The 57,671-nt window shown below is 33.3% G+C and carries 57 protein-coding genes and 1 riboswitch (2 of these 58 cut by a window edge); of the genes, 34 read left to right on the top strand and 23 right to left on the bottom strand.

Features of this window, described 5'->3' with window-relative positions:
• From NU08_RS15830 to NU08_RS15805, 6 genes are all read left to right on the top strand, one after another.
• A protein-coding gene (locus NU08_RS15830; RefSeq protein WP_129748093.1) for a MerR family transcriptional regulator crosses the window boundary here: on the top strand, positions 1-482 show its 3' portion. Its footprint begins 418 nt before the window's first position; 482 of the gene's 900 nt are visible here — the last part of the coding sequence; its start codon lies off the left edge, out of view; its stop codon occupies positions 480-482.
• 39 nt (positions 483-521) lie between these two features.
• The gene (locus NU08_RS15825) at positions 522-1,988 is read left to right on the top strand and encodes a phytoene desaturase family protein (protein ID WP_129748092.1); all 1,467 of its coding nucleotides are present in this window, start codon (positions 522-524) and stop codon (positions 1,986-1,988) included.
• A 3-nt stretch (positions 1,989-1,991) separates the two neighbouring features.
• On the top strand, positions 1,992-2,831 hold the full coding sequence (locus NU08_RS15820) for a phytoene/squalene synthase family protein (RefSeq protein ID WP_008464902.1): 840 nt from the start codon (positions 1,992-1,994) through the stop codon (positions 2,829-2,831).
• A 276-nt stretch (positions 2,832-3,107) separates the two neighbouring features.
• Entirely contained in the window at positions 3,108-3,548 is a 441-nt protein-coding gene (locus tag NU08_RS15815; RefSeq protein WP_129748091.1) for a sterol desaturase family protein, read from the top strand.
• 136 nt (positions 3,549-3,684) lie between these two features.
• Entirely contained in the window at positions 3,685-4,155 is a 471-nt protein-coding gene (locus tag NU08_RS15810) for an SRPBCC family protein (protein ID WP_129748090.1), read from the top strand.
• Positions 4,156-4,256: 101 nt separating this feature from the next.
• Positions 4,257-5,552, top strand: coding sequence for a cryptochrome/photolyase family protein (locus NU08_RS15805; RefSeq protein WP_129748089.1), 1,296 nt, complete (start codon positions 4,257-4,259; stop codon positions 5,550-5,552).
• A 299-nt stretch (positions 5,553-5,851) separates the two neighbouring features.
• Here NU08_RS15805 and NU08_RS15800 read toward each other — a convergent pair whose 3' ends face one another.
• Together NU08_RS15800 and NU08_RS15795 are read right to left on the bottom strand one after the other, a co-directional pair.
• Positions 5,852-7,156 carry an ABC1 kinase family protein gene (locus NU08_RS15800; protein WP_129748088.1) on the bottom strand — a complete coding sequence of 435 codons (1,305 nt, stop codon included), beginning with the start codon at positions 7,154-7,156 and terminating at the stop codon, positions 5,852-5,854.
• Positions 7,156-7,815 (bottom strand): TetR family transcriptional regulator C-terminal domain-containing protein, encoded by a 660-nt coding sequence (locus tag NU08_RS15795; protein ID WP_111363805.1) that lies wholly within the window; start codon positions 7,813-7,815, stop codon positions 7,156-7,158. The genes NU08_RS15800 and NU08_RS15795 overlap by 1 nt, the downstream gene beginning before the upstream one ends.
• A 98-nt stretch (positions 7,816-7,913) precedes the next feature.
• Between NU08_RS15795 and NU08_RS15790 the strand changes: the two genes are divergently transcribed.
• Entirely contained in the window at positions 7,914-8,825 is a 912-nt protein-coding gene (locus NU08_RS15790) for a TIGR01777 family oxidoreductase (protein ID WP_129748087.1), read from the top strand.
• Between the two features lie 3 nt (positions 8,826-8,828).
• On the opposite strand, the gene NU08_RS15785 is transcribed toward NU08_RS15790, so the two are convergent.
• From NU08_RS15785 to rmuC, 4 genes are all read right to left on the bottom strand, one after another.
• Positions 8,829-9,395 carry a YceI family protein gene (locus NU08_RS15785; protein WP_129748086.1) on the bottom strand — a complete coding sequence of 189 codons (567 nt, stop codon included), beginning with the start codon at positions 9,393-9,395 and terminating at the stop codon, positions 8,829-8,831.
• A 532-nt stretch (positions 9,396-9,927) separates the two neighbouring features.
• A complete protein-coding gene (locus NU08_RS15780; RefSeq protein ID WP_129748085.1) occupies positions 9,928-10,323 on the bottom strand; it encodes a VOC family protein in 396 nt (131 codons plus the stop codon).
• Between the two features lie 42 nt (positions 10,324-10,365).
• The gene (locus NU08_RS15775) at positions 10,366-10,914 is read right to left on the bottom strand and encodes an acyl-CoA thioesterase (RefSeq protein ID WP_129748084.1); all 549 of its coding nucleotides are present in this window, start codon (positions 10,912-10,914) and stop codon (positions 10,366-10,368) included.
• Between the two features lie 87 nt (positions 10,915-11,001).
• Complete coding sequence (gene rmuC, locus NU08_RS15770) at positions 11,002-12,375, bottom strand: DNA recombination protein RmuC (RefSeq protein ID WP_129748083.1); 1,374 nt, start codon at positions 12,373-12,375, stop codon at positions 11,002-11,004.
• A gap of 186 nt (positions 12,376-12,561) precedes the next feature.
• On the opposite strand from rmuC, the gene NU08_RS15765 reads away from it, so the two are divergent.
• From NU08_RS15765 to NU08_RS15745, 5 genes are all read left to right on the top strand, one after another.
• Positions 12,562-13,440 (top strand): protease complex subunit PrcB family protein, encoded by an 879-nt coding sequence (locus tag NU08_RS15765; protein WP_129748082.1) that lies wholly within the window; start codon positions 12,562-12,564, stop codon positions 13,438-13,440.
• Between the two features lie 7 nt (positions 13,441-13,447).
• Positions 13,448-13,846, top strand: a complete 399-nt coding sequence (locus NU08_RS15760; RefSeq protein ID WP_129748081.1) for a hypothetical protein — start codon at positions 13,448-13,450, stop codon at positions 13,844-13,846.
• Positions 13,847-13,933: 87 nt separating this feature from the next.
• Positions 13,934-14,449, top strand: a complete 516-nt coding sequence (locus tag NU08_RS15755) for an RNA polymerase sigma factor (RefSeq protein ID WP_262708816.1) — start codon at positions 13,934-13,936, stop codon at positions 14,447-14,449.
• Positions 14,446-16,188: a hypothetical protein gene (locus NU08_RS15750; protein WP_129748079.1), complete on the top strand. Its 1,743-nt coding sequence runs from the start codon at positions 14,446-14,448 to the stop codon at positions 16,186-16,188. Before NU08_RS15755 ends, NU08_RS15750 begins: the two co-directional genes overlap by 4 nt.
• Positions 16,189-16,234: 46 nt before the next feature.
• Complete coding sequence (locus tag NU08_RS15745; RefSeq protein ID WP_129748078.1) at positions 16,235-16,744, top strand: MepB family protein; 510 nt, start codon at positions 16,235-16,237, stop codon at positions 16,742-16,744.
• A gap of 156 nt (positions 16,745-16,900) precedes the next feature.
• Here the strand turns inward: NU08_RS15745 and NU08_RS15740 are convergent, their stop codons facing one another.
• Together NU08_RS15740 and NU08_RS15735 are read right to left on the bottom strand one after the other, a co-directional pair.
• A complete protein-coding gene (locus NU08_RS15740; RefSeq protein ID WP_129748077.1) occupies positions 16,901-17,653 on the bottom strand; it encodes an SDR family NAD(P)-dependent oxidoreductase in 753 nt (250 codons plus the stop codon).
• 156 nt (positions 17,654-17,809) lie between these two features.
• Positions 17,810-18,184, bottom strand: coding sequence for a hypothetical protein (locus NU08_RS15735; protein WP_129748076.1), 375 nt, complete (start codon positions 18,182-18,184; stop codon positions 17,810-17,812).
• Between the two features lie 400 nt (positions 18,185-18,584).
• On the opposite strand from NU08_RS15735, the gene NU08_RS15725 reads away from it, so the two are divergent.
• A complete protein-coding gene (locus tag NU08_RS15725; RefSeq protein ID WP_129748074.1) occupies positions 18,585-19,157 on the top strand; it encodes a pseudouridine synthase in 573 nt (190 codons plus the stop codon).
• Positions 19,158-19,232: 75 nt separating this feature from the next.
• A complete protein-coding gene (locus tag NU08_RS15720; RefSeq protein WP_129748073.1) occupies positions 19,233-19,688 on the top strand; it encodes a tRNA (cytidine(34)-2'-O)-methyltransferase in 456 nt (151 codons plus the stop codon).
• Positions 19,689-19,802: 114 nt separating this feature from the next.
• On the opposite strand, the gene NU08_RS15715 is transcribed toward NU08_RS15720, so the two are convergent.
• From NU08_RS15715 to NU08_RS15705, 3 genes are all read right to left on the bottom strand, one after another.
• The gene (locus NU08_RS15715) at positions 19,803-20,579 is read right to left on the bottom strand and encodes an ABC transporter ATP-binding protein (protein WP_129748072.1); all 777 of its coding nucleotides are present in this window, start codon (positions 20,577-20,579) and stop codon (positions 19,803-19,805) included.
• A gap of 121 nt (positions 20,580-20,700) precedes the next feature.
• Positions 20,701-21,729 (bottom strand): FecCD family ABC transporter permease, encoded by a 1,029-nt coding sequence (locus tag NU08_RS15710; protein WP_129748071.1) that lies wholly within the window; start codon positions 21,727-21,729, stop codon positions 20,701-20,703.
• A 1-nt stretch (position 21,730) separates the two neighbouring features.
• Positions 21,731-22,873 carry an ABC transporter substrate-binding protein gene (locus tag NU08_RS15705; protein WP_129748070.1) on the bottom strand — a complete coding sequence of 381 codons (1,143 nt, stop codon included), beginning with the start codon at positions 22,871-22,873 and terminating at the stop codon, positions 21,731-21,733.
• Positions 22,874-22,967: 94 nt separating this feature from the next.
• Here NU08_RS15705 and NU08_RS15700 point away from each other — a divergent pair, with 94 nt between their 5' ends.
• The 7 genes from NU08_RS15700 to NU08_RS15670 all read left to right on the top strand — a co-directional run bounded on the left by NU08_RS15700 (position 22,968) and on the right by NU08_RS15670 (position 30,474).
• Positions 22,968-23,330, top strand: coding sequence for a DUF5522 domain-containing protein (locus NU08_RS15700; protein ID WP_129748069.1), 363 nt, complete (start codon positions 22,968-22,970; stop codon positions 23,328-23,330).
• Between the two features lie 96 nt (positions 23,331-23,426).
• Positions 23,427-23,936, top strand: coding sequence for a bifunctional adenosylcobinamide kinase/adenosylcobinamide-phosphate guanylyltransferase (gene cobU, locus NU08_RS15695; RefSeq protein WP_129748068.1), 510 nt, complete (start codon positions 23,427-23,429; stop codon positions 23,934-23,936).
• Positions 23,937-24,083: 147 nt separating this feature from the next.
• The gene (gene cobT / locus NU08_RS15690) at positions 24,084-25,763 is read left to right on the top strand and encodes a nicotinate-nucleotide--dimethylbenzimidazole phosphoribosyltransferase (RefSeq protein WP_129748067.1); all 1,680 of its coding nucleotides are present in this window, start codon (positions 24,084-24,086) and stop codon (positions 25,761-25,763) included.
• 178 nt (positions 25,764-25,941) lie between these two features.
• Positions 25,942-26,727, top strand: coding sequence for an adenosylcobinamide-GDP ribazoletransferase (locus NU08_RS15685; protein ID WP_129748066.1), 786 nt, complete (start codon positions 25,942-25,944; stop codon positions 26,725-26,727).
• Positions 26,712-27,245: an alpha-ribazole phosphatase gene (gene cobC, locus NU08_RS15680; RefSeq protein WP_129748065.1), complete on the top strand. Its 534-nt coding sequence runs from the start codon at positions 26,712-26,714 to the stop codon at positions 27,243-27,245. The genes NU08_RS15685 and cobC overlap by 16 nt, the downstream gene beginning before the upstream one ends.
• A gap of 65 nt (positions 27,246-27,310) precedes the next feature.
• Positions 27,311-27,516, top strand: a riboswitch (cobalamin riboswitch).
• Positions 27,517-27,542: 26 nt separating this feature from the next.
• Positions 27,543-29,396, top strand: coding sequence for a TonB-dependent receptor plug domain-containing protein (locus NU08_RS15675; RefSeq protein ID WP_129748064.1), 1,854 nt, complete (start codon positions 27,543-27,545; stop codon positions 29,394-29,396).
• Between the two features lie 4 nt (positions 29,397-29,400).
• Positions 29,401-30,474: a DUF5074 domain-containing protein gene (locus tag NU08_RS15670; RefSeq protein ID WP_129748063.1), complete on the top strand. Its 1,074-nt coding sequence runs from the start codon at positions 29,401-29,403 to the stop codon at positions 30,472-30,474.
• Between the two features lie 76 nt (positions 30,475-30,550).
• On the opposite strand, the gene NU08_RS15665 is transcribed toward NU08_RS15670, so the two are convergent.
• Positions 30,551-32,008 (bottom strand): S41 family peptidase, encoded by a 1,458-nt coding sequence (locus NU08_RS15665; RefSeq protein ID WP_129748062.1) that lies wholly within the window; start codon positions 32,006-32,008, stop codon positions 30,551-30,553.
• Positions 32,009-32,176: 168 nt separating this feature from the next.
• Here NU08_RS15665 and NU08_RS15660 point away from each other — a divergent pair, with 168 nt between their 5' ends.
• From NU08_RS15660 to yiaA, 5 genes are all read left to right on the top strand, one after another.
• Positions 32,177-32,686, top strand: a complete 510-nt coding sequence (locus NU08_RS15660; protein WP_008464858.1) for an RNA polymerase sigma factor — start codon at positions 32,177-32,179, stop codon at positions 32,684-32,686.
• The gene (locus tag NU08_RS15655; protein ID WP_129748061.1) at positions 32,673-33,134 is read left to right on the top strand and encodes a hypothetical protein; all 462 of its coding nucleotides are present in this window, start codon (positions 32,673-32,675) and stop codon (positions 33,132-33,134) included. The genes NU08_RS15660 and NU08_RS15655 overlap by 14 nt, the downstream gene beginning before the upstream one ends.
• A 15-nt stretch (positions 33,135-33,149) precedes the next feature.
• The gene (locus NU08_RS15650; protein WP_129748060.1) at positions 33,150-33,677 is read left to right on the top strand and encodes a DUF4252 domain-containing protein; all 528 of its coding nucleotides are present in this window, start codon (positions 33,150-33,152) and stop codon (positions 33,675-33,677) included.
• 2 nt (positions 33,678-33,679) lie between these two features.
• Complete coding sequence (locus NU08_RS15645; RefSeq protein ID WP_129748059.1) at positions 33,680-34,219, top strand: DUF4252 domain-containing protein; 540 nt, start codon at positions 33,680-33,682, stop codon at positions 34,217-34,219.
• A 149-nt stretch (positions 34,220-34,368) separates the two neighbouring features.
• A complete protein-coding gene (yiaA, locus tag NU08_RS15640; protein ID WP_091497352.1) occupies positions 34,369-34,767 on the top strand; it encodes an inner membrane protein YiaA in 399 nt (132 codons plus the stop codon).
• 363 nt (positions 34,768-35,130) lie between these two features.
• Here yiaA and carB read toward each other — a convergent pair whose 3' ends face one another.
• Complete coding sequence (carB, locus tag NU08_RS15635) at positions 35,131-37,986, bottom strand: carbamoyl-phosphate synthase large subunit (protein ID WP_129748058.1); 2,856 nt, start codon at positions 37,984-37,986, stop codon at positions 35,131-35,133.
• Between the two features lie 143 nt (positions 37,987-38,129).
• On the bottom strand, positions 38,130-38,291 hold the full coding sequence (gene rpmH / locus NU08_RS15630) for a 50S ribosomal protein L34 (protein WP_008464848.1): 162 nt from the start codon (positions 38,289-38,291) through the stop codon (positions 38,130-38,132).
• A gap of 168 nt (positions 38,292-38,459) precedes the next feature.
• On the opposite strand from rpmH, the gene NU08_RS15625 reads away from it, so the two are divergent.
• Complete coding sequence (locus NU08_RS15625; RefSeq protein WP_008464839.1) at positions 38,460-38,975, top strand: hypothetical protein; 516 nt, start codon at positions 38,460-38,462, stop codon at positions 38,973-38,975.
• Positions 38,976-39,305: 330 nt separating this feature from the next.
• Here the strand turns inward: NU08_RS15625 and NU08_RS15620 are convergent, their stop codons facing one another.
• On the bottom strand, positions 39,306-39,962 hold the full coding sequence (locus NU08_RS15620) for a YqiA/YcfP family alpha/beta fold hydrolase (protein WP_035691271.1): 657 nt from the start codon (positions 39,960-39,962) through the stop codon (positions 39,306-39,308).
• 294 nt (positions 39,963-40,256) lie between these two features.
• On the opposite strand from NU08_RS15620, the gene NU08_RS15615 reads away from it, so the two are divergent.
• Complete coding sequence (locus NU08_RS15615) at positions 40,257-40,559, top strand: GNAT family N-acetyltransferase (protein WP_008464832.1); 303 nt, start codon at positions 40,257-40,259, stop codon at positions 40,557-40,559.
• Here NU08_RS15615 and NU08_RS15610 read toward each other — a convergent pair.
• The 3 genes from NU08_RS15610 to NU08_RS15600 form a co-directional block, all read right to left on the bottom strand.
• A complete protein-coding gene (locus tag NU08_RS15610; protein ID WP_008464830.1) occupies positions 40,556-41,986 on the bottom strand; it encodes an anion permease in 1,431 nt (476 codons plus the stop codon). The two genes, NU08_RS15615 and NU08_RS15610, sit on opposite strands and share 4 nt — an antisense overlap.
• A 19-nt stretch (positions 41,987-42,005) precedes the next feature.
• Positions 42,006-43,151, bottom strand: a complete 1,146-nt coding sequence (locus tag NU08_RS15605; RefSeq protein ID WP_129748057.1) for a porin — start codon at positions 43,149-43,151, stop codon at positions 42,006-42,008.
• Between the two features lie 244 nt (positions 43,152-43,395).
• On the bottom strand, positions 43,396-45,030 hold the full coding sequence (locus tag NU08_RS15600) for an ABC-F family ATP-binding cassette domain-containing protein (protein WP_129748056.1): 1,635 nt from the start codon (positions 45,028-45,030) through the stop codon (positions 43,396-43,398).
• A 279-nt stretch (positions 45,031-45,309) separates the two neighbouring features.
• Here NU08_RS15600 and NU08_RS15595 point away from each other — a divergent pair, with 279 nt between their 5' ends.
• On the top strand, positions 45,310-45,753 hold the full coding sequence (locus tag NU08_RS15595; protein WP_129748055.1) for a PepSY-like domain-containing protein: 444 nt from the start codon (positions 45,310-45,312) through the stop codon (positions 45,751-45,753).
• Positions 45,754-45,876: 123 nt separating this feature from the next.
• Here the strand turns inward: NU08_RS15595 and NU08_RS15590 are convergent, their stop codons facing one another.
• A complete protein-coding gene (locus tag NU08_RS15590; protein ID WP_129748054.1) occupies positions 45,877-47,052 on the bottom strand; it encodes a GlmU family protein in 1,176 nt (391 codons plus the stop codon).
• A 160-nt stretch (positions 47,053-47,212) separates the two neighbouring features.
• Positions 47,213-47,467 (bottom strand): type B 50S ribosomal protein L31, encoded by a 255-nt coding sequence (locus tag NU08_RS15585; protein ID WP_008464817.1) that lies wholly within the window; start codon positions 47,465-47,467, stop codon positions 47,213-47,215.
• A gap of 248 nt (positions 47,468-47,715) precedes the next feature.
• Between NU08_RS15585 and NU08_RS15580 the strand changes: the two genes are divergently transcribed.
• The 5 genes from NU08_RS15580 (at position 47,716) to NU08_RS15560 (ending at position 53,983) form a co-directional block, all read left to right on the top strand.
• Positions 47,716-48,246: a DUF4199 domain-containing protein gene (locus NU08_RS15580; protein WP_129748053.1), complete on the top strand. Its 531-nt coding sequence runs from the start codon at positions 47,716-47,718 to the stop codon at positions 48,244-48,246.
• Between the two features lie 8 nt (positions 48,247-48,254).
• Entirely contained in the window at positions 48,255-49,211 is a 957-nt protein-coding gene (locus NU08_RS15575) for a glycosyltransferase family 2 protein (protein WP_129748052.1), read from the top strand.
• A gap of 119 nt (positions 49,212-49,330) precedes the next feature.
• A complete protein-coding gene (locus NU08_RS15570) occupies positions 49,331-51,058 on the top strand; it encodes a phospho-sugar mutase (protein WP_129748051.1) in 1,728 nt (575 codons plus the stop codon).
• Between the two features lie 266 nt (positions 51,059-51,324).
• On the top strand, positions 51,325-53,154 hold the full coding sequence (locus NU08_RS15565; protein WP_129748050.1) for an ABC transporter ATP-binding protein: 1,830 nt from the start codon (positions 51,325-51,327) through the stop codon (positions 53,152-53,154).
• A gap of 127 nt (positions 53,155-53,281) precedes the next feature.
• Positions 53,282-53,983 (top strand): hypothetical protein, encoded by a 702-nt coding sequence (locus NU08_RS15560; protein ID WP_129748049.1) that lies wholly within the window; start codon positions 53,282-53,284, stop codon positions 53,981-53,983.
• A gap of 424 nt (positions 53,984-54,407) precedes the next feature.
• Here NU08_RS15560 and NU08_RS15555 read toward each other — a convergent pair whose 3' ends face one another.
• The 3 genes in view from NU08_RS15555 to NU08_RS15545 are tightly spaced (at most 31 nt apart) and all read right to left on the bottom strand, a layout consistent with a single transcriptional unit that may run on beyond the window.
• Positions 54,408-55,127 carry a hypothetical protein gene (locus NU08_RS15555; protein ID WP_066033694.1) on the bottom strand — a complete coding sequence of 240 codons (720 nt, stop codon included), beginning with the start codon at positions 55,125-55,127 and terminating at the stop codon, positions 54,408-54,410.
• Between the two features lie 31 nt (positions 55,128-55,158).
• The gene (locus NU08_RS15550) at positions 55,159-55,803 is read right to left on the bottom strand and encodes a hypothetical protein (RefSeq protein WP_066033693.1); all 645 of its coding nucleotides are present in this window, start codon (positions 55,801-55,803) and stop codon (positions 55,159-55,161) included.
• Positions 55,800-57,671: the 3' portion of a TonB-dependent receptor plug domain-containing protein gene (locus NU08_RS15545; RefSeq protein ID WP_129748048.1), read on the bottom strand. Its footprint extends 594 nt past the window's final position; 1,872 of the gene's 2,466 nt are visible here — the last part of the coding sequence; the start codon falls outside the window, past its right edge — the gene reads right to left on this strand; its stop codon occupies positions 55,800-55,802. Before NU08_RS15545 ends, NU08_RS15550 begins: the two co-directional genes overlap by 4 nt.

Raw genomic sequence — 57,671 nt, 5'->3', positions numbered from 1 at the left:
TGGGATTATTATGGCAATCTGAAACCATTACTCCTGCTAATGAACATTTTATGAGTCATTTAATTAAGCAGAAAATATTGATTTACACAGAAAGCCTACAGATTAGAAAACCAACCAAAACTGATCGAATTTTTGTTTTATCGCTTCCACTAAACGAAATACATCAAATTGGATTGTTATATCTGCAATATGAAATTCTTGATAAAGGCTACAAAACCATTTATCTTGGAGAAAGCATGCCTATTGAAAACCTGCAAGATTTAACTAAACATTTTGAAAACATTACGTTTGTTTCTTTCATGACCGTTCAACCAGATCGAAGCGTAATAAATCAATACGTAAAATCGATGGCACAGAAATTATTGCAAGAAACCAACGAAATCTGGCTGATGGGTAAAATGGTTGAATATATAGACCCAAAAGTCCTTACAGACAGAATACGCGTTTTTGACTCAATGGAAGAAACTATTAACATGCTTTAATTTATTTTTGTTTAAGTTTTTCTTATATTTGTTAAACAAATGAGAAAAACTATCCAAATAATAGGTTCTGGCTTCTCTTCTTTGGCAGCCGCTTGTTACCTTGCCCAGCAAGGAAACAGAGTAACTATTTATGAAAAAAATAGTACTATTGGAGGGCGAGCTAGACAATTCAAAGAAGAAGGTTTTACATTTGACATGGGGCCAAGCTGGTATTGGATGCCCGATGTCTTCGAACGCTTTTTTCAAGATTTCAATAAAAAACCTTCTGATTATTACGAGCTGATAAAATTGAGTCCAGCATATCGAGTGTATTTTGGAATTAACGATTTCATCAGTATTTATGACAATCTCGAGGAAATAAAATGTACTTTTGAAACCATTGAAAAAGGAAGCGGTCAAAAACTGCAAATCTTTATCGACCAAGCCAAAAGCAACTATGATATTGCTATTAAAGATTTGGTTTATCGCCCTGGAATTTCGCCTCTTGAATTAATTACAAAAGAAACTATATTAAAACTCAATCAGTTTTTTAGAAACGTAAGCACTGATATTCGGAAAAATTTTAAGAACGAAAGATTAATTCAGATTCTCGAGTTTCCAGTTTTATTTCTTGGAGCAAAACCGACTAAGACACCATCTTTTTACAATTTTATGAATTATGCCGATTTCGGCTTAGGAACTTGGCATCCTAAAACTGGAATGTTTGATGTTATTCGAGGAATAGAAAAATTGGCGTTAGAACTTGGTGTTACTATTAAAACCAATGCGGCAATCGAAAAAATAATCGTTGAAAACAAAACAGCAAAAGGAATTATAATTAATGGCGAAACCATAAAAGCAGATGTTGTTTTAAGTGGTGCCGACTATCATCATTCTGAAACTCTACTCGAAAAAGAACACAGAATGTACTCTGAAAAATATTGGGAAAATAGAGTTTTTGCCCCGTCTTCTCTCCTATTTTTTGTTGGTTTCGATAAAAAAATAGAAAACATTTCACATCACGCTTTATTTTTTGATGTCGATTTCAATCAGCATGCAGCAGATATTTACGATAATCCAAAATGGCCAGAAGCACCGTTGTTCTACGCTAATTTTCCATCCAAAACAGATAAAACTGCAGCGCCAGACGGAATGGAATCTGGATTTTTCTTAATTCCGCTCGCACCCGGAATTGAAGACAATCAAAACTTACGAGAAGAATATTTTGAAAAGATAATCACTCGTTTTGAAGCACTTACACAACAAAAAATTAAAAATAACATTATCTTTAAAAAGTCGTTCTGCAAAAATGACTTTGTAAACGACTATAACGCTTACAAAGGGAATGCCTACGGAATGGCTAACACTCTATTACAAACGGCTTTTCTAAGACCAAAATTAAAAAGCAAAAAAGTCAAGAATCTATATTTTACAGGACAGTTAACTGTTCCTGGACCAGGTGTTCCGCCTGCTTTAATTTCAGGAAAACTAGCAGCTGAATTAATTCAAAAATCATTTAGATCTTAAAAAATGAAATCACTATTTGACGCCGTTTCTTTCAAGTGCAGCAAACTCGTAACTAAAAATTACAGTACATCATTTTCACTTGCTGTTAAAATGCTTTCACCAAGTATTCGTGATGCCATTTACAGCATTTATGGATTTGTTCGTTTTGCTGATGAAATTGTAGATTCTTTTCATGATTATGAAAAAGAATATCTCATTGAAGATTTTGAAAAAGAATATTATAAAGCAATGCAATTAGGCATCAGTTTAAATCCTATTTTAAATTCGTTTCAGCAGACTGTAAAAGAATATAATATTACAGACGACTTAGTTCAGGCTTTTTTGAAAAGTATGAAAATGGATTTGATAAAATCAAATTATCAGACACAAGCTGAGTATATAGATTACATTTACGGCTCTGCAGATGTCGTTGGACTGATGTGCTTGAAAGTTTTTGTTTCTGGAAAAGAACACAAATACGAACAATTGAAAAATGAAGCTATGCGTTTAGGCTCGGCTTTTCAAAAAGTAAATTTCCTGAGAGATTTAAAAGACGACAACACCATCTTGAATCGAACTTATTTTCCTGGTGTAAATCTGAATAATTTCACAGAAGACTCTAAAACACAAATCATTAAAGAAATCGAAGAAGATTTCAGAATTGCTTATCAAGGAATTGTAAAACTTCCTATCGAAGCCAAATTCGGTGTTTACACAGCTTATGTTTATTATAAAAAATTATTGAAAAAGCTAAAAAACACGCCTTACTATGAAATTGGAAATTCAAGAATTCGAGTTTCCAATTATACAAAAGCAGGACTTTTGGCGCAGTCTTTTGTGACTTATAAATTGAAGTTGGTATAGAAATTCATCTTGTAAAGCATTACATTTAAGCCCAAAATTGTCATTTCGACGAAGGAAACTCGAGCGATAGCGAACTGGCGAAGCAAATCTCCACGAGAAACTCCACAAAGATTGGCATACTGTTGAGGAGCTACTTGCGAAGATTTCTCCCTTCGGTCGAAATGACAAAAATGAGGGAATCGTCAATAAAAAAACTCTTTTGAGTCAATCTTTTATAATCCAAAGCTAAACTCAACAACAATAAAACAATAATTTTAAAACATCAACATTTATAAAATGATTTCTTTTTTAATCTTTTTAGGCGTTTTTCTCCTTATGGAATGTGTGACGTGGCTAACTCATAAATACGTTATGCACGGTTTTATGTGGTATTTTCATGCCGATCATCATCAGCCGAAATACGAAAACACTTTTGAGCGCAACGATATTTTCTTTGTCATTTTTGCTACTCCTAGTATTATCTTATTTTATTTTGGTGTTCAAGGCGAATTCAATTATTTGTTTTTTATTGCCTGCGGAATCACACTTTATGGAGTCTGTTATTTTCTAATTCATGATGTATTAATCCATCAGCGTTTTAAATGGTTTAAAAACACTAAAAACAAATACCTCATCGGACTTAGAAAGGCGCATAAAATACACCACAAACATTTAGGCAAAGAAAAAGGAGAATGTTTTGGAATGCTATTCGTACCATTCAAATATTATAAAATGTAAAATTATTTGGGCGTTTCCGCAGCGCCGGATCGGGCTTTTCGTTCCCCCTTTTTTATGTCAGGCAGAAAAAGCCTGCCGCAAATAGAGCTTCAATTCAATCCCTAACGCTCACGTATTTCAAAAAAGATTTGAGATTATGAAATTATACAAGATAGCAACCGTACAACATATCAATGCAAGTATTGAAGATTGCTGGGATTTTTTCTCGAGTCCCAAAAACCTTCAAACCATTACGCTCGATAATATGAATTTCCAAATTCAAGATTACGATGGTAGACGCATGTATCAGGGACAGATTATCACGTACACCTTAAAACCTCTTTTCGGAATTAAAATGTCTTGGGTCACCGAAATTACCACTTGTCAAGAAAACGAGTATTTCGTAGACATTCAGAAATTTGGTCCTTATAGATTGTGGCATCATAAACATTTCTTTGAACCAACGCCAGATGGCGAAACCAAAATGACAGATATTGTTCATTATGCTCTACCTTTCGGAATCTTGGGAAGAATCATGAATAGATTGGTAGTAAAAAATAAATTGAAAAGTATTTTCGATTATAGATTTAATAAGATCGAAGAATTATTTAATTCTAAAAAAGCTTAAAAATTAAACACATAGCTATGTGTTAGAAACTAGTTTCTTTCTAAACTCTTAAAAGAAAAACAAAATCTATGTTTCTATGTGTTTAAAAATCTCATACAATAATGACAAAACAAAAAGTTACTTTATTCTGGTTTAGACGCGATTTACGTTTAGAAGACAACACGGGATTATTTCATGCTTTGCAATCAGATTTTCCTGTTGTTCCATTATTCATTTTTGACGATGACATTTTAGAACATCTTACAAAAAATGATGCTAGAGTAACTTTCATTTATGATTCGCTTGAAAAGATAAACTCAGAATTAAAAAAACTTGATTCTTCAATCTTAATTAAAAAAGGAAAAACAAAAGACGTTTGGAAATCACTTATCGAAAAATTTGATGTTCAATCGGTTTTCTTTAACAAAGATTACGAACCTTTTGCCGTTAAACGCGACACAGCGATAACTGCTTTATTAAAAGAAAACAACATTGAAACTTTCTTTTATAAAGATCATGTTATTTTTGAGGAAAAAGAAATCACAAAAGCAGATGGAAATCCATATACGGTTTACACTCCATATAAGAATAAATGGCTAGAGAAATACCATTTTTTAGGCTCTGCTACGGAATGTGACTCAGTTCCGTTTCAAAGCAATTTCGCGAAAAATAAATTTACTTTTCCTGATTTAGCCGAAATTGGTTTTGAAAGAAGCGATATAAAAGTCAAGCCGCACAACTTAACACAAATTGCCCAGTATAAAGAAACAAGAGATTTTCCCGCTTTAGACAGCACTTCTTATCTTTCGCCACATTTGCGATTCGGAACTGTGAGTATTCGTAAATTGGTAAATTGGGCAAACCGAAAAAATCAGACTTTTTTAAGCGAATTAATCTGGAGAGAATTCTTTATTCAGATTTTGTTTAGCTTTCCGAATTGTGTCAATCATAATTTCAAGTCGAATTACGACGGCATTCAATGGCGAAATAACGAAGAGGACTTTAAACGCTGGTGTTCTGGAACAACAGGATATCCGATGGTCGATGCTGGAATGCGTCAGTTAAACGAAACTGGCTATATGCATAATCGCGTTCGAATGGTTGTAGCGAGTTTTTTATGCAAACATTTGCTTATCGATTGGCGATGGGGCGAAGCTTATTTCGCCGAAAAACTTTTAGATTTTGAACTGGCTTCAAACGTAGGAAACTGGCAATGGGCAGCAGGAACAGGTTGCGATGCCGCGCCTTATTTCAGAGTTTTTAATCCCGAAATCCAACAGCAGAAATTTGACCCAAAAGGAGAATACATCCGTAAATGGATTCCTGAATTTGATTTAGGCTATAATGAACCAATGGTTGATCATGCTTTTGCAAGAGATCGTGCGATTGCTACTTACAAGGCTGGGATTTTGAAATAGTTTTTTTTTGTTTCAGGTTTAAAGTTTCAAGTTTTTTCTTGACGCTTAAATTTTGTTTCTCGCAGATTTTGCAGATCTAGCAGATTTATTCTCATTTTTGTCATCCTGACGAAGGAAGGATCACACTAGAAACTCCACACAGAATGTAGCCGACCTTTGTCGATTTGCAAATTTGATCCTTCCTTCGTCAGGATGACAAACTAAACTAAAAAAACCTTTGTCAAAGCTTGAAACTTTAACAAAGGCCTATGCATATAAAATTGGAATTTGGAATTTAAAAAATTGGAATTTCTAAACTTCTAGTATTTCAAATAATTATCAACCACAATCTTCGCTTTCAAATCAAACATTAAATTATATAAGCCAAAGAAAGTACGGTTCATATAAATAAAGTGCTTAGACCCACGGTTTCCGTTCATCTTTCTAAGATTAGTGTCGGTTGAAAAACGTTTTCCTAATACTGCTATGTCATTAAAAAATTTCTCGTCTGAGAAATCAAAGGAATCATTCTGAAAGGGTTTCGTAAACAGAGACAGCAAATCAAAAAACATATTGGTAAAATATTCTATTTCTGAAGCTGAATCATCTGCTCTTAGAACTTCTAATTCGAATAATTTTTGATTAAAAAGATTTGGATCTGAGAGTATGTTTTTATTGATTAATTCAAAATACGGAATGTAGAAATCATCTGGAATCTGTTTCATACAACCGAAATCCAAAGCAATTAATTGGTTTTTATCATCTACCAAAAAATTTCCCGGATGCGGATCTGCATGCACTTTTCGCAAAACATGCACTTGATACATGTAAAAATCCCAAAGTGCTTGACCTAATTTGTCGCCCACTTCTTGATCTTTATTTACAGCTGTAAATTCAGAAAGATGAATTCCCGTCATCCAATCCATTGTAATGATTTTCTCTGACGAAAACTCTGGATAGTAATTCGGGAAACTGATATTTTCTATTTTACTGCACGCCTCTACAACTTCTTGACTTTGTTTTAATTCCAGTAAATAGTTTGTTTCTTCAATTAGTTTGTCTTCAACTTCTTTGAAATATTTATCAGAATCTTTTCCTTGCAGATTAAACATTCTAATCGCAATAGGTTTTACCAAAGCCAAATCTGACGAAATACTATTGGCAACTCCTGGATATTGAATTTTAACAGCCAGTTTTTTATCGCCTTTCTTTGCCAAATGTACCTGACCAATACTTGCCGCATTTACAGAATTTGGATTGAATTCGTCAAAAATCTCATATGGCGTTTTTCCAAAATTGCTTTTGAAAGTTTTTAAAACTAGCGGAGCAGAAAGCGGAGGAACTGAAAACTGAGATAAAGAAAACTTTTCTACATAAGCTTGCGGGAGAAAGTTTTTGTCCATGCTTAGCATTTGAGCTACTTTTAGTGCACTTCCTTTTAAGCTTTTTAGTCCGTCATAAATATCTTCGGCATTATTCTCGTTTAGTTTATCACGGGTCAGATCTGGGTTTACTATTTTCTCGGCATAATGTTTCACATAGTTTACACCGATTTTAGCACCTGTCTGAACCAATTTTCCTGCTCTTTCTATTTTTGAGGTCGGAATATAATCGATTGTTTTCATTATCTGCTGTATACTTTTTCTTTGAACAAAAATTTTCCGAAATCTATCAGATGATTCATTGGTGCTACATTCATTAATTCAAATGATGCATTAACTGATTTTTCAATGAAAATATCGGTTTTCTCAAAAGCAGGAGATTCATCTTCCATCCAGAATTTAATTGTCAACATTAATTGCAACCAAGAAGATTCCTGAATGGCTTTTTCCTGAAACTTTTGAAACTTTTCCTGTTCTAGTCTGTAATCGTCTGTCAGGATTTCAGAAACATATTCTTTAAAACTATTTCGAAGTGTGGTTAGCTGTACTAAATTTTTAAGCGGATTTCTGTCAATCTTAAGCGATTGCAAGACATAGCTTCTATTGGCAGTAAGTATTTCGAAAAAAGTAAAATAAAAACTCAGCATTTTGTTTTTCATATCATATCCTTGATATTCTTCGTTCTTATGAAGAAGATTGACTGTATTTTCAAAAAACAGTCGGAATATTTCTTTTTCTAAACCTTCTAATGTTCCAAAAAAAGCATAAAACTCAGCTTCTGTAAAATCATTTTCCTTTGCAAAATGATAAACCGATTTAGGCTTTTGTCCTTTTTCTAAAACTTCATTCATGTATTTTGAGACTATATCATCCTTTGTGATTGTCTTTTTTTTAGTCGCCATTTCATTATAATTTAGAATTCGCCCTAAAGATAAGGATTGTTTAAGTACCTTTACTAATCCTTAAACAAGTTAGACTGTTAAATATATTATAAACTATTATGGCTCAAAATGTTCTATTAACAGGCGGAAGTGGTTTCATTGGAAAACATTTAACAGATGTTCTCATCGAAGCAGGCTTTTCTGTGTCTGTTTTGAGCCGTTCTGATAGAGAAAATACTCCAAGAGTTACGTATTACAAATGGGATATTAAGAAAAACTATATTGACAAAAATGCGGTTCTAAATGCTGATTACATTATTCATCTCGCTGGTGAAGGCATTGTCGAAAAAAGATGGACCAAAAGACGTAAAAGAGCCATTATTGAAAGCCGCGTTAGACCTGTCGAAATGATCTATTCTGTTTTAGAGAAAAACAATAAAAAACTGGAAGCATTTGTTTCTGCTTCGGGTATTGGAATTTATGGCGCTATTACGAGTCATAAAATTTGCACTGAAAACACACCACCTGCCGATGATTTTCTAGGCATAACCTGCCAGAAATGGGAAAATGCTGCAGATAAAATCGGTTCTTTAAATATTCGAACCGTTAAAATTAGAACTGGCATCGTTTTAGGTAAAAACGAAGGTTTTCTAAAAAAAATGACTCCCACATTTAAATCAGGTTTTGGAGCTGTTTTAGGTTCTGGCAAGCAATATCTGCCTTGGATTCATATTGAAGATTTATGTCAGATTTATTTAAAAAGCATTGAAGACACCAAACTAGAAGGCGCATACAATGCTTGTATAACAGATAATACAACAAATGCTCGATTTTCTAAAACACTTGCCAAACTATATGAGTATACTATATGGTTGCCCAAAGTTCCTCCTTTTGTATTAAAGATTATGCTTGGACAAATGAGCGTCGCCGTATTAACCGGACAGCGGGTTTCGTCAGAGAAAATTCAGAAAACTGGTTTTGAATTTCAATTTACTGATTTAGAAAAGACGCTTATTAATTGTATAAAGTAAGTCTTATTTCAAAGTCAGCATTGTTTCATCACTGCGAATTATTCCAGTCAGTTCTGTATTTGCTGTTTTGGCAATTTTGGAAGCTATAGGAGTTGGAATATGAATATTAAAATCGGAAACCTCAATCGGAAAATCCGAAACTATCCGAATTCCTTCTGGAACTCTTTTAATCAAAGCATTTACGATAATCTCTTTTGATTTTCCGCGTAAATTCAGTTTCCCTTTTATCTGATATTGTTTTTCAATCTCATTAATATCTTTCAAATCAAATTTTTCTATTTTTCCTTTAAAAACTGCTTTTGGATAGCGATTGCTTTCCATATAATTTTCATTGAAATGCTCTTGCATCAAATTCAATTTAAAGCGAAAATCTTTAACGATAACAGTACATATAAGAGTACTTGTTTTTGGTTCTAACAGTATGGCAACTTGTCTATTTACTGCTCTAATTTCTTCAAACATTGGAACAGAAGCTTCAAAATTTATTGTTCCTGTATTAGTAAAAAATTTGTCTTGGGCAATGACAGAAAAGGCGGTAAAAAATAAAAATAGTAAGGTAGTTGTTTTCATAATCGTCTACATTTAAACAATTATGTCATTCAATTTGTTCTGACTAAGAGAAAATAAAAAATCAGATCCTAATAATCTGAAAAATCGAACGGCAATACTCAGTGAAAAAATTCCGTAACCCAATAATTACACTTAAAGTTACGAAATTTCCCCATTAAAAGTTCTGAGAGCAATGCTAAAAATTTGTGAATTTTTACCTCATTAAAGGGATTGTGGAAAAAGTCCTTACGGGACAAAATATCGGTGTGTGTAATTTTTTTTCTACCGATATGTAATCTCTACGAGATATTTCTCCACAATATCATTTTCAAAATATTGGCTTGTGTAATTCTTTTTCCACCGATATGTAATCTCTCCGAGATATTTCTTCACAATATCATTTTCAAAATATTCCATTAGGAATTACATATTGGTAGATTTTTTTTACCATTTTCAAATATTCCGCTAGGAAGTATATATCAGTAGAAAAAAATATTGGTTCACCCACATTTTGTCCCGTAGGGACTTTACCGTAATTTTTGACAACGAATTTCTATGCTTTAACCTCTGTACAAATCTCAATCAAAAAACCATTTAAGTCTCTTGCATAAGCCACAATCTGTCCCCAAGGTTTTTCTACAGGTTCAGAAACGATAACAGCGCCAAAAGAAGTTGCTTTTTGTAAAACTTCAGGAACATTATCTGTAATAAAACCAATTTCTATGGCAAAAGGTTTGTCTTCTAAACTGCTTTCGATAAAACCATCAGGTAAACTTTTTGAGGCTAATTTCTTCGAAGCAAAAGAAAGTGTTGTTTCTCCTGTAATCAATTCGCCATAATCTCCTTCTGGCGTGACAAATTTTCTCGAAAACCCAAAAGCATTTTCATAAAACACGATAGATTCTTCGACATTTTCAACGTATAAAATTGTATATCCAAACTTGACCATAATTTCTAATATTTAATGTGTATCTACTAAATATAAGAAAATTTAGCTAATTTCTAAAAGGACATTATATTTTTCTAAACTCGCCAAATCTTCAATAGAATTTATATTGGCCAATTTTTCGTGCTCTTCTACTTCTTTTCTAACTTCAATATGTTTTATTGCTTTTCTAAAACGACGCACTTCCTCTAAGTTTGACAAGATTAATCCTGGAACCTGAACACTTTTACCTTCTTTATCTTTGGCAACCATTGTAAAATAAGACGAATTGCAATGTTTGACAACTCCTGTCTGAATATTTTCTGCTTCTACGCGAATGCCGACAATCATAGAGCTTCTTCCAACATAATTTACAGAGGCCTTCATGGTTACTAATTCTCCAACTTCAATTGGTTTCAGAAAGTTTACCGTATCTACAGAAGCTGTTACGCAATAATTTCCGCTGAATTTTGATGCCGATGCAAAAGCAATCTGATCTAGTAATTGTAAAATATATCCCCCGTGAATTTTTCCGCTAAAGTTAGTATGCGATGGTAGCATTAATTCTGATATACTAACTTTTGATGAAGAAACTGGTTTAAAATCTGTACTCATGTTTTTGTTTTTGGAATGTTTTGATTAGTTGTATTCTATATTTGGTTGGTATTTTTTCTTGCGTCTTTTCTCTTTTTACTTTCTCTTCTAATTCAATAATTCATTTTCATCTGAACTCGCTGCTCTTGCAATAATATTATCTGGAAGTGACTTCTTTGCCTTCGCTCCCATTTTTTTCAGTCTTTCTACACTCGAAATCAGATTTCCTTTGCCGTCAACCAATTTATTCATTGCTCTTTCGTATTCTGTTTTGGTATCTTTTATTTTATTTCCAATTCGAACTAAATCGGTTACAAAACCTTCAAATTTGTCATACAAAGCTCCTGCTTGTCTTGCAATCTCTAAGGCATTTTCCTGCTGTTTCTGATTGGTCCACATACTGTCAATCGTTCTTAACGTTGCCAAAAGCGTACTTGGCGTTACAATAACAATGTTTCGGTCAAAAGCTTTGGTGTATAATGTAGGATCTTCGTTTAATGCAATGGCAAAAGCAGGCTCCATCGGAATAAAAAGCAGAACAAAATCTGGACTTTCCATTTGGTACAAATCATGATAATTTTTACTGCCCAACTGCTCAACATGTCTTTTAATAGAAATAACGTGTTCTTTAAGAAATTCTATTTTTAACAGTTCTGATTCTTCGTTTACCCATTTTTCATAAGCGGCAAGCGAAACTTTAGAATCAACAATCATTTTTTTACCATCTGGAAGATTGATTACCACGTCTGGAAAAACGCGATTGCCTTCACTATTGGTAAAACTCTGCTGCACTTCATATTCTCTTCCTTTTTCTAATCCCGATTTTTCTAGAACACGTTCCAAAACCAATTCTCCCCAATTTCCTTGCATTTTGCTGTCGCCTTTTAATGCTTTCGTAAGATTTAAGGTTTCTTTGCTCATTTGCGCATTCATTTCGCTCAAGCCAATAATCTGCTGGCGAAGCGCTGCATGATAATCAATACTTTCTTTATGTGTTTGCTCTACTTTCTGTTCAAAAACCTGAATTTTGTCCTGCAAAGGCGTCAGGATATTTTTCATGTTTACAGTATTTTGCTCGGTAAACTTTGCCGATTTTTCTTCTAAGATTTTATTGGCTAGGTTTTCAAATTCTTTGGTAAATTTTTCCTGAAGCTCATTAATTTCGCTTTTTTGTTCTTTATGGCGTTCCCATAAATTTTCAAAATCTACTTCTTTTTTAGAAAGCTGAATTGCTAAACTGTCTTTTTCTGTACGAATATTTTCTTTTTCAGAAATATTAAACTGCAATTGTTTCTGAAAGTTATTTTTTTCGCTTTCAAACTGCTCTTTCAACATCTGCAATTGACTATTTAATGCATTTAATCTTTCCTCAGAAATAGCTCTTTCTGATTGAAATTTGGATAACGAAAGCATTCTTCCTATGTATATTCCTATAGAAAGCGCAACAACAAAACCCAATAAAAATGGTAAAAAATCAGTCATAACTAAGGTAATTTAACGTAAAAGTACTCAATAATGCGTAGTGCTTAATTTTTAAAATAGAAATTTCACTAATTCATATTCAATTCAAACTAAATCAACATTTATTTTTTTTCAAAAAAAAACAAACCTCAACGCAACCTTTTTTACAAAGCACTATCTACAAGATATAAACCTATTAAAATAATTATGAAAAAATTAATACTTGGCTTATTTGTAGCCTTTGGATTCAGTGCTTGTTCGCTTAGTGACGGAAATAATAATTATGTAGATTGTGGAGCTAATACAACTGTAAATTTTACTGGTTTTCCTTTCTTGTGTAATTATAGTGTAAAATCTCAACCAAATAATGCTGCAGCAGTTATTATTCCATCTCAAGAAAAAATGGATCAGTATTTTACAAAACATGCAAACAGTTGTCAAGTTGCAAGTGATCCAAATATTGATTTTACAAAAGAATATTTAGTTGGGATTTTTGCTGGCGCCAAACCTACAAGCGGCTATGACATCGTAATTAGCTCCATAGTAGAAAATAATTGTGAAATCGTTGTTAATTACTACGAAAAAGCCCCTGCTGTGGGTGAAGACGTAACGCAAACTCCTACTTATCCTTCTGATTTTGTTTTGATCCCGAAAACAACAAAAGGAATGATTTTCAATAAAACAACAGAAGTCGCTGACAATATAATTATTGGAAGTTTCCATAATGAATGTACAGGTGCAGACTGCCAAAAATTTTATCAGCTTAACGAGTATAACATTTTAAAATTCTTAAACGTTGGAGCTGGTAAATACGATTTCGGACAATACAAATATACTCCGACAATTAAAAGAGGCGAATATAGTTTATTATTAAAAAGTGTTCCTTCAGAAATTTTAGCTATAAAAGGACAAACTAAAACTTATGGTTCTCCAGATTCTGCGAATCAAGGCGGAATTTATTTTGAGCTTCGTCAAGGAGCAAGCGTTACCAGAATTTATATTGATAATAACGATACTTCAGATCAAAGTTCAGAAATAAAACTTTTCAAAAAAGCAATTCAGGAAAAAATTACAAGCTTAAAATAATTCTATCATGAAGAAACTCTTTTTTTCTTTTATTATCTGTTTTTTATTTTCATCAATGATTCCTATAAATGATTCAAAAAAAACCGCAAAATCAATTATAAATACTTGGATTTGGAAAAAATCTATTGGAGGTTCTAATAACCCTTACATAGCAACACCAAAAACAATTGGATTTAATAAGAAAATTGTCTTTACTGAAAAAGGAAGAATTATTACTTATAAAAATAATATAGAGATTAGAAACAGTGCCTATCAGATAGAAAAAGGAAAGAGTTATTTTGACCATTCAGAATGTGACTTAATTACGTTTGAAGGCAAAACTTACATAATAGAAAACCTTGACAATCAAAACCTAACCATTGTAAGCAACAGTCAAGATGGTACTCAAGCTATTTTTAAAAGATAGTTTTGTACGCTATTTAAAACTATTTTTGCAAAATCAAATTTGAACCATTTCTTGAAAGACGAGTTAGAAAAATATATCAAACTGTGCATGAAAAATGACAGAGAGGGACAACTGAAAATTTATCAGTTGTTCTCTCCTGTTTTATATGGTATATGTTTGAAATATATGAAGAACGAAGATGACGCGAAAGATGTTTTTCAGGAAGCATTTGTAATTGCCTTTCAGAAAATAAGCCAATATAAATTTGAAGGAAGTTTTGAGGGCTGGCTGAAACGTATTTTTATAAACAAACTCATCGAAACTTTAAACAAAAAGAAAAAAGAGAGTTTCTTTTTAGATGTTTTTGATCCCGATACCGATTTTATAGAAGAAGAGGAACTGGAAGCAATTCCGATAGAACAGGAAAAACTGCTGGAATACATTCGAGATTTACCAGATCAATACCGGACAGTTTTTAACCTCTATGTATTCGAAAAAATGAAACACAAAGAAATAGCCGAACTATTAAAAATCTCCGAAGGAACATCAAAATCAAATTTAAATCGCGCTAAACACATATTACAAAAGCGAATTTTGAGCATAAAAAATTTTAAGATAGCATGAAGAAGCACAAAATAGAAGATATTTTTTCATCAATGGAAGACTTTTCGAGTGTTCCGCCTCCAGAATTATGGAGTCAGATTGAAAAAAAATTAGACAAACCTAAAAAGAAGAAGAGAGTTATTCTTTGGTGGTCGGCTGCTGCATGCTTATTATTAGGGTTGCTTCTGCCTTCAATTTTACATTTTACTGATTCGTCTAAAAACAATAACCTCAACGATGGCAATTTAGAAAACGGCAGAAATAGTATTGTTCTTGACAAAAACACAAACGATAATTCTAACGACAGAAATTTAGTCCGAACTAAAAATACTGACAAAAAAATAGATTCTTTAAATGGAAATGATACGAAGAATCAATTCAATAATGAATCAGGAATTCAAGTTCAAGAGACTTCTGTAGCAGAAACAAACTCTAAGAACAAAAGCAGTAAAAAAGATTCGAAATCTAATGTAGTGGTTCCAGCAAATGCTCCGAACGAATCTGTTGCATATCAAAATTCAGGTTCATCAGAAGAAAAATCGACTGCAAAATCTTCTAAAAAATCTAACACAGCGGTTCCAGCAAATGCTCCGAACCAATCTATTGCATATCAAAATTTTGGCTCTTCAGAAAACAAGTCGATTCTAAAATCTTCCAAAAAATCTATTTTAGAAAATAATACAAAATCTTCTAATAAAGGAATTTCTGAAGAACGAATTGCATTTGGAAAACAAAGCAAATTTAATTCGACAGTAAAAAAACAGCTTTCAAATTCTATTTTTGAAGAACAGTTTTCTGCGAAAAACAATAAAAGTTTAGCACTCAATAATCATAGTTCTTCCGCAAATACTAACTCTTTAACAAACAGCAATGCATATAATTCGAACAAAAATGCATTAAGTATAAATGAGACTAAACGAACTGACAAAGCGGTGATCATAAAAGACGATGTGAAGATTGCTAATAGTTTGAGCAAAACAGACTCTATACAATTGGCTGAGCTTCAAAATTTAGAAAAAAGGATTTTAGCTCCAGAAAAGAAAAAAGAAGAAAAAGAGAAAAAAGACAATCTTATCAATAAAAAGGAAAGATGGGCAGTTGCCGTTTTTGCAGGCATAGCAAGTTCTGAAAATACCAAAAACGATAAAACATTAGGGAACGTAAACGATTCTAAACAATCTAATTCTTATGGCGTAAAAACTAAATATAGTATTAACAATAAATGGGCTGTAGGTTCTGGATTAAAAATCAGCGAATTAGGACAAAGTGTTGCCAATGTATCTTATGTGAGTGCTAAAAACAATGCTTTTTTTACTCCTGACAGCTATCCTGTTGCATCAGCTAACTCACCTACTCAAGATTACCTTCTAATTTCTAATAGCACAAAAGAAGCTTTGAAAAATGAAAATGTTCAAACTGGAAAATTAGATCAAAATTTAAGATATGTAGAAATGCCACTAGAAGTTTCTTACTCTGTTTTTAATCAAAATAAAGCGAGCATTAACGTAAACACTGGAGGTTTTGTAGGTAAATTGATTTCAAACAATGTAGTTTTAGACGGGCATACTATTGGGGAAAATGTCAATGCGAATAATTATGTTTATGGTTCTACTTTGAGCAGTACCGTTCAATATCGCGTGTACAAAAAGACCAATGTTTTTGTTGAGCCTGCGGTAAATTATTACATCAATCCACTAAACAGCCAGTCTTTCAACCAGTTCCAATGGGGATTAAATTTTGGGCTAAATGTCAATTTCTAAAGCAAATTTGTAGTAATTTTCAGGCTATATTTAGAATAGATTTTTTATGGATTTTACAATTGATTCGCTTGATTTATTATTGAGCAAGAAAGTTATTTTTGACAAAGCTGGTTTGCAAATGACCACTTTTCAAAAAGAAAGCGAAAGTGAGGAATACAGTGCATTTCGTTTTCAGTTAAACAATAACAACATTTGCTATAGAGAGGCTAAAATTACCCCAACCAAGATAGGACAATTTGTGACTTTATGGAAACGAAATCAATCGGGAATAATTGAGCCTTTTGATTATTCCGATACTATTGATTTTGTAATTGTAACTGTTCGAAAAGATCAAAATTGGGGACAGTTTATTTTTCCGAAAAAAACATTATTAGAAAAAGGCATTTTTTCTACCCAAAACAAAGAAGGTATCAGAGCCACAAGAGTTTATCCTCCGTGGGATGAAACTACAAGCAAACAGGCACAGAAAACGCAGAAATGGCAATTGAATTATTTTTTCAACTTTTCAGATCAAAGCAAAATTGATTTAGTGGAATTGAAAAATATATTTGCGTAAAAAAGAAAGTCACACATCGGCCAGTTTTCTATTCTATAATTGATTTTATTTTTAATAACATTATTTTTAAAAATCATTTTTCATCTACAAAAAAAGCAGTAAGCTTTCCCTTACTGCCTTTTACTAATTCAAAATAATATTCTCTAATAAAAAATATTAAACTGCGGTATAACCTCCATCAGCAATAATATAACTTCCTGTTGTGAATGATGATTTATCAGAATTTAGAAAAACTACCAGTTCGGCAACTTCTTCTGCGGTTCCTAAACGGTTCATTGCAGATTTTGCTGCAATAGCCTGCATCATATCTTTATTAAGATTATCTTTTAAAAGTGCTGTTTCAATATAACCTGGTCCAACAGCATTGCATCGAATGTTTTTCTGTGCATATTCTACTGCAATATTTTTTGTCAAACCAACCACACCATGTTTACTCGCTGTATATGCAACACTATTTGGCGCAGCAACTTGTCCATGAATTGAAGCAATATTTACAATGCTTCCTCCGCCATTTTTCTCCATTTGCTCCAATTGATAACGGCAAGCATAAAAAACACCGCTTAAATTTAATGCAATAACCTTATCCCAAGCTTCTGGCTCGTATTCTCCAGTTGGTTTTGCTGGCCCTCCCATTCCCGCATTGTTGCAGGCAATGTCCAATCGGCCATATTTTGAAACCGTCACCTCAACCATATGTTTATTGTCAGCAGCACTCGAAGAGTCTCCTTTTATAAAAAAGGCTTCTCCGCCCTTTTCCTTTATCATTTTTACGGTTTCTTGACCGTGTTCTACATTTATATCAGCTACAACTACTTTTGCTCCTTCTCGAGCGTAGGCTTCTGCCACTGCGCGTCCGATTCCTGAACCGCCGCCAGATACAAAAGCTACTTTATTTTCTAAAAGTGCCATTTTTATATATGTTTTTAAATTGATACCTCTAATTTACGAAGATATCAACCGATACAAAAGCTTTGAAATGAGTTTACAATAACATTAACGCCAACCGCTAATGTTATGTTATTTGACATTTAATTGACCAAATTTTATTTAAAATTTCGTATTGTATCATTCTTCCTCGTCCAATTTCATATTTCCGCGATCTTTATGATTATCTGGATGTGAATTTGGATATCGATTTGGAGTTATATCAGAATTACGGTCTTTGTTCTCAACTGTCTTATTTGCCTCTTCTTCCGTTTCAACTCCACGGTTCGCATTTGGGTTATCTGGATTTGTTTTACGAAGCTTTTGGTTAATGTCTTCATTCTCATTTCGCGCTCGCTCCACTATTTTTTTATCCCCATCTGCATCAGTTACCAATTCTTTATTCAATTTGGCATTTTTTAGTTCTTTATCGTGCGAAACGTTTTTTCCTTTAGATTCGTCAATATTTTTCTGCGTTCCGTTTATTTTTTTTGTTCCTAAATTATTCGTTTCCATGGCATTATTATTTTTATATTCAACTTTATAATATTACGAATTCTAAGCGCGAAAAATTTATGATTTCATATTGCTTTTCTTTTATAATTGCCATCCGCTTTTTTATTTATTACCTTTATACAAAGCAACTTAACAACCGTAATTATTATGAATTTCTTTAAAATCAAAACCAGCTGGTCCAATTCTGAATTTATCTTAATCAAGCTTTGCATGGCTTCTGCATACATTTTGGTCGGAAGTTATTTTCATCAATTTTTCGAAAACTATTACCCCATTTTAATTTCCATTTTTACAGTTACTGTAACTTGGTTTGTCTACCAATGGTTTAAAAAAATGAAATCACAAAAGCTGTAATTGGTTTTAATTTTAGGAAAGGAACTATCTTTGCAAAAAATTAAAAATGCACCGACACTTCATTCTTTTTAAACCTTACGGCTATTTGAGCCAATTTATTTATGAATTAAAAAGAAAGAAAAAGCTTTTGGGCGAATTGCACGATTTCCCAAAAGGAACAATGGCAATTGGAAGACTGGACGAAGATTCTGAAGGTTTGCTTCTTTTGACTACCGATGGAAATATGAGCGAACTCGTTCGAAGTAAAAAGGTTGAAAAAGAATATTATGTTCAGGTTGATGGATTAATTACACCGGAAGCAATTGAACAATTACAAAATGGTGTAGAAATTGGACTTGACGGCGGAAAATACAAAACGAAACGCTGCAAAGCATCTATCGTTACCGAAATTCCCGATTTTGGAGCGAGAGCGAAAAAAATAAGAGATGAGCGTCATGGTCCAACTTCTTGGGCATCCATCACGGTAAGGGAAGGAAAATTTCGTCAAGTTAGGAAAATGACTGCCGCAGTTGGTTTTCCGACGTTACGTTTAGTTCGCGTTAGAATAGGAAATGTATATTTGCAAAACCTGAAAGCAGGTGAAGTTTTAGAAGTTTCCGATTTTCAATTAGATAATTAGTTAATTAGAAAATGTGTCAATTAGATAATTTCCAGAAACTCATAACCTATAACTTATAATTCATAACTCAAAAAGATGTTAAACGTTGTTCTTGTAGAACCAGAAATACCAAATAATACCGGAAATATTGGCAGATTGTGTGTAGGCACAGAAAGCCGTCTTCATTTAATTCATCCTTTTGGATTTGTTATCAATGACAAAAACCTGAAACGTTCGGGATTAGATTATTGGGTTCATCTTGATGTAACAGAATATCAAAATGTAGACGAATGGATTGCTCAGATTCCAGATCATTCTCGTGTATTTTTAATGAGTTCGCATTCTGAAAAATCGTATTTAGAAAATGAATTTCAAGATGGGGACTGGCTAGTTTTCGGAAAAGAAAGTGTTGGATTGAGCGCAGCATTTATGTCTAGATTCGAAAATCATTTGACGATTCCGATGTCACCGCTTATTCGCAGTTTTAATATTGCTAATTCGGTTGCTTTCGTAGTTGGTGAAGCGAAGAGACAAATTGGTTTGAAGAAATAATTATTCCATCTCCTGCAAGGTTTTCAAAACCTTGTAGGCCTTTTTTTTTAATTGCCAACTTATAAATTTTTATACCTACAAGGTTTTGAAAAACTTGCAGGAAAACCGAGAATTTTAACTCACAATAAACTTCCCTTTTTCAGCATCAAAAATAATATGTTCGTCTTTGAACAAATTGCTGAAACTTCCATTCGAAATTAAATTACATGGCTGATCTTGCACTATACTTTCTGGCGTCATCATAATCATTTCGTCACTTAACTGAATGGCCAAATCGATATCGTGTGTGGAAAACAAAATGCTTTTTTGAGTTTCTTGTGTCAGTTTTTTCAATAATTTAAACAAAGAAACTTTATGTAATAAATCAAGATGCGTTGTTGGTTCGTCTAAAATGATTAACGGCGTATCTTGTGCCAAAGCTCTTGCAATTAAAACTTTCTGCAATTGTCCGTCGCTAATCTGAAAATGTTTTTTTGAAGCTAAATGTTCGATTTGCGTCAAACTCATTGCTTCCTGAACTTTTAGAATATCTTCGGCGGACAATTTATCAACCCAATTGGTATACGGCTGACGGCCTAAAGCGACTAATTCAAAAACAGAAAGATTACTTGGCGGCAGTTTTTCGGTTAAAACCAAACTGAGATTTTGCGCCAATTCTAAAGGCTGATAGTCTGAAATATTTCTTTCGTTCAAATAAACATTTCCTGATAAAGGTTTCTGAATACCTGTAAGCGTTCGTAATAAGGTAGATTTTCCAATTCCGTTTGCCCCTATTAAAGTAATTAATTTTCCAGCTTCAAGATTAAGATTAAGATTCTCAGCAATAGCCGTAACGCCTTTCTTGGATTTGTATCCAATACTTAAGTTTGAGGTTGATAGAATGTTTTTCATTTTTTGAGATTCTAAGTTACTAAGATGCTGAGATTCTAAGTTTTTTTTCTTTTAAGCCACAGATTAAAGGATTAAAATGATTAAAAAATCTGTGCAAATCTTTTTAATCTGTGGCTAAAATTTATTTAAAATTCCTTTTTCTAACTAAAAGCCAAATAACCACCGGCGCGCCAATTATAGAAGTTACGGCATTTATTGGAAGCGTAACATCAAAACCTGGCATTTGCGAAACAATATCGCAAAACAGCATTATTATGGAACCAAAAAATAAAGTGCTCCAAAACAAAATAGTATGATTACTGGTCTGGAAAGTCAGCTTTGCAATATGAGGCACTGCTAAGCCCACAAAAGCAATCGGACCAGCAAATGCCGTAATCGCTCCTGATAATATACTCGTTGCAAAAATGATGACTAATCTTGCTTGTTTAAAATTCAATCCCATGCTTTTTGCATAGTTTTCTCCAAGAAGCAAGGCGTTTAGAGGTTTGATACTTTTGGCGCTTAAAAGCAATCCAATTCCAACACAGAAAGTCAAAATTACAATAGTTGTCCAAGAAAGATTTCCGAGATTTCCCATTGACCAAAAAGTAAATTTCTGTAGCTGTTCTGCCGTGCTAAAATAAGTTAGAACACTTACAATTGCAGTGGTAAAGCTTCCAAACATTAAACCTACAATCAAGATGGCCATTGTGTCTCGCAATCGCTGCGAAACTACTAAAACTAGAAATAAAACCAACGTGCTTCCTAAAGTAGATGCCAAAACAATTCCGTAAGAAGACAATGCAATTACACTCAAAAAAGAAGGTAGAAATCCTGCTCCCAAAATAACAAATGCAACACCAAGACTTGCTCCGGAGCTTAATCCTAAAACATAAGGTCCGGCAAGCGGATTTCTAAATAAAGTCTGCATCAAAAGTCCGCTCATGGAGAGTCCTGTTCCGACCAAAACTGCCGTAATCGCTTTTGGCAAACGATAATTAATGATAATATATTCCCAAGTCGATTTTGCAGCATGACCACCAGTTAAACTCGCAAAAACATCTTTTAACGGAATGGTAACCGATCCTAAACTAATGCTCGCAAAAAACATTAGAAAAAGTCCTAAAGTCAATACGACAAATAAAATGGTATTTCGTTTTTTATTCGCCAATTTAATTCAGTTTTGATGCAAAAGTAAATTCGTAGCCCGCCAATAAATCTGGATGAAAAATCTTGATATAATCTTTCAACACCAAATCAGGACGGCTTGGCGCCAATTCGTAGTAAACTGTTCCGCCTGTCGCTCCTAGCTTTCCTTCAAAATTGTATATTGTTTTATTTTTAAAAGCGTCAAATTCTGCGTAATGCGGATTTGCTTTTTGCAATTCATCCAAAGTTTTAAAAGATCCAGAAGCAATCCAAACATTAGCCGTTTTCGCTTTATCTAAAACTTTTTCAAAAGACAAACCTTCACTTCCTGTTCCTTTTAAATCGGCCCATAAATAATTCGATTTTGCATCTTGCATGAACTGCGCCACCCAACTGTTTCCTTTGGCCACATACCAAACATCTTCGTACATAGAACCGTATAAGACTTTGGAAGTTGCAGGTTTATCAGCAACGAGCTTTTTTGCCTGGTTATAGCTTTCTACGATTTTATCAAAAAGTTCTTTTGCTTTATCTTCTTTTCCAAACAGAGCACCGTAAAGCTTAATCCATTCTGCTTTTCCTAGCGGAGACTGTTCCATCCAATCACCCTGAATAAGAACTTTTAAACCGCTTTTTTTCAAATTATCCAGCATCGGATTATTATTATCAACACCAAAAGTAACAATCAAATCTGGTGACAATTCTATTAATTGTTCGATGTTCAGCTTTTCATTTTGTCCAACGTTTTTCACAGAACCTTTATCAATTAATGCTCGTGTTTTTTCCGAAGAAATATAATCGGTATGTGGAAATCCGACCAATTTATTCTCAACTTCGAGCATTTCTAGAAAAGGAATATTTGTTGTTGAAGTTACCACAACACTTTCTAAAGGAACTTTTATCGCAGGATATTTTTTTAAACTGTCTGGAATTTGCACTCCTTTTTCTTCCAAAATGTAAGTAAATTTACCTTTAGCATTTGGCCACGGATTCACCACATTTACAATCGAATAACCTTCGTTTTTTACAATTGAAAGTCCAGATGCAAATTCGATACTTTCTTTGGCAACGGTAGATTTTACCGCCTCTTGCGTTTCATTTTTTTTACAGCCAATTAAGATAAAAAGCGAAAAAACGACTGGTAATTTATGGAAAAAATATTTCATATTTTGTGTTTTGTGTGGGCACAAAGGTAAATCAATTTCTATTTTTTTTGTTTACCTTTATTCGTACAAATTTAAACAAATAGCCTTTTATTTAATGAGTGCACCAAAAACAAAAATTTGCTCCAGTTGTGAAGCCGCTTTTTCATGCGGCGACACTTCACCCGAAAATAAGTGCTGGTGTAATGATTATCCACCTATTTTCAATCTTTCAGAAGGAGGCGATTGCCTTTGTCCTGTGTGCTTTAAGGAAGCATGCGAAGATAAAATTGAAGCTTATATCGAAACCATAACTCCAGAAAAGGCTCTTAAAAACAAGGCTATGCTATTGCCAAAAACGGATCATTTAATTGAAGGGATTGATTATTACATCGAAAATGGCAATTATGTTTTTAAAGCTTGGTTTCACCTAAAAAGAGGAACCTGTTGTGGAAATAACTGCCGACATTGCCCGTATTAGGAGTTATGAGTGATTAATTATGAGTTAGTCTTCATAATTATTTTATAACTTGCCCAAACACATAATTCATAATTCAAAACTCATAATTAATAAAAAATGATTTACTTGGTAACTGGCGGTGAGCGCTCTGGAAAAAGCGGTTATGCACAGAAACTTGCTTTAGAACTTTCCGACTCTCCTTTGTATGTAGCAACGGCCAGAAAATGGGATGATGATTTCCAAAATCGAATTGACCGTCATCAGCAAGAAAGAGACGAACATTGGACGAATATTGAAAAGGAAAAATATTTAAGTGAAATTGATTTTTCTGGAAAAACTGCTTTAATTGATTGTGTAACGCTCTGGCTAACTAATTTTTTTATTGATACTAAAAATGACGTAGAGTTAAGTTTGGAAGAAGCAAAAAAAGAATTTCTTGCGATCGCTAAACACGAAAATGCGAATATCATTATTGTGACAAATGAAATTGGCATGGGAGTTCATGCAGAAACTCATATCGGAAGAAAGTTTGTTGAACTTCAAGGCTGGATGAATCAATTTCTTGCATCAAATGCCGATGAAGTTGTATTAATGGTTTCTGGAATTCCAGTTAAAATAAAGAGATAAATTCCAATACAAAAAATTCCAAATTCCAATAAATTGAAACGAAATTCTAAGTTTTAAACTCCAAATTCCAAAGCTATGCTTTACCTTTACTAGAATCTTTCCATTTTCAGATTTGAATTTGGAATTTAAAAATTGGAATTTAAAGAAATGAGTAATTTAGACGATATATTAAAATCACGCCGCGACACACGACATTTTACAGCCGATGAAGTTCCTGATGAAGTAATCCAAAAAGCTCTACAGGCTGGACATTGGGCTCCATCTGTAGGACTAACCGATGCAACGAGATATTATATCATTAAATCAGATGAAGTTAAAACGTCTATTAAAAAGCTTTTTTTAGACTACAATAAAAAAGCCGAGGAACTAACCGACAATCCCGAACAGAAAGAACTTTACAGATCGCTTAAACTTGAAGCAATCGAAGAAGCTCCAATTGGACTCATCATTGCTTATGACCGTTCTGTTTTAAATCAGTTTACGATTGGAACAATTGGAAGTAATGAAGCCGTGAAATTTAGTTCGGTTTGTGCGGCGCAAAATATCTGGCTTTCGCTAACAGAACAAGGCTACGGAATGGGCTGGGTTTCGATTCTTAATTATTATCAGTTTAAAAAAATTCTCGATTTACCCGAAAATATAGAACCGCTTGGTTATTTCTGCATTGGAAAACCAGCAACCAATTATAACAATCAGCCAATGCTGCAGCAATTGCATTGGAAACAAAAATCGGAAGCTCCTATTTGCTCTGAAATTAAAGAAATTCATCAAATAAATGTTCCTGCTTTTGATTTGAAATCAGAAAATAAAATTCAAGACAAATCTGATTTCTATGCTCTTTTACAAGACAAAATAGATTCTAAAACAAAACCTGTCGGTTCTTTGGGAACATTAGAATCTTTGGCTTTCCAAATGGCAACGGTTTTTGAAACTTTAAATCCGAAAATCGTAAAACCCAACATCGTAGTTTTTGCAGCCGATCACGGAATTGCAAATCATGGTGTAAGTGACTATCCGCAAGATGTTACGCGACAGATGGTCAATAATTTCCTCGATGGCGGCGCAGCCATAAACGTTTTCTGTAATCAGAATAATATCGAATTATCAATTGTAGATTCGGGCGTTAATTATGATTTTCCAACCAATGCAAAATTAATCGATGCAAAAATTGCCAAAGGAACTCAGTCCTTTCTTCATGTTCCTGCCATGAGCGAATCTGAAGTCCAATTGTGTTTTGATAAAGGAAAATCGATTGTTGAAAATATCGCAAAATCTGGCTCAAATTGTATTGGTTTTGGCGAAATGGGAATTGGAAACACTTCTACCGCTTCTGTTTTAATGAGTATTTTAACTGGTTTTCCTATTGAAGATTGTGTCGGAAAAGGAACGGGAGTTGAAAACGAAAAACTGCTTCTAAAACAAAATTTACTTAAAAAAGCAATTGAAAGTTATTCTGGTCAAGCCGAATTAATGTCACAGCTTTCCTATTTTGGAGGTTTTGAAATTCTTCAAATGGCTGGCGGAATGCTGACTGCTTTTGAAAATAAAATGCTAATTCTGGTTGACGGTTTTATTTGTACTGTTGCCTATTTGATTGCTTTTAAAATAAATCCGAATATCAAGCAAAATGCTGTTTTCTGCCACTGTTCTGCCGAAAAAGCGCATTCAAAATTATTGAACTATCTAGGAGCAAAACCTATTTTAAATTTAGATTTGCGTCTAGGAGAAGGAACTGGATGTGCTGTTGCTTTTCCGATTTTAAAATCGGCTGAGGCTTTTTTGAATGAGATGGCTAGTTTTGAAAGTGCGGGAGTGAGTAGGAAATAGTTTTGTATTTCTAAAAAACAATTATGTTACATAGTGATTAATTCTCATTTTTGTCATTTCGACGAAGGAGAAATCACACTAGAAATTCTACAAAGTTTGGCAACAAAAATTGCGGAAACCCGCGTGCGATTTCTCCTTCGTCGAAATGACATACTCAATGGAAAACCAATTATAAAAAATGAAAAAAGAACTACACATTTTCTTCACCTGTTTAATGTTTTACACCAGAATTCCATGTCCAAAAAACATTACACATCATCCAGATTATTTAAATAAAGCTACGAGATATTTTCCTTTTATCGGATGGATTGTTGGAAGTATTTCCTTTCTGGCTTTTTATCTTTTTTCATTTTTTCTTTCAATAGAAATTGCCGTTATATTAGCGATTATTGCTTCTATTTTAACTACTGGTGCATTTCATGAAGACGGATTTGCTGATGTCTGTGATGGATTTGGTGGCGGCTGGACCAAAGAAAAAATCTTAATGATCATGAAAGATAGTGCGATTGGCGCCTATGGAGCAATCGGATTGGTTTTACTTTTTCTATTAAAATTCAAATTGCTTTCCGAATCCATTTTACTTTTCACTAATAACATTTTACTAATTTTCCTTTTATTCATTTCTGCACATTCTTTGAGTCGTTTAGCAGCAATCAGTATTATTTTCACGCATGAATATTCTCGTGAAGATGCTTCGAGCAAAAGTAAACCCATTGCAAAACAATATACTTGGAAAGAAGTTTTTGGTTCTTTCTTTTTTGGTTTAATTCCGCTGATTGTATTTTCTTATTTTAATTTGAAATTTCTTCTTGCTATAATTCCTGTTTTTATAGCACGCTATTTTTTAGCACGCTACTTCCAGAAATGGATTGACGGTTATACGGGAGATTGTCTTGGAGCTACGCAACAAGTTTGCGAAGTTGTATTTTACTTAAGCATTTTATTTTTATGGAAATTTATCTAGTTCGTCATACCGAAACCATCTGCGAAAAAGGAATCTGTTACGGACAATCTGATGTTGATATTGCACTTCCGTTTGATGAAATTTTTGAAAGAATAATTTCTGAGCTTCCTTCTGAAGCATTTATTTTCTCTAGCCCTTTAAAACGTTGTGTTATTCTGGCAAAACACATTCAAAAAAATATTAAAACCATTTCTTATCAAGAAGACGAACGTTTAAAAGAAATGAATTTTGGAGATTGGGAATTAAAAAGCTGGAATGAAATTCCGCAGGAAGAACTTAATCCGTGGATGGAAGATTTTGTAAATATCAAAGTTTCAAACGGAGAATCTTTTGTTGAACTGCATGAAAGAGTTGGTGATTTTTTATCTGAAACCATTTCAAAAATAAATCAGCCAATCGTTATTGTTGCTCATGCCGGAATCATCAGAAGTATTTTATGCCATCAGAGTTTACTGCCTTTAAAGGATGCTTTCAATAATAAAGTTGATTTCGGACAAGTTATAAAAATTGATTTTTAATGCAAATAATTTATAATTTTTCATGAATCGCAAAACAAATTTGAATAATCAATATTTTTAACTTTATCTTTGCAGCAAATTAAGGTTGTGTTTTTGATTTAAAAACACATTAAAAGGGAATCAAGTAAATTCTTGAGCTGTACCCGCAACTGTAAGCTAAGTTCTAAACGAATGCTTGCTGTTAACTACAAACCACTGTCACGCCTTGCGTGATGGGAAGGTAAACAGCAAGACGCAAGCCAGGAGACCTGCCTTTGTAACAATTATCGAACTCTCGGGAAAAAGAGTGAAGAAATTATGACTTTAAAACGACTTTTTGCTTTTTGTTTATTTGTAATGTGCCAAATTATTTCGGCGCAAAACGATTCTATTACCAGTCTGAAAGAGGTATTGGTTTCAGATAAAAATTTAAAATCCTATTCGGTTTCACAATCTGTTTTAAAACTAAATGACTCTGTTATTAGTAAAAACGAAGCCCTTTTAACCGATTTATTAAATTTTAATTCTACGATTTATTTTAAAGAATATGGGCGTGGAATGTTATCTACGGTAGCTTTTAGAGGAACAACTTCTTCTCAAACAGCAGTAATTTGGAACGGAATTAATATTAATTCTCAAATGAACGGAAGTACCGATTTTAATACCATTTCGGGTTCTGATTATAATTCTATAAGCGTAAAAGCAGGTGGCGGAAGTGTTATTTATGGAAGTGGAGCAGTTGGAGGAACGGTGCATCTAAATAACGATTTGTTATTTTCTAATCGATTTGAGAATAATTTAAGACTAGACTACGGCAGTTTCAATACAATTGGAGTCAATTACAAAACGTCAATTTCTAATAAAAAATGGAGTGCTCAAATCGGACTTTCGAAAAACAGCTCGACTAATGATTATAAATATCTTAATCAGTATAACTGGAAAGGCGAACAGCGCTGGAATCAAAATGGGCAATATGATGTTATTACACTAAGCGCCAATGCGGGTTATAAAATTAATGCCAAAAACATTCTAAAATTATACACCCAAAGCTCAAATACAGATAGAAATACTTCTTTAGTTTCCGAATCGGAAATGAAAAGCAAATATGTAAATGGCTTTAATCGGAATTTATTAGAGTATGACGGTAACTTCGGCAAGTTTACACCCAATTTAAAAACTGCTTATATTTTCGAAAACTATCAGTATTATGCAGATAATTCGAGCAACATTTACACTTACGGAAAAACAGAAAGTTTTATCACAAAAGCAGATGTAGGATATCAAGTATTCAAATCATTGCAAGTAAACGGAATTTTGGACTATAATCGAACTAAAGGTTACGGCTCTGGTTTTGGCGATAATGTAAGAGAAATAAGTTCAGTCGCTTTGCTTATTAAGCAAGACGCTTCTGCTAACTGGAAAAATGAATTTGGCGTTCGCAAAGAATTTACAGACAACTATAAATCTCCTCTTCTATTTTCAGTGGGCTCTTCTTATCAGTTTGGAAAACTATACAATTTGAAACTGAATGCGTCACGAAATTTCAGAATTCCAACTTTTAATGATTTATATTGGGAAGAAGGCGGAAATCCAGATTTAAAACCTGAAAGTTCTTACCAAGCAGAAATAGGAAATGTTTTTACTTTTCACAGTTTTAACATAACGCAGACCTTTTATTACATGAAAATAAAAGATTTGCTGCGATGGGTTCCTGGAACAAATGGAATTTGGATGCCACAAAATACAGACAAAGTAAATAGCTATGGAGCTGAAACATTGTTAGGCTGGAAAAAAAGTTTTGGCAAAAACAATGTGACAGCAAATGCTACTTATGCTTATACAGTTTCAGAAAATGTTGAGACTAAAAAACAATTGTTTTTTGTCCCTTTTAATAAAGTTACAGCTTCTGTTGCCTATTCAAGAAAAAACGTTTCTGCTTATTATCAGTTTCTTTATAATGGCTTTGTTTATACACAATCTGACAACGATCCTGAGAAAATTGTTGATTCCTACAATGTGTCAAATATTGGAATTGATTATGATTTTAAACTTTTACCTTCTTTCAAAGTTGGATTTCAAGTTCTAAATCTTTGGAATACATTTTACCAAAGTTTAGAATATAGACCAATGCCAGGAAGAAATTTTAATTTGTACTTAAACCTTAAATTTTAATATAATGAAATTAACTAGATTATTTTTAGTAGCACTTAGCGTTTCGCTTTTTGTTTCTTGTTCTAATGACGATAACTCAAATGACGATACCTCTAATGATCCAAAAGGAGTTTATGATAATGGAATTTTCATCTTAAACGAGGGAAATTTTACTGATGGAGGTTCAGTTTCTTTCGTTAGCGACGATTTAAATACTTTCACAAAAGATGTATACAATACTGTAAACGGTTCTGATTTTATTGGAAAATATCTTCAAAACATCTTTTTTGATGGAGATAAAGCATATATCATTGCTGGCGGTTCTAATGTTATAAATGTAGTAAATCGATACACATTTAAACTTGTAGCAAAAATCGAAACAGGCTTAATTACACCAAGATATGGAGTTGTAAAAGACGGAAAAGCTTATGTTACTAATGCCAATACTTACGCATCTAGCACAAACCCAGCTGGTAACACAGATGATTTTATTGCTGTGATCAACCTGGCTACAAACAAAGTAGAATCTACAATTGCGTTAAATGCAACTGCCAACCATATTGAAGTTTACAACAATAAACTTTATGTAACTGAACCTTACAATAATGACAAATTACTTGTGGTAAATCCAGCAACAAACAAACTTGAAACTTCTGTAACTATTGGTCTAGGCGCAGACACAATGGAAGTTAAAGATGGTGTTTTATACACAATTAGAAGTTCGTACGGAGAAAGAAGTGAAATTGTAAAAGTAAAATTATCTGATAATTCTATCAGCAAAATTACTTTCCCTGAAGCTCTTGACGGAGTTAAAAACCTAGACATTTACAACAATAAAATTTATTATACTCTAGAAACTGCTGTTTATGCTATAGACTACACTGCAACATCAGCTTCTACAACTCCTATTTTCCAATACAGCTCAACTTCTGAATATGGTAAAATGTACGGTTTTGCTGTAAAAGATGATAGAATCTTTATTGCAGATGGTGGCGATTTTGCGTCAAGCAGTAAAGCATATATTTATAACTTAAGCGGAAGCTTATTAAAAGAATTAACTGTAGGTGTAGGTCCGAACGGATTTTACTTTAACGATTAATTTATACTTAAAATTAGTTTTTGTTTTTTTATGGAAAAGGCTTTCATCTCTGAAAGCCTTTTTTATTTATTAGATTTTATTTTTTAGGAGCATCTTGAAAATACATTCCATGCTTTAATCCGTTAATGATTTTTGAATCTGTTAAATAAGGTGTATTTGGTGCAGAATCATCCAAAATTCTCTTAGCAGAAGAACCTGTAATTTTAGAAATAGCTAAATTAAGCAAAGGCTCAGAAGGATCTCCTAAAACGCCATAAGTGCTAACCTTTTCATATTGCTGATAAGTAGGCTGTAAACCTTGCGTATAATCTCCAAAACCTGCAGAATTTGAAATTTTAAAAACCAAAGGCTGCATAGCATATTTATGATTTGGATTGATTCCCTTTTTAGTAAAAAGAGTTTCAGAATCATAAATTGTATACGAACCAACATTTTTACCTGTCGTGGTTTCTCCAACTTGAACTACGTTGATATAAGGTTTTAATCCGTTAATAACCAATTCACTCGCAGATGCTGTACTCGCAGTTGTAATAATATAAACTGTAGTTAAATTCAAACTGTTTAATGGTTTACCATCAATATTATTCACAAACCTATAATTCAAACTTTCCAAATCATCAGCAGTCATATCTTTCATCCACTTTGCATTAAACTGTGTTTTCGCAAAAACCTGAGTATCAAACTGTCCTGTAATCATACTAGAAAGTCTGATAGCAGAAGGTACCGCTCCTCCTCCATTATATCGAAGATCTAAAATCAAATCTGTAATTCCTTGTGATTTTAATTCGCCAAAAGCCTGATTTAATTTATCGTCATAACTTGAATAAAATCCATTATACATTAAATAACCAATTTTATGACCTCCAGAAGTTATTACTTTATTAATAAAAATTGGATTTTCTTCTAAAACAGTTTTAGTCAAATCAACCGATTTCCCATTCAAAACATAACTGCTTCCATTATAATCTGCTAAGTTTAATGTATAGCTATCCTTATTAAACAATAATTCCTGATAATTTGAAACCGTAAGTTTTGTTCCGTTCACACTTGTAAATAGATCACCACGTTTAATTGCTTTTGTAGAAGCATCAGAGTTTGGTATAATGTATCGCACAAAACCCACCACATCATTTGATCCTGCAGCCACACGGCTCAGCCTAAAGTCAACACCATTATTTTTTGTAACACCACTTAATTCTTGCTCCAAAACAGTGTAATCCTCTACAATCCAGCTGAAACGGTCAATTGCGTCTCCGTTTGGATATTTGCTTACTGGTTTGTTCAATAGATCTTCGAACAAATCTTCAGGATGAGAGTATCCTCTCAAAAACTGATTGAAATCTGGTTGTAAATTACGTCCATCGGCTAGATTTGGAACATCTTGTTGCCATAAGTAAACTTCATTTAATCCTCTCCAGATAAAATTATTAATCTGCAAGTCTGCTGGTGCAGCCACATCATCCTGATCTTCACAAGACTGTAAAGCAAATGCGAATAAAAAGAGAAAAAGAACGCTCTTTAAAGTTGTTTTCATATCGTGTAGGTTATCTATATTCTGAATAAACGTAAAAGTAGTATCTTTAGCTTTACCTTTATCGTTAAAGCAGTATTTTTTTTACATAAAAAAAATTTCTTTTTTGCTGTAACAAATATAATTGTGCCTCGTCTTGAATATATAAGCTAACGATTAACCATCAGATTAATGAACCAAGTTGTATTTATAGAATTAATAAATCCTTTTAAAGACAAAGTTTTTCGTCTGGCAAAAAGATTGCTTACCAGCACTGAAGAAGCAGAAGATGCAACTCAGGAAGTAATGGTAAAATTATGGAACAAAAAAGATAATCTGCAAAGCTACAATAGCGTCGAAGCATTGGCTATGACAATGACAAAAAACTATTGCCTCGATCAGCTAAAATCTAAAAGAGCCAGTAATCTGCAAATTGTCCATAATAATTTTACCGATCGGCAACCGCAATTAGATAAAAAATTAGAAGACCAAGACAGTTTAGAATGGGTCGAAAAAATTATAAACGAAATGCCCGAACAAATGCAACTGTTAATTCAGCTTCGGGATGTTGAACAATATGAATTTGAAGAAATAGCCAAAATCGTAAATATGAACGAAACAGCAATACGAGTGGCACTTTCGAGAGCGAGAAAAAAAATTAGAGAATCAATGACAAATACACACCTTTATGGAACTAAATAAAATAGAAGAGATATTAGAAAAATACTTTCAGGGAGAAACTTCTATTGCCGAAGAAAATCAATTAAAAGAATACTTTTCTTCATCAAATGTTGCGCAGCATTTGGAGCAATACAAACCTATGTTTGACTATTTCTCTCAAGCAAGAGAACAGAAATCGACGTATGAGATTCCACTACAAACTAAGAAACGAAACGTAGCGTGGTTATCGATTGCAGCTTCTGCTGTTGTTTTGCTTGGAATCGGAACTTACTTTTTTGTTAGCGAAAAAAATGACACTACTGCAGTAGCTTCGCAAACCGAATTAGGAACTTACGATGATCCCGAAGAAGCTTTAAAAGCGACTCAAAAAGCTTTGGCTTTATTATCAAACAATGTTAATGTAGGTATTGAAAGTGTGCACTACATTAAAGAATATGAACAATCAAAAAACAAAATCTTTAAACAGTAATTAAACAAAATAATCATGAGAAATTTCATTATAACTTTAGTCTTCGCATTCGTTTCAACCACATTTTATGCACAAAGTGCTTTTGATAAATTTGATGGTCAGGATGACGTAACCTCAGTAATTGTAAACAAAAAAATGTTTGATTTAATGAGTAAAGTAAAAACTGACGCTTCTGATAAAGAGACTCAGCAATATATTGCTCTAATCAAAAAACTGGATTACTTGAAAGTATTCACCACTAAAAATCCAAAAATCGAAGCCGACATGAAAGCTACTGCCGACAAATATGTAAAAACTGCCGGTTTAGAAGAATTAATGCGCGTAAATGATGGCGGAAAAAATGTTAGAATAATGGTAAAATCTGGCGCTACAGATACACAGATAAAAGAACTTTTAATGTATGTTGACGGTGCAAAAAATGACGAAACCGTTTTATTATCACTAACTGGTAATTTTGACTTAAACGAGATTTCAGTATTAACAGATAAAATGCAGCTTCCTGGCGGTACAGACCTAAAGAAAGCTTCTAAAGGCAAAAAATAAAAATGAGAACAAATATCTTCATCTTAGCACTTACAGCTCTTCTAACTTTGGGAAGCTGTAATTCTGAACCTTCACTGCAAAAATATTTTGTAGAGAATTCGGAGAAAAAAGATTTTATTGCTTTGGATATTTCACCAAATATTTTGAATGTCGATAAAACAAAATTATCGGCAGAGCAAAACGAAGCCCTGAATTCGTTTGATAAAATGAATATTCTGGCTTTCAAAGCTGATCAGAACAATCAAACAGAGTTTGAAACAGAAAGAAACAAAGTAAAAGCCATATTAAAAGATCCGAAGTCTCAGGAATTAATGAAGTTTGGTTCAGGTAAAGAAGGTGCTTCTGTAAGCTATGTTGGAAGTGACGACAATATTAAAGAGTTTGTCATTTTTGCCAACAGAAAAGAAAATGGTTTTGCAGTAGTCCGTGTGTTAGGCGAAGATATGAATCCGAATAACATTATGACCTTAATGTCTGTTTTGCAAAATTCAAAAATAGACATGGAACAGCTAAAACCTTTAGAGCAATTGCTAAAAAAATAAAACATCTTACTTTTTTGCAAGGAGAAAAGCTCCAATCATGGAGCTTTTTCTTTTACATGTTTGAAAGATTTTACTGAACAAAATAACAGCGTTTTATTTTGGTATGAATCTAATTTAATTATATTTGTGGCTTACCAAAATAATAAATTATGATACAAAAAACATCAAATGCCTTTATCGCGGCATCTTGGGTTGCGCTTGGAGCTGGAACAATCGGTTTTATTGTTGGACTTGCCAGAGCCGAAATGCTTTTAAACGAAAAAGGATATTATTTCACCGTTTTAATGTTCGGACTTTTTGCCGTTGTCTCTTTACAAAAAAGCGTAAGAGACCGATTAGAAAAACTTCCTGTTACTGATATTTACTACGGAATCTGCTGGTTTGGAACATTATTATCAATCGTTCTTTTAGTTGTCGGATTATGGAATGCAACTATTTTACCAAGCGAAAAAGGTTTTTATGCTTTTGCTTTCCTATTAGCATTGTTCGGTGCAATTTCAGTACAAAAAAATACAAGAGACAATATGAATTTTAATCAAAACGAATAAGATTTATAATTAATTTAAAATACTAAAGGGGCTGCTTCAAATACTGAAACAGCCCCTTTGTTATTTTATCCCTTTAATGAAACACAACTTTAGCGTTGTATTTTTATACTGAGCTTTCATTCCGTAGGAATGTCCCGTCGGTAGAAAAAAACAGCTAACAGCAATATTTACGTTCCATAGGAACGTTTGATTATTGGGTTGTTTAAAAAATGATGTCAATACCAAACGTTCCTACGGAACGTAATATAACGACAACAACACAATATTTCTACCAACAAAATGTTCCTATGGAACATCTAAACGTATAAAACAAAAAAAGCTCCAATTTTCATTGGAGCTTTTCTTTTATAATACAATCTGAGATTATTTACTCAAATACATTTTTCTTCTAGAGTATAACTCGTAGAATTGATCGTCTTTTAAGTCATCAATAAACAAGATACTTTCTCCTGTAGATTTCATTTCAGGCCCTAACGCTTTGTTCACGTTCGGGAATTTGCTGAAAGAGAAAACTGGTTGTTTGATTGCATAACCGTTTAATTGCGGGTTGAAATCAAAGTCAGTTACTTTATTGTGACCTAACATTACTTTTGTAGCATAGTTTACATAAGGTTCTCCATAAGCTTTTGCAATAAAAGGAACTGTTCTTGAAGCTCTTGGGTTTGCCTCGATAATGTAAACTGTATCATCTTTAATCGCGAACTGAATATTGATTAAACCAACCGTTTTTAAAGCTCTAGCAATTTTATGCGTATGATCTTTAATTTGTTGCATTACAAATTCTCCTAAGTTGAAAGGAGGCAATGTTGCATTACTATCTCCAGAGTGAACTCCACAAGGCTCAATGTGCTCCATAATTCCGATGATGTAAACATTTCCGTCAGCATCACAGATCGCATCAGCTTCTGCTTCGATTGCTCCTGCTAAATAGTGATCCAGAAGTAATTTGTTTCCTGGAATTGCTTTCAACAAATCGATAACATGCTCTTCAAGCTCTTTTTTGTTGATTACAATTTTCATTCCCTGACCTCCTAATACATAAGAAGGACGAATTAAAAGTGGAAAATCTAAAGTATCTGCTAATTTTGAAGCTTCGTCAGCAGTTTCAGCGATTCCGAATCTTGGGAAAGGAATGTGTAATTCAGTCAATAAGTCTGAGAAACGTCCTCTATCTTCAGCCAAGTCAAGTGCATCAAAACTAGTTCCGATGATTTTCACACCGTATTTAGATAATTTATCCGCCAATTTAAGAGCTGTCTGACCACCAAGCTGAACGATTACACCTTCAGGTTTTTCGTGTTGGATAATGTCATAAATATGCTCCCAGAAAACTGGCTCGAAGTATAATTTATCAGCAGTATCAAAGTCTGTAGAAACCGTTTCAGGATTACAGTTAATCATGATGGTTTCGTAACCGCATTCTTTAGCAGCTAAAACTCCGTGCACACAAGAGTAATCAAACTCGATTCCTTGCCCAATTCTATTTGGTCCAGAACCTAAAACAATCACTTTCTTTCTGTCAGTAAGGATACTTTCGTTATCTACATAACGCTCTCCGTTTGCCTTTTCGATTTCTGCCTCAAAAGTTGAGTAGTAATAAGGTGTTTTTGCTTTAAACTCAGCCGCACAAGTATCAACCAATTTGAACACACGGTTGATGTTCATGTTCATACGCAAAGTGTGCACTTCACTTTCTAAACAACTCATCATGTGAGCGATTTGTCTGTCTGCGAAACCTTTTTGTTTTGCCTCAAGCAATAATTCTTTAGGAAGATTCGAAACTTTGTAGTTTGAAATTTCTTTTTCTAAAGTATAAAGCTCTTCGTATTGTTTCAAGAACCACATATCGATTCTTGTAATTTCGTGGATTGTGCTCAACGGGATTCCCATTGCGATTGCATCGTAAATTACGAATACACGATCCCAACTTGCATAAGTTAGTTTCTCGATAATTTGTTCGTAATTTTTGTATCCTTTTCCGTCAGCTCCTAAACCATTTCTTTTAATCTCTAAAGACTGAGTTGCTTTATGAAGTGCTTCTTGGAAAGAACGTCCGATTCCCATAACCTCACCTACAGATTTCATCTGAAGACCTAAAGTTCTGTCTGAACCTTCAAATTTATCGAAGTTCCAACGTGGTATTTTTACGATTACATAATCTAAAGTTGGTTCGAAAAGAGCCGAAGTAGATTTTGTAATTTGGTTTTGCAATTCATCTAAGTTGTATCCTAAAGCTAGTTTAGAAGCAATTTTTGCAATTGGATATCCAGTTGCTTTTGATGCCAAAGCAGAAGAACGAGACACACGAGGGTTAATCTCGATTGCTACGATATCTTCTTTTTCGTCTGGTGAAACTGCGAATTGTACGTTACATCCTCCAGCAAAATTTCCGATACTTCTCATCATTAAGATAGCGTAGTCACGTAATTTTTGGAAAGTTGTATCAGATAAAGTCATCGCTGGCGCTACTGTAATCGAATCTCCTGTATGGATTCCCATTGGATCCATGTTTTCGATAGAACAGATAATTACAACGTTGTCATTTTTATCTCTTAAAAGCTCTAGCTCGTACTCTTTCCATCCCATCAAAGCTTTGTCGATCAAAACTTCATGAATTGGAGAAGCTTCAAGTCCACGAGTTAAAAGCTCATCAAAATCTTCTTTTTTGTACACCACAGCTGCTCCTGTTCCTCCAAGTGTAAACGAAGGACGAATTACAAGCGGGAAGCCAAATTCTTGAGCAATTTCTTTTCCTTCAAGGTAAGATGTAGCTGTTTTTGCTGGTGCAGTTGGCACATTGATTTTTTCTAAAAGCTGTTTAAATTGCTCTCTGTCTTCAGTAATATTAATTGCATTTACATCAACACCGATTAATCTTACTCCGAAATCTTGCCAGATTCCTTTTTCTTCAGCCTCCAAACACAAGTTCAAAGCAGTTTGTCCTCCCATTGTTGGAAGAACTGCATCAATTTGCGGATGTTCCTTAAGAATCTCAATAATCGATTTTGTCGTTAAAGGTTTCAAATAAATATGATCGGCCATAGATGGGTCGGTCATAATCGTCGCTGGATTCGAGTTAATCAAGATAACCTCAATTCCTTCTTCACGAATCGAGCGTGCAGATTGAGATCCCGCATAATCGAATTCGCAAGCTTGGCCAATAACAATAGGTCCTGAACCTATTATTAAAACTGATTTTATTGATGTGTCTTTAGGCATTTTGTATGTATTGTGTAGTTATTTACGATTTAAAAACCTCTCTAGTGCGTTATAAACTAGAAAGTTGAAAAAATTTGTACCGAAAAGGTATAAAAAAAGGCGATACTAAAAAAGTAATCGCCTTATGTATGTTTATACAAACATTATTTTTTGTGTCTAGGCTCGCTAGAAACAGTTAATTTATGTCTTCCTTTTGCTCTTCTACGCGCTAGAACTTTTCTTCCATTCGCAGAAGCCATTCTGTCCATAAATCCGTGCTTATTTCTTCTTTTTCTTTTCGATGGTTGAAATGTTCTTTTGCTCATTGCTTTGTATCTTTAAAAATGGTATCTATTAACTTATTAATTTGTTTTTGATATCGTTATTCAAAAACCGAGTGCAAATATACAAAGACTTTTTTTTCTAGCAAGTACTTTTATAAAAATATTTTTAATTCCTTTTACTATCTTTGCAATCACAAATTTACATTAATTATGTTTCACAAAAATATTAAACTTATTTTGGCCGGACTTCTTGTAGTGGCGGGCATTTGGCAATTTACAGAAAGTAATATCGGAAATGGAATCTTTCTTATATTATTGACTGCAATTCCGATTTTTCTTTATTTCAAAAACGAATTTATCCTTTTAGCTTTCCTTAAATTAAGAAAACAAGACTTCGCAGGAGCTAATAAATGGTTATCATATATCAAAAATCCAGAAGGTGCATTAGTAAGAAAACAACAAGGATACTTAAACTATTTGCAAGGTATCATGTTGTCTCAAACCAATATCAACCAAGCAGAGAAACATTTCAAAAAAGCAATCGAACTTGGACTATCAATGGATATGGATTTAGCTGTAGCTAAATTAAACCTTGCAGGAGTTGCCATGTCACGCAGAAGAAAATTGGAAGCGACTAATTTATTAAACGAAGCTAAAAAATTAGACAAACAAGGAATGCTGAAAGAGCAAATCTCTATGATGAAAGAACAAATGAAGAAAATCTAACGATTTTTTAAATTCTAAAATATTAGAAATCCCAAATTCCAAAAGAGTTTGGGATTTTTTTATTGTAGATTTTTGAGTTTAGATTTTAGATTTTTCTTAATTGACATTTTCCGCATAGTTTGTCATCCTGAGGAACGAAGGATCTCCGTAAGAAACTCCGCAAAGTAAATTACCAATCTTTGTCGAGCCACTTGCGAAGATTTCTCCCTACGGTCGAAATGACAAGATTGCGTGTAAATATTCTTAAATACATCTTTATCAAAGTTTAAAACTTTGATAAAGATTACAAATCCACAAAGTACTGGAATTTGGATTTTTTAAAATTGGAATTTAATCTAGTATTATCGAAGGTAAATTCTCATTCAGCCATTTATATTTATTGAGAATCATAATATGCGTTCCTCCTTTAACCAAAATGCATTTATCAATATATTTGATTGGAAAAACTTCGTCTTGGTCTCCGTGAATGTGCACTACATTTTCGTCAATTTTATCTCGATCCCATAAGATTACACTTTCTACAGCCCATTGCAGATAACCTAAATCGCGTACAGATAGAAACTTCTCGTATAATTTTATTCTCTTATTGACTTTTTCTCCAAAAGAAAACTTGGCAAGCTTTTCAATATTAAGAATCAACTGCATCGGGATTAGTTTATAAGCTTTTGTTCGCTTTCCTATTTTCATTCTTCTAGGAAATTCATGATTGCTTCTTACACTTGATATAATAATGACTTTTCGCGCTTTTATATGCTTCGAAATTTCCTGAACTAAGATTCCTCCAAAAGAAACTCCGATTAAAACAGGATTTTCTTCTTTTATGTTTTTACTAATTCGAAGCGCATAATCTGATAAAGATTCTTTTGGGTTTGGAATTTCCCACTCGAGAAGATGCGTTTCAAAAATATTTTCATCCAATTTTATCCTTTCAAAAATAGATGAACTCGCTGCCAGACCCGGCATAAAATAAACTGGAATTTTACTCATAACATTAAAATGAAATTACCATTGGGATATTTATTCTTAAAAAATAAAGTTACTTCTTTTAATATCATGATAATCAAATTTCAGACCTATTTATTACATCTGACTCAAAAAATCAAACTTCAAAACAATAACTTAAAGTTTACAGCTGCAAAAAATAATTTAATATTGAAAATCAAATGATTACCTTTGCATTTCGAAATATTTTTTGATTTTAAATCTTATAAAGAATTTTCTTTCAATACATGTTTCGAATCCCAAATTCACTATTTACCAATAACCTAACAAGAAATTAGTATGGAAACTTCTGTAACTATGGAAATCAAAGACAACACATTTGCACGCCAATTCGAAACTGTCATCCCTGAAGGAATGTTAGCAGTTGAGTATCAATTTCAAGAAAAAAAAATCTTTTTAACCAAAATCAACAAACCTGATTCGTACGAAAACGAAGAAACGATCAATACCTTACTTAAGAATATTTTAGATTTAAGTTCTGAAAAAAATTACAGAGTAGTTCCTATCCATCCAAAGATTGTTTCATTTTTCAAGAAAAACCCTAAATATAAAGAGTTACTTCCTCCAGGAATTAGAATCTAAAAATATCCAATAATTCGGAGCCACAATCCTCCAATTACCATATAGATCAAGAGCATAACCAAACCGGTTATAAGCCCTTTGACCCACCAACTCTTTAGGTCAACGTAGCCGCTCCCGAAAAATACGGGTGCCGGGCCATGACCATAATGCGTTAAAGTTCCGTAAAGAGATCCGACGAAACCAAGCATAAATGCTAGCAGTAACCCAGGAATTCCGAGCGAAACACCAACACCAAGTAAAGCCGCATACATTGCTGCAACGTGTGCGGTTGCACTTGCGAAAAGATAATGACTAAAGAAATACACTAATATAATAATCGGAAAAGCCATCTGCCAGCTTAACCCGCCAATTTCTGCTTTCACTAAATCGCTAAACCAAGCAATAAAACCTAATTCGTTAAGCGAACTGGCCATCATTACCAAAACAGAGAACCAAACTATAGTATCCCAAGCTCCTTTTTCGGCTTTTACATCATCCCAAGTCAATACTGAAGTCAAAAGCAAAATTACCAACCCTATAAAGGCAGTTGTAGTTGCATCGATAGAAAATAAATCTCCTGTCATCCAAAGGAAAAGCAGAATAAAAAATGTTAGCAACATCATCCATTCATTTCTTGTTATCGCCCCCATTTCTTTTAATTTCTGCGTTGCTATCTGCGGAGCATCACCAGTTTTTTTTAATTCTGGAGGATAAATTTTGTAAAGCACAAATGGAATTACAATAAAAGCACACAAACCCGGAACAATCGCAGCAGCTGCCCATGACATCCAGCTGATTTTTATCCCTAAATTCAAAGCAAACTTCTGACACATTGGGTTACTCGCCGTTCCTGTTAAAAACATAGAAGAAGCAATTAGATTCATGTTATAACTATTCAAAGTCAAATAAGCGCCTAATTTTCTATGCGTTTCAGGTTTGTCTGGCATTGAACCAAAACTCATTGACATTGATTTCATAATTGGATAAACAATTCCTCCTCCTCTAGCGGTATTACTCGGAACGGCTGGGGCTAGAACCAAATCTGCCAATCCTAAACCATAAGCCAATCCTAAAGAACTTTTCCCGAATATTTTTATGAATAAAAAAGCAATTCTATTTCCTAAACCTGTTTTTATAAATCCTCTTGCTATGAAAAACGAAATTCCAATCAGCCAGATTACCTTATCGCCAAATCCTTTTAATGCTAATGTGATCGATTTTCCAGGATCTCCTGGAGCCAAAACCTGAGACATTGCCGTCAAAGCAATTGCAATCATACACATAGTTCCCATCGGAGCTGCTTTTAAGATGATTCCTAAAATAGTAGCTACGAAAATGGCAAATAAATGCCAAGCTTCTGTCACAACGCCTTCTGGGGCTGGAATAAACCAAATGGCAACTAAAACTGCCAGCGTAATTAGGGTCTGTGGAATTTTTACTTCTTTCATAAAACAAAAATTAAGTGAATTAAATTCTGAGCTGTAACTGAATTAAAAATAAATTATCGTTGTAGGTTGATGTATCTGGGATGCTTTTATCGAATCTGTCAATCTCAAATCCCATTTCGATACGGCCTGTATACGATTTTCCGAATTCTAAACTAATCATTGGCGTATAAGTGGTACGCACGTTTGAATTGATTTTATAACTAGGGTCGAAAGTTTCGTAACGACACGACAATTCAAGCGCAGTAAGTTTTTGATAATTTACCTCATATCTAAAGTTTGGCAAGAAATAAATGCCACGCATTTGATAATCGGCAACATTATCTGTTCGGCTTTCAACAGGCAAAGAATAATATAAATTATGGTTTGTTCCCTGTTTATACTCTATTTGCAAATCAAAACTAAGTTTATCTGTCACTTTAAAATCACTCGTAATGTCGGCTCCAATTGCAAAGACATCTTCTTTAAAAACTTTTCCAAAACCACCGTTCAAGCCCAGATTAATTTTATGTTCTTTTGACAAACCAAAAACCCATCTTGAAGAATATTGCTTTCCGTTATCTTTATCCATTTCCTGATTTTTCCCATTTCCATTTAAAACCGAAATAGCATAATTCACTGGAATTTTCCCAATATCAAAAGCTCCAGTTGCCGAGGCTCCAATTTGAAAACTTGTCCATCCGTTTTTCCCGAATTCATAATATTGGTTCGAAAAGTCAAAAGACTTAATAATATCTACCGGAACAAGCTCTTCAATACCAAAGGCTGGACGAAACTGCCCTCCTGTTAGAGCAATATATTTATTGAAAGTATATTTTCCGTAGGCATTTTCAAGAACTTTACCTTTTGTATCTGACTTAAAATCTGCCAAATTAACCAGAATAACAATTTCTGTGGTTTCGCTTAATTTGGTATTTAATCCCACACGCATTCTTTTTATATCAAAAGAACTTTGAACTGCATCTCCTGTTGAATGCTGAGTTCCTAAAACATCTACATTATCTCCAAAACTTTCTAAATATCTCGCCTGAAGGAGTCCTTTTAACTGAAACTGCGGATATTTTACTTCATCATTCTCTTTTTTATCGGTTTTATCTACTCCTTGATTCAAATCGCCTTGGGCATGTAAAAAAGTTGGCGTGATAAAAAAAAGAAAAAAAAATGGCATTAGTAGACTTTTACTCATAGGCTTAAAATAAATTAAAACATTAATGCTTATATAGCGATTTAAAAATCAGCTCTTTATTCTTGAGTTCAAAAGTTAACTGCTTAAGTCAACAGGAAAATGGAAGTACTAAAATAACAAAAAAAGATATTTTATGTAAAAAAAATTGCATTAAAATATTGTTACAATAACAAAAAAGGGCATAAGATTAAAACTTATGCCCTTTTTCAAATTATAATGAAAAATATTATTTCTCAATTTCTCTCATAGAGTCCATTTTCTTATGCGCTAAGAAACCTGCCACATCTTCAAAATGCTCTTTTACTCGTTTATTTCCAAATTCAAAAACCTTAGTTGCCAATCCGTCAAGGAAATCACGATCGTGAGAAACTAGGATCAAAGTTCCGTCAAAATCACGCAAAGCATCTTTAATAATATCTTTGGTTTTCATATCAAGGTGATTCGAAGGTTCATCCAGAATTAATAAGTTTACTGGCTCCAACAATAATTTAATCATTGCCAAACGCGTTTTTTCTCCTCCAGAAAGCACTTTAACTTTTTTAGTGATATCATCACCTTGAAACATGAAAGCTCCTAAAATATTTTTAATCTGTGTTCTAATATCTCCAACAGCAATATTATCTATGGTTTCAAAAATAGTTGCATTTTCATCCAACAAAGAAGCTTGATTTTGCGCAAAATATCCAATTTGCGCATTATGTCCGATTTCAACGCTTCCAGAATCAACGCCGATTTCCTTCATGATCGCTTTAATCATTGTCGATTTACCTTCACCATTTTTTCCAACAAAAGCCACTTTTTGACCTCGTTCGATAACAATATTGGCATCTTTGAAAACAACGTGATCTCCATACGATTTAGACATTTCCTTTACAATAACTGGATATTGTCCTGAACGTGGTGCTGGAGGGAATTTTAATCGCAATGCCGAAGTATCTACTTCGTCAACCTGAACAATTTCTAATTTTTCAAGCATTTTCACACGAGACTGTACTGCATCTGTTTTAGAAAATGTTCCTTTAAAACGCTCAATAAAAGCACGATTTTCAGCAATCATTTTTTGCTGCTCATCGTATGCTTTCTGCTGGTGAATTCTACGATCTTTTCTTAATTCTAAGTAATGAGAATATTTTGCTTTATAATCGTAAATTCTTCCCATTGTAACTTCGATAGTTCTGTTTGTAATGTTATCTACAAACGCTCTATCGTGCGAAATTACCACAACGGCTTTTGCTTGAGTCAACAAGAAGTCTTCTAACCATTGAATACTCTCAATATCCATGTGGTTGGTAGGCTCATCTAGCAAAATCAAATCTGGTTTTCTTAAAAGAATTTTAGCCAATTCGATACGCATTCTCCATCCTCCAGAAAACTCAGAAGTCTGACGCGTAAAATCTTCGCGTTCGAATCCAAGACCTGATAATACTTTTTCAACTTCGGCTTCATAATTCACTTCTTCGATAGCATAAAATTTCTCGCTTAAGTCAGAAACTCTTTCGATCAATTTCATGTATTCGTCACTTTCATAATCAGTACGAACTGTCAGCTGCTCATTGATATCATCGATTTCAGATTTCATTTTAAAAATTTCACTGAATGCTTTAGATGCTTCTTCCATTACTGTCGCACCATCTTCAGTAAGCAAATGCTGAGGCAAATAGGCAATTACAGCTTCTTTTGGAGCCGAAATATTTCCTGTAGATGGTTTGTTTACACCAGCAATTATTTTTAAAAGTGTAGATTTTCCTGCACCATTTTTACCCATAAGGGCAATTTTATCATTTTCATTAATAGCAAAAGAAACATCGCTAAAAAGTGTAGTTCCGCCAAACTGAACCGAAATATCATTAACTGTAATCATTTGTCTTTGTGAATTTTGTTTAATCGGCTAATCGTTTATTTGACCACCCATTTTTTTCGTGCTGCAAAGATAGATTTAATTAGATAATGTCCCAATTTGATAATTAGATAATTTTGAAAATGTGATGATTAGAAAATTTGACAACGAGATAATTTGATAATGCAAAAAATTATAAGAATTAAACAAAGTCTAAATTACAAAGAATCAAACCAAATCGATTTGTTTCTATTTTTAAAATTTAAATCTTACCTTGTATAAGAATTTAAAAATCAGCAAAATATGAAAACGAAACTAAAACTGGCTGTTTACGTAATTGCAGGACTGATGATTGGTTTTTCTGCAAATGCTCAAAAAACTGTAATTAAAAAAGAAGCTTTACCTGGAAATGCACAAACCTTCTTAAAAACACATTTTGGATCTAAAAAACCGAGCTATATTTTACAAGACAAAGAAATTCTTTCTACAGAATACAAAGTTCAGTTTGACAATAAAATTGAAATTGAATTTGACAAAAAAGGAAATTGGAAAGAAGTGGACGCCAAAACTGGCAAAGTCCCAAAATCTATTGTTCCAAAAAAAATTGCTTCTTATATAAAAGAAAATTTTCCTAAAGAAGACGTTACCAAAATAGAAATTGAATCTTCTGGTTACGAAACAAAATTAACCAATGGTTTAGAATTAAAATTCAATATGAAAGGGGATTTTATTAAGATTGACAAATAAGTTGAATTAGAAAATGTGTCAATTAGAAAATTCGAAAATTCTCTAAAACCTTAAAATAACAAAACCCGACAGGTTTTAAAACTTGTCGGGTTTGCAAAAAAATATCTAATTATCTTATTAAAATTAATCTTTTCTCCATTTTTTAGTTTCTTCGAAAATATGCTCCATAATTGCAGCTTCAGTTGCATCGAATTCTATATTTCTTCGGCTCATTACCAATCTTGCTGTTTCAAAAGCTTTTTTAGTTACATAAGTTGTAAATCCAGCCGCGCCGCCCCAAGAAAAACTAGGAACAAAGTTGCGAGGAAATCCGCTTCCAAAAATATTCGCGCTTACACCAACCACAGTTCCTGTATTAAACATCGTGTTGATTCCGCATTTACTGTGATCTCCCATCATTAAACCGCAAAACTGAAGTCCTGTTTTAGCAAAACCTTCTGTTTCGTAGCTCCATAACTTCACTTCTTCGTAATTGTTTTTTAGGTTCGAGTTATTAGAATCTGCTCCGATATTGCACCATTCGCCTAAAACAGAATCTCCTAAAAATCCCTCATGCCCTTTATTTGAATTAGCAAAAAGAACCGAGTTTTTAACCTCGCCTCCTATTCGGCTTCCAGGCCCAACAGTTGTTGCTCCATAAACTTTAGCCGACATCTTCACCATTGCATTTTCGCATAAAGCGAATGGCCCGCGAATTACGGTTCCTTCCATAATTTCGGTATTCTTACCTATATATATAGGACCAGTCGATGCATTTAAAGTTACAAACTCTAGCTTTGCTCCTTCTTCGATAAAAATATTCTCTGGCGAAATTACATTAACACTCTTAGGAATTGGCTGAGAGGTTCGGTCTTCAGTCAGATATTTAAAATCCTGACGAATCGCAGCATCGTTTTTAGAAAAAATATCCCAAGTATGCTCGATCGTGATACAATCTTCATTGTACTGAATAATTTCGTAAGAATCAAAATCGACTTCTTCCTGATTTTCGTTCGCAAAAAACGCAATTACGTCCTCCCCTTTAAAGATTGCCTGGTTTTCTGTCAAATTAGAAACCATCTCTGCAAGAGTATCATTTGGCAAATACGCTGCGTTGATCATTACATTTTCCTCCATTTCAACCATTGGGAATTTCTCCGATAAATATTCCTCTGTTATAGTCGTGATTGTCGAACCAAGATATTTTTCCCATTTCTGGCGAATAGTCATAATTCCTACCAAAATATCAGCTACCGGCCGTGTAAAAGTAAAGGGTAATAAAGCATTCCGAACGGGACCGTCGAAAAGAATGTAGTTCATAAATAATTGAGTGTTTGTTAAAATTTGATTTGGTTACCTGGCTTCAAAGTTACAAATATTTTACGGGTTTAATTAAAAACCATTTTAACGAAAAGTAATATTTAACGCATAAAAAAAGCCTTCCAGAATTGGAAGGCTTTTGTATAATTTAAAACAGCTATTATTTTTTAGCGTGTTTAGCATATTTAGTTTTGAATTTATCAATACGTCCTGCAGTATCGATAAGTTTAGATTTACCAGTATAGAAAGGGTGAGATGTTCTAGAAATCTCCATTTTTACAACTGGATACTCAACTCCGTCAACTTCAATTGTTTCTTTTGTATCTGCAGTAGATTTAGTGATAAAAACCTCATCATTCGACATGTCTTTAAATGCAACTAATCTGTAATTTTCTGGGTGAATTCCTTTTTTCATCTTTTCTTTTATTTATTGTTTGGAGCACTTTTATTTTGAAGCTTTTTCATGGTTAGAAAAAGGTGTAAACAAATAATACTCTTTTTTGTTTAAAAATTTAATTCTTTTTGAGTGTGCAAATTTACAATTCTTTTTTAATAAACAAACAGTTAGCTTACTTTTTTTTAGTTTATTTCGAAAAGCTTTTTTTATATCCGATTATAGTGGGAATTACTATATTTGTGGATTAATTTTAAACATATCGAAATATGATTAATGAAGTTATAAAAAAGAATGGAGTTACGTATGGTGTAATGATCGGAATTGCATCGGCTTTGGTTACTGCTACAATCTATGCTATTGATTTAAACCTATTTACCGCTTGGTGGATGGGAATACTAGGAATCGTAATAAGCCTTACAATTAGTATCATTTTGCTTTCTAAAACTAAGAAAGATTTAAACGGTGTTTTTCCTTTTAAAGATGCTTTTACTACTTATTTTATAGCTGCAGTAATCGGTATTTTAATATCAACAACTTTCAACATTGTATTATTTAATGTAATTGATCCAGGCGCAAAGGAGACTTTGAACGAAATTATGATCAAATATACTGTTGGTATGATGCAGAAATTTGGCACACCAGCCTCAGCAATTAATGAAGCTGTTGCTAAGATGAAAGAAAGCAGTCCTTATTCTACATTCGAATTATTAAAAGGATCTATTTTTGCAATCGTAATTAGTGCCATTTTTGGATTAATTTTCGCAGCATTTTTCAAAAGCAAATCTACACAAGAATAAAACTATAAATGAATTTATCTATACTTATACCGCTTCTAAACGAGGAGGAATCACTTAAAGAACTCTACACTTGGATCATTAAAGTGATGCAATCTAACAATTACTCTTATGAAATCATTTTTGTAGATGATGGTAGTACAGATAATTCTTGGCAGATTATTGAAGGTTTTTCTAACGAAAATCCTAATGTAAAAGGAATTCGTTTCATGAAAAACTTTGGTAAATCTCAGGCTTTGCATGCTGGTTTTGCAAAAGCAAAAGGCGATGTTATTATTACAATGGATGCTGACTTGCAAGATAGTCCAGATGAAATTCCTGAATTGTATGAAATGATTGTGAATCAGAAATACGATTTGGTTTCTGGTTGGAAAAAGAAACGTTACGATTCTGTTGTGGCAAAAAATCTTCCGTCAAAATTATTCAACTGGGCTGCCAGAAAAACTTCTGGTGTTGAACTGAATGATTTTAACTGCGGATTGAAAGCTTACAAAAATGTCGTGGTAAAAAACATTGAGGTTTCTGGAGAAATGCACCGCTATATCCCTGTTTTGGCTAAAAATGCTGGATTTGCAAAAATTGGCGAAAAAGTGGTAATTCACCAAGCTAGAAAATATGGTGAAACTAAATTTGGAATGGAGCGTTTTATAAACGGATTCCTAGATTTGATTACCATTTGGTTTTTATCGAGATTCGGAAAAAGACCAATGCATTTATTTGGCGCTATGGGTTCTTTAATGTTTATTATCGGATTTTTAGCAGCTGGATACATTGGAATTTCTAAACTGTACCATATGTATACTGGAATGAAATATAGCTTGGTTACCAACAATCCTTGGTTTTATATTGCTTTAACGACCATGATTTTGGGAACTCAGTTATTTTTAGCAGGATTCTTGGGTGAAATTATTTTAAGAACAAAAAATAACGAAGCAAGATATAAAGTAGCACGAGAGGTTAATTTTTAAAAAACTTTTTTAAGGTATATTTTTAAATCTACGTCTAATTAAGATATAAAAATATTCCATAAAGCACCTTAAACTCTCAATAACAAACTATTTTTAAACAAACATAAAACGAAATCTAAATGAATATAGCACCAAATATATTAAATGCTGTAAACGAATGGCTGACGCCAACATTTGATCAAGAAACGCAAGCCGCGGTTAAAGAATTAATGACGACTTCACCAAAAGAACTTGAAGAGAGTTTTTACAAAAACTTAGAATTCGGAACTGGAGGAATGCGCGGTGTTATGGGTGTTGGCGACAACAGAATCAACAAATATACACTTGGAAAAAATACTCAGGGATTATCTGATTATCTGCATAAAGTTTTTCCAAACGAACCTTTAAAAGTAGTCATTGCTTACGATTGTCGCCATAATAGTAACACGTTAGCAAAAGTGGTAGCTGATGTTTTCTCAGCAAACGGAATTCAAGTTTATTTATTCTCCGATTTGAGACCAACTCCAGAATTGTCTTTTGCTCTTAAATATTTAAAATGCCAATGCGGAATTGTTTTAACAGCTTCTCACAATCCGCCAGAATACAACGGTTATAAAGTATATTGGCAAGATGGCGGACAAATTGTTCCTCCGCAAGACAAAGAAATTGTCAATGTGATTGAAAGTTTAGGTTATGACAAAATCAAATTTAATGCAAACGAAAGTTTGATTCAGTACATTGACACAGAACTTGACAAAGCCTTTATAAAATCATCTATCGAAAACGCAAGTTTTAATACTCCAGCTGAAGCTAAAGACAATCTTCATATTGTATTTACTTCATTGCACGGAACTTCTATAAAATCAATTCCAGATGTTTTATCGCAAGCTGGATATAAAAATGTTCATATTGTTCCTGAACAAGCTGTACCAGACGGAGACTTCCCAACAGTAAAATCTCCAAACCCAGAAGAGCCAGAAGCTTTAACAATGGCTTTAGCTTTGGCTGACAAAACAAATTCTGACATTGTAGTAGGAACAGATCCTGACTGCGACCGTTTAGGAGTTGCTGTTCGTAACAATGATGGCAAAATGATTTTATTGAACGGAAACCAAACGATGGTTTTAATGACTTCTTTCTTATTGAAACAATGGAAAAAAGCAGGCAAACTTAACGGAAAACAATTCGTTGGTTCAACAATCGTTTCGACTCCAATGATGATGGAATTGGCAACAAGTTATGGCGTTGAGTGCAAAGTTGGTTTGACAGGATTTAAATGGATCGCAAAAATGATCAAAGATTTTCCTGAACTAGAATTTATCGGAGGCGGTGAAGAAAGTTTCGGATTTATGGTTGGAGACGCAGTTAGAGATAAAGACGCAGTTGCTGCCACTTTATTAATATGCGAAGTTGCCGCTCAAGCTAAAGCTGCAGGAAGCTCTGTTTATAAAGAACTTTTACAGCTTTATGTTGAAAATGGTTTTTATAAAGAATTCTTAGTTTCTTTAACCAAAAAAGGAATGGAAGGCTTACAGGAAATCAATCAAATGATGATCGATTTACGTGAAAATCCTTTGAAAGAAATTAACGGACAAAGAGTGGTAATGGTTGAAGACTATCAATCGTCTATTGCTTTAAATTTATTAGACGGTTCAGAATCGACAATGGATATTCCGAAATCAAATGTATTGATTTATTATACTGAAGACGGTTCTAAAATTTGCGCAAGACCAAGCGGAACTGAACCTAAAATTAAATTCTACATTAGTGTGAATGCCGAAATCGAATCGGTTTCTGATTTTGATGAAGCTGAAAGCTTCTTAGATCAAAAAATTCAAAACATTATTGCAGATATGCAGTTGAATTAAATAAAACCTTTTTTTTGAAAGTAACTGCCATTTGCAAATAGTCTTTAAAAACAAGGAGTCCAATATTTAAAACTCTGATTTGCATTTCTTAAAGATGCAAAATCAGAGTTTTTTTTATAAAAAAAACTAAAAAGAAATTGAAAACAGTCCAATTGGATTAATTTTGTGCAGTAAAAATTCGTCAACATGAATTCTTATAACAAAAAATATAGTGATAAAACTCAAGCAAGCATAACCAAGCAGAAAAAAATAACATCCAAAAATAAATGAGTAATTTCAAAAAAATAGTTCCTTTTATATACCCTTATAAGAAGTATGCGTTCTTAAATATCTTTTTCAATATTTTGTATGCGCTTTTCAGCACACTTTCTTTTGTGGCTTTAATTCCGATGCTTCAGGTTTTATTTGACCAGACAAAAGCCAGACACGAAAAACCGGTTTATGAAGGTATTTTAAAATTGCAGCAATATGGTGAAGACTATTTAAGCTACTACATTACTACAACAAAAGGCAATCATGACCCAGGTTATATTTTAGCCATAATGGTAACAATTATAATTTCGATCTTCTTATTAAAAAACTTAGCCGATTATTTAGCTATGTTTTTTATCACTTTTTTACGAAATGGAGTTTTACAAGACATGCGAAATGCTATGTACAAAAAAACACTGGAACTTCCTTTGGCATTTTATTCTGAAAAAAGAAAAGGAGATGTCATTTCAAGAATTTCAGCTGACGTAAACGAGGTGCAAAACTCTTTTCTAGCCATATTAGAGCTTATAGTAAAAGAACCTTTAACTATCATTTTCACCATCACAACAATGCTGATCATCAGCACCAAGTTAACCTTATTTGTATTCATCTTTATTCCGATTTCTGGTTATATCATTTCTTTAATCGGAAAACAATTGAAAAAGCAATCAACAAAAGCACAAGAAGAGCAAGGCACTTTTTTATCTACGATTGAGGAAACTATTGGCGGATTAAAAGTTGTAAAAGGATATAATGCTGAAAACTATTTCAATACTGTTTTTCAAAATTCAACTCAGCGCTTTTTTAATTTATCAAATAAAATAGGAAACCGTCAGAACTTAGCTTCTCCTGCAAGTGAATTTATGGGAATTACTGTTATTGCTATTCTATTATGGTATGGAGGACAAATGGTTTTAATTGACAAAACTCTAAGCGGCCCTTCGTTTATTGCCTACATGGGATTAGCCTATAACATTCTTACTCCTGCAAAAGCAATTTCTAAAGCTTCATACGGAGTAAAAAGAGGAAACGCAGCAGCAGAACGTGTTCTTGAAGTTTTAGACCAAGAAAATACTATTGTTTCTAAAGAAAACGCCATCGAAAAAACAACTTTTGATGACAACATCAGCGTTCAGAATATCAACTTTAAATATGAAAATGAAAATGTTTTAAAAGACTTTTCTCTTGAAATTAAAAAAGGACAAACTGTTGCACTTGTTGGACAATCTGGAAGCGGGAAAAGTACTATTGCGAATTTATTGACTCGTTTTTATGACGTAAATGAAGGTTCTATTTCTATAGACGGAATCAACATTAAAGACATGAATCTTCACTCACTTAGAAGTTTGATGGGATTGGTAACGCAAGATAGCATTTTGTTTAATGATACGATAAAAGCCAATATTTCTTTAGGAAAATTAGACGCTACTGATGATGAAATTATCGAAGCTTTAAAAATCGCAAATGCTTATGAGTTCGTTAAAGATCTTCCAAAAGGCATTTACACCAATATTGGAGACAGTGGAAACAAGCTTTCAGGAGGTCAAAAACAACGTTTATCTATTGCACGCGCCGTATTGAAAAATCCACCGATTATGATTTTGGATGAAGCAACATCTGCATTGGATACAGAAAGTGAAAAATTTGTTCAGGTTGCATTGGAAAACATGATGCAAAATAGAACATCGATCGTAATTGCACACCGTCTTTCCACAATTCAAAAAGCAGATTTAATTGTGGTTATGCAAAAAGGAAAAATCGTTGAGCAAGGAACACACGATGAATTAATTTCAAAAAATGGGACTTACAATAAGCTTGTAACAATGCAGTCTTTCGAATCGTAAGTTTTTCACATAAAAAATAATTTCACACAGATTAAGGAAATATTAAAACTCAGTTTAATTTCTTTAATCTGTGTTTATTTTTATAACTTTAGGATAGTTAAAGATTGAAATTTAATTCTTTCAGAAAATGTATCTTAACAACCCCAACATAAAACTTCCCGACGATCCCGATACTATTGTTTGGAAGTATCTAGACCTATCCAAATTTCTAGATTTATTGCTTTCGAAGAAACTTTTTATGTCGCGTTCAGACAAGTTTGAAGATCAATATGAAGGAACTTTCAGCGAACCTACTTACGAAGAGATTAAAAAACTTGCAGCAGATAATTCCGAGTTTTTAAGTTATTACAAAACGCATCGCGAAAAAGTAGCAATTAGCAGTTGGCATATTAACGAATACGAATCATTTGCCATGTGGCAGATTTTCACCAAAAACAATGAAGGCTTGGCCATTCAGTCCACCATAAGAAGACTGCAGAAAGCTGTAAAACCAGAAAACAATTATGATCAGTTTATTGGCGAAGTAAACTACATTGACTATAAAAAAGAATACATTCCTTTTGATGATTTATTCTTTCCTTTCTTATTTAAAAGAAAAAGTTTTCAATACGAAAGAGAAGTCCGTATCCTGAGTGACACTTCTAAAAGCGACATCAAACTAAACGACGGATTAAAGATCAACGTCGACATCAATCAATTAATTGAAAAAATATACATTCATCCAAAATCTGAAAACTGGTACAAAAAACTAGTAATAGAATTGGTAGAACGCTTAGGTTTTGGTTTCGAAATTGAAAAATCGGATCTAGAGAGCGACATATTGATTTAAAGGTTCTGAGGCGCTGAGTTTTTCTCTTGCCACAGATTAAAAAGATTAAAAAGATTTTTTCACGTTTCTGATTATGTTCCGTAGGAACATTTCATCGGTAGAAAAATTATATAGTTACGCTTATTATACGTTCCGTAGGAACGTTTGATTTTTGGTATGTTTTTTTTAAACAATGCAACGCCAAACGTTCCTACGGAACGTAAATTGATTGGTCATCATTTTTTTTTCTACCGACCAGACATTCCTACGGAATGACAACTTGATGCATCAAAATCAAAAACGCTGTTTTCACAAATAAAAGCAATTTAAAAAAGAGAGGCTGTATCAATAAATTGATACAGCCTCTCTTTTTATGAAAATCTTTTTAATCCTTTTAATCTGTGGCAAAAAACTTAGAAACTTAGAAACTTAGAACCTTAGCAACTTAAATAGGTTTATAACTCTTCACTTCCCATTTTTTAGAAGCCAAATCTATATAATTATAGTGCAAGACATCATTTTTATCAAATTGACCATTTTGGTTGGTATCTTCAATAGTTCTAAAATACAAACGATTTTTAGATTCAATTAAGCTCCAATCTACTAACTCTTGAAGATCTGCTGAAACTTTGGTGAAATTTTCTCCGCTGATGTCACTTAAATATAAAGTTTTGATATCGCTCGTATCTATTTTACCATCTTTATTGGTATCCGAATCCGTCAGCGTATAAACCATCACATTATTATGCGTTCTGTCTGCAACCGTTTTTAAATACGTAGCTGTTAAAATCAAAACTGGTTTATCTGATAATGGTCGGATAGAATCTGAATCTACTTTTTGAAATTTTAAATTCTGAAGATATCCTGTAATTTCATATTCGCCTAAATTAGAAATTGTAAAACTCACATCATTTACGCTCGAAGAACCATAACGCGCTTTAGAACCTCTTTCAAAAACTCTTAAATCTCCAACTGGATGAATTAAATAACTTGTTCCTTCCATTTGAATTGGCAAATCGGCGATTTCAATTTGAGTTGTATCGGCTTTAGTAACACTTACTTTGTTTGAAGCGCCATAACTTACTTTTGGTTTTTGAACTTCCTCTCGACAGCTGATTACTGTTCCGACAAGTATTAGCGCGATATATTTAAAATACTTTTTCATCTACAATGATTATATACGATTATCAAATATACTATTTTTGATTGTAATTTTTGTTTTTATTGAATTTTACTAGCGCAAAGATGTTTAGTAGAACAATTCCTAGATAACCTAGAAAAATAAGCCAGCTCTTTTTATACAAAGAAAGATGATAAGCCCGTTCTCTTTCCTTATCTTCTTTTAACCAGAAATCTTTATTGGCTTCATAATAACCACAAGTTATTACACGATAATTATTTTTATTTGGTTTTGGTTTTGGGCTTGTTAATACATAAATATCATTCCCAAACAAAGCCCAAGTTGGCACTTTTTCTTCTGCTACCAAATTAATTACATTAACAAAAGTATCATAATCTGTTTTTGACCCAAAATGAATTTTAGCGCCATTTATAGTGTCATACTTTTTGACTATATCTCGAACAAAAAATCTTAATTCTTTTATTTTGTCAAGTTCTTTTAATTTTACATCATTAAAATTAAACCTTTTATACTTTCTTAAATCTGCGATTTTATATTTTTCAAATTCTTCTTTATCAGGAACCATTAAATTTAAGGATCCATAAACCATAAAAGCATCAACTTTAAAAAAATGATAAAAACAAAACAGCGGTATTAAGACTAAAGAAATCATTCCTGGAACGTAAAAAATCTTTTTTCTCTTTTCACGTTTTTCTATCATAACCTCGCATTTATCTTAACGTTAAAAACCCTCGAAGTCATATAATTTGGAATCGCATATTGATTTTTTGAATACACATCACGAACCCAAGTATTTGTAATCGCATTTTGATTATTAAAGAGATTGAAAATTTCTAGTCCGAGAGACAGTTCTTTAAAGTTTTTCAGCCAGCCTTTTTTTGTATTTTGCGTACTAGCGTCTACAAAAACTTTTGCAAAACCAATATCTGCTCTCCTGTAATCATTCAATCGGTTTTGATATAAATACGGATCAGAATATGCTGGTGCACCTCCAGGTAAACCTGTATTGTAAACCAAATTCAAATACACTTTCACGCTTGGAATATTCGGCATATAATCTTGAAACAGCATCGCAAATTTCAAACGCTGATCTGTCGGACGGGCAATATACCCTTTGTTTTCATAATTCTCCTCCGTTTTCATATATCCGAAACTTACCCAAGATTCTGTTCCCGGCACAAATTCTCCATTTAATCTAAAATCAAGACCTTGTGCATAGGCTTTTGCATTGTTATTGGCAACATAACGAATTCGGACATTGTCAATCGAATACACATTTACATCAGAAAGCGATTTATAATACAGTTCCGTCACCCATTTAAAAGGATGATTCCACATTTTAAAATTATAATCATTTCCTAAAACCACATGAATTGCTTCCTGAGCTTTCACATTCGGATTTACAACTCCATCCAAATCACGTAATTCTCTATAAAATGGTGGCTGATGATATAATCCGCCCGAAATTCTAAAAACCATATCGCGGTCCCAATCTGGTTTTATCGCAAATTGCGCACGCGGACTTACTACAAATTGTGTTTTTCCTTCTTCTAGAGCTCCTGCGACATTCCAGCCTTGAAAACGCGCTCCTAAATGATACCAAATCTGACTCGAACCAATTTCCGACTGCTTGTTCCATTGCGTATAACCCGAGAATCGATTTATGGTATTAAAATTGGTCGCTCGAATATTTTGATATGGCAAAAGTGGTCCCGTGTAAGGTGTATAAGGCTGATTATTTTTGGGAAGAATAACCAAAGGCGGATTTATAGAAAATCCAGCCGAATCAATAACTTCCCATTCCACTACTCGATCTCGAATAGATTCTCTAGTATATTTTAAACCAAATTCCAATTGGCTTTCTTTCCAGTCTTTAGTTCCTTTTAGTTCAATATTTGCGATTAAAGCATCGAGATCATTTCGGGCGTGGTTTAGTTGAGAACCAATTCCACGAGTAAAATCAACTGCAGATGTATTTTCTGGATCTTCAGCATTTACATTGCCTAAACGATATTGCGCCAAAATATCAAAATGTTCTTGTTCTGTCGTGTGAAATAAAGATCCAATTAATTTTAGCGTAAGTGTAGGTGAAGCTTTATAAGTCGTTTTTAAAGCTCCGAAATAAGTATCATATTGATCTTTTTCTTGTCCGTCATAATAAACCGCAAGTGCCATTGGCTGATCTGCAGTACCAAAATTAGTTTGACGCACCAAAGGTTCATACGAATATTTGTTCTGAGAAATATTTCCTAAAAAGCTCATTTGCCATTTTTCAGAAATATCATAATTCACATTGGTTTGAATATCTGCAAAAGTTGGTTTATAATTCGTCTCTGTATCTTGACTATTCACCAAAAGACTATTATTTCTATAACGAACTCCTGTTACAGCAGACCATTTTTTATTCTTCGAAACCAGATCGACCGCAGCGCTTCCGCCTAAAAAACTGGCTTCAAAAGCAGCGCCAAACTGAGTTGGCTTGCGATACGTAATATCTAAAACAGAAGATAATTTGTCTCCGAACTTCGCTTGAAATCCTCCCGCAGAAAATTCAACATTTTGAACTAA

Origin of the sequence: Flavobacterium anhuiense, from assembly GCF_004151235.1 — a bacterium.
Lineage (GTDB): Bacteria > Bacteroidota > Bacteroidia > Flavobacteriales > Flavobacteriaceae > Flavobacterium > Flavobacterium anhuiense_A.
Note: the sequence above shows the minus strand (reverse complement) of the source record. Positions and strands in the feature narration are given on the sequence as shown.

Coding starts and splice junctions, on each gene's coding strand:
- NU08_RS15780 (WP_129748085.1), bottom strand. CDS start 10,323: ATGGTCAAGTTTGGATATACAATTTTATACGTTGAAAATGTCGAAGAA.
- NU08_RS15745 (WP_129748078.1), top strand. CDS start 16,235: ATGGATTTTACAATTGATTCGCTTGATTTATTATTGAGCAAGAAAGTT.
- NU08_RS15705 (WP_129748070.1), bottom strand. CDS start 22,873: ATGAAATATTTTTTCCATAAATTACCAGTCGTTTTTTCGCTTTTTATC.
- NU08_RS15790 (WP_129748087.1), top strand. CDS start 7,914: ATGGCTCAAAATGTTCTATTAACAGGCGGAAGTGGTTTCATTGGAAAA.
- NU08_RS15735 (WP_129748076.1), bottom strand. CDS start 18,184: ATGGAAACGAATAATTTAGGAACAAAAAAAATAAACGGAACGCAGAAA.
- NU08_RS15725 (WP_129748074.1), top strand. CDS start 18,585: ATGCACCGACACTTCATTCTTTTTAAACCTTACGGCTATTTGAGCCAA.
- NU08_RS15615 (WP_008464832.1), top strand. CDS start 40,257: ATGGAAACTTCTGTAACTATGGAAATCAAAGACAACACATTTGCACGC.
- NU08_RS15700 (WP_129748069.1), top strand. CDS start 22,968: ATGAGTGCACCAAAAACAAAAATTTGCTCCAGTTGTGAAGCCGCTTTT.
- NU08_RS15580 (WP_129748053.1), top strand. CDS start 47,716: ATGATTAATGAAGTTATAAAAAAGAATGGAGTTACGTATGGTGTAATG.
- NU08_RS15650 (WP_129748060.1), top strand. CDS start 33,150: ATGAGAAATTTCATTATAACTTTAGTCTTCGCATTCGTTTCAACCACA.
- NU08_RS15805 (WP_129748089.1), top strand. CDS start 4,257: ATGACAAAACAAAAAGTTACTTTATTCTGGTTTAGACGCGATTTACGT.
- NU08_RS15585 (WP_008464817.1), bottom strand. CDS start 47,467: ATGAAAAAAGGAATTCACCCAGAAAATTACAGATTAGTTGCATTTAAA.
- NU08_RS15660 (WP_008464858.1), top strand. CDS start 32,177: ATGAACCAAGTTGTATTTATAGAATTAATAAATCCTTTTAAAGACAAA.
- NU08_RS15775 (WP_129748084.1), bottom strand. CDS start 10,914: ATGAGTACAGATTTTAAACCAGTTTCTTCATCAAAAGTTAGTATATCA.
- cobT (WP_129748067.1), top strand. CDS start 24,084: ATGAGTAATTTAGACGATATATTAAAATCACGCCGCGACACACGACAT.
- NU08_RS15565 (WP_129748050.1), top strand. CDS start 51,325: ATGAGTAATTTCAAAAAAATAGTTCCTTTTATATACCCTTATAAGAAG.
- NU08_RS15605 (WP_129748057.1), bottom strand. CDS start 43,151: ATGCCATTTTTTTTTCTTTTTTTTATCACGCCAACTTTTTTACATGCC.
- rmuC (WP_129748083.1), bottom strand. CDS start 12,375: ATGACTGATTTTTTACCATTTTTATTGGGTTTTGTTGTTGCGCTTTCT.
- NU08_RS15575 (WP_129748052.1), top strand. CDS start 48,255: ATGAATTTATCTATACTTATACCGCTTCTAAACGAGGAGGAATCACTT.
- cobC (WP_129748065.1), top strand. CDS start 26,712: ATGGAAATTTATCTAGTTCGTCATACCGAAACCATCTGCGAAAAAGGA.
- NU08_RS15625 (WP_008464839.1), top strand. CDS start 38,460: ATGTTTCACAAAAATATTAAACTTATTTTGGCCGGACTTCTTGTAGTG.
- NU08_RS15685 (WP_129748066.1), top strand. CDS start 25,942: ATGAAAAAAGAACTACACATTTTCTTCACCTGTTTAATGTTTTACACC.
- NU08_RS15590 (WP_129748054.1), bottom strand. CDS start 47,052: ATGAACTACATTCTTTTCGACGGTCCCGTTCGGAATGCTTTATTACCC.
- carB (WP_129748058.1), bottom strand. CDS start 37,986: ATGCCTAAAGACACATCAATAAAATCAGTTTTAATAATAGGTTCAGGA.
- NU08_RS15750 (WP_129748079.1), top strand. CDS start 14,446: ATGAAGAAGCACAAAATAGAAGATATTTTTTCATCAATGGAAGACTTT.
- NU08_RS15610 (WP_008464830.1), bottom strand. CDS start 41,986: ATGAAAGAAGTAAAAATTCCACAGACCCTAATTACGCTGGCAGTTTTA.
- rpmH (WP_008464848.1), bottom strand. CDS start 38,291: ATGAGCAAAAGAACATTTCAACCATCGAAAAGAAAAAGAAGAAATAAG.
- NU08_RS15560 (WP_129748049.1), top strand. CDS start 53,282: ATGTATCTTAACAACCCCAACATAAAACTTCCCGACGATCCCGATACT.
- NU08_RS15600 (WP_129748056.1), bottom strand. CDS start 45,030: ATGATTACAGTTAATGATATTTCGGTTCAGTTTGGCGGAACTACACTT.
- NU08_RS15795 (WP_111363805.1), bottom strand. CDS start 7,815: ATGGCGACTAAAAAAAAGACAATCACAAAGGATGATATAGTCTCAAAA.
- NU08_RS15570 (WP_129748051.1), top strand. CDS start 49,331: ATGAATATAGCACCAAATATATTAAATGCTGTAAACGAATGGCTGACG.
- NU08_RS15720 (WP_129748073.1), top strand. CDS start 19,233: ATGTTAAACGTTGTTCTTGTAGAACCAGAAATACCAAATAATACCGGA.
- yiaA (WP_091497352.1), top strand. CDS start 34,369: ATGATACAAAAAACATCAAATGCCTTTATCGCGGCATCTTGGGTTGCG.
- NU08_RS15755 (WP_262708816.1), top strand. CDS start 13,934: ATGAAAAATGACAGAGAGGGACAACTGAAAATTTATCAGTTGTTCTCT.
- NU08_RS15595 (WP_129748055.1), top strand. CDS start 45,310: ATGAAAACGAAACTAAAACTGGCTGTTTACGTAATTGCAGGACTGATG.
- NU08_RS15815 (WP_129748091.1), top strand. CDS start 3,108: ATGATTTCTTTTTTAATCTTTTTAGGCGTTTTTCTCCTTATGGAATGT.
- NU08_RS15620 (WP_035691271.1), bottom strand. CDS start 39,962: ATGAGTAAAATTCCAGTTTATTTTATGCCGGGTCTGGCAGCGAGTTCA.
- NU08_RS15715 (WP_129748072.1), bottom strand. CDS start 20,579: ATGAAAAACATTCTATCAACCTCAAACTTAAGTATTGGATACAAATCC.
- NU08_RS15645 (WP_129748059.1), top strand. CDS start 33,680: ATGAGAACAAATATCTTCATCTTAGCACTTACAGCTCTTCTAACTTTG.
- NU08_RS15655 (WP_129748061.1), top strand. CDS start 32,673: ATGGAACTAAATAAAATAGAAGAGATATTAGAAAAATACTTTCAGGGA.
- NU08_RS15765 (WP_129748082.1), top strand. CDS start 12,562: ATGAAAAAATTAATACTTGGCTTATTTGTAGCCTTTGGATTCAGTGCT.
- NU08_RS15550 (WP_066033693.1), bottom strand. CDS start 55,803: ATGATAGAAAAACGTGAAAAGAGAAAAAAGATTTTTTACGTTCCAGGA.
- NU08_RS15810 (WP_129748090.1), top strand. CDS start 3,685: ATGAAATTATACAAGATAGCAACCGTACAACATATCAATGCAAGTATT.
- NU08_RS15555 (WP_066033694.1), bottom strand. CDS start 55,127: ATGAAAAAGTATTTTAAATATATCGCGCTAATACTTGTCGGAACAGTA.
- NU08_RS15825 (WP_129748092.1), top strand. CDS start 522: ATGAGAAAAACTATCCAAATAATAGGTTCTGGCTTCTCTTCTTTGGCA.
- cobU (WP_129748068.1), top strand. CDS start 23,427: ATGATTTACTTGGTAACTGGCGGTGAGCGCTCTGGAAAAAGCGGTTAT.
- NU08_RS15800 (WP_129748088.1), bottom strand. CDS start 7,156: ATGAAAACAATCGATTATATTCCGACCTCAAAAATAGAAAGAGCAGGA.
- NU08_RS15785 (WP_129748086.1), bottom strand. CDS start 9,395: ATGAAAACAACTACCTTACTATTTTTATTTTTTACCGCCTTTTCTGTC.
- NU08_RS15740 (WP_129748077.1), bottom strand. CDS start 17,653: ATGGCACTTTTAGAAAATAAAGTAGCTTTTGTATCTGGCGGCGGTTCA.
- NU08_RS15670 (WP_129748063.1), top strand. CDS start 29,401: ATGAAATTAACTAGATTATTTTTAGTAGCACTTAGCGTTTCGCTTTTT.
- NU08_RS15820 (WP_008464902.1), top strand. CDS start 1,992: ATGAAATCACTATTTGACGCCGTTTCTTTCAAGTGCAGCAAACTCGTA.
- NU08_RS15665 (WP_129748062.1), bottom strand. CDS start 32,008: ATGAAAACAACTTTAAAGAGCGTTCTTTTTCTCTTTTTATTCGCATTT.
- NU08_RS15675 (WP_129748064.1), top strand. CDS start 27,543: ATGACTTTAAAACGACTTTTTGCTTTTTGTTTATTTGTAATGTGCCAA.
- NU08_RS15760 (WP_129748081.1), top strand. CDS start 13,448: ATGAAGAAACTCTTTTTTTCTTTTATTATCTGTTTTTTATTTTCATCA.